51 protein-coding genes (2 of these 51 cut by a window edge) are annotated in these 57,459 nt (G+C 71.6%); 24 read left to right on the top strand and 27 right to left on the bottom strand.

Going from position 1 to position 57,459, the window contains the following annotated elements; all coding sequences use genetic code 11:
- Window positions 1–716, bottom strand: the 5' portion of a protein-coding gene (locus tag OG776_RS31175) for a ZIP family metal transporter (protein WP_148007495.1). The gene continues 19 nt to the left of window position 1, outside the view; the window shows 716 of its 735 coding nt (coding positions 1–716); its start codon is at window positions 714–716; its stop codon lies off the left edge, out of view.
- A gap of 118 nt (window positions 717–834) precedes the next feature.
- On the opposite strand from OG776_RS31175, the gene cobM reads away from it, so the two are divergent.
- From cobM to cobC, 6 genes are read left to right on the top strand one after another with little or no spacing between them, the layout of a single operon-like run.
- Window positions 835–1,659, top strand: coding sequence for a precorrin-4 C(11)-methyltransferase (gene cobM / locus OG776_RS31170; protein WP_148007494.1), 825 nt, complete (start codon window positions 835–837; stop codon window positions 1,657–1,659).
- The gene (gene cbiE / locus OG776_RS31165; RefSeq protein ID WP_148007493.1) at window positions 1,656–2,993 is read left to right on the top strand and encodes a precorrin-6y C5,15-methyltransferase (decarboxylating) subunit CbiE; all 1,338 of its coding nucleotides are present in this window, start codon (window positions 1,656–1,658) and stop codon (window positions 2,991–2,993) included. The genes cobM and cbiE overlap by 4 nt, the downstream gene beginning before the upstream one ends.
- Window positions 2,990–4,723, top strand: a complete 1,734-nt coding sequence (gene cobJ / locus OG776_RS31160) for a precorrin-3B C(17)-methyltransferase (RefSeq protein ID WP_329322899.1) — start codon at window positions 2,990–2,992, stop codon at window positions 4,721–4,723. Before cbiE ends, cobJ begins: the two co-directional genes overlap by 4 nt.
- 5 nt (window positions 4,724–4,728) lie before the next feature.
- Window positions 4,729–5,331 (top strand): precorrin-8X methylmutase, encoded by a 603-nt coding sequence (locus OG776_RS31155; protein ID WP_148008117.1) that lies wholly within the window; start codon window positions 4,729–4,731, stop codon window positions 5,329–5,331.
- Window positions 5,328–6,272, top strand: coding sequence for a sirohydrochlorin chelatase (locus OG776_RS31150; protein WP_148007491.1), 945 nt, complete (start codon window positions 5,328–5,330; stop codon window positions 6,270–6,272). Before OG776_RS31155 ends, OG776_RS31150 begins: the two co-directional genes overlap by 4 nt.
- Entirely contained in the window at window positions 6,262–7,356 is a 1,095-nt protein-coding gene (gene cobC / locus OG776_RS31145; protein WP_148007490.1) for an Rv2231c family pyridoxal phosphate-dependent protein CobC, read from the top strand. The genes OG776_RS31150 and cobC overlap by 11 nt, the downstream gene beginning before the upstream one ends.
- A gap of 174 nt (window positions 7,357–7,530) precedes the next feature.
- On the opposite strand, the gene OG776_RS31140 is transcribed toward cobC, so the two are convergent.
- The 5 genes from OG776_RS31140 to OG776_RS31120 all read right to left on the bottom strand — a co-directional run bounded on the left by OG776_RS31140 (window position 7,531) and on the right by OG776_RS31120 (window position 12,251).
- Entirely contained in the window at window positions 7,531–8,484 is a 954-nt protein-coding gene (locus OG776_RS31140; protein ID WP_148007489.1) for an SCO1860 family LAETG-anchored protein, read from the bottom strand.
- 189 nt (window positions 8,485–8,673) lie between these two features.
- Window positions 8,674–9,765 carry an amidohydrolase family protein gene (locus tag OG776_RS31135; protein WP_148007488.1) on the bottom strand — a complete coding sequence of 364 codons (1,092 nt, stop codon included), beginning with the start codon at window positions 9,763–9,765 and terminating at the stop codon, window positions 8,674–8,676.
- Between the two features lie 10 nt (window positions 9,766–9,775).
- Window positions 9,776–10,579: an amino acid ABC transporter ATP-binding protein gene (locus OG776_RS31130; RefSeq protein WP_148007487.1), complete on the bottom strand. Its 804-nt coding sequence runs from the start codon at window positions 10,577–10,579 to the stop codon at window positions 9,776–9,778.
- The gene (locus tag OG776_RS31125; RefSeq protein ID WP_148007486.1) at window positions 10,576–11,409 is read right to left on the bottom strand and encodes an amino acid ABC transporter permease; all 834 of its coding nucleotides are present in this window, start codon (window positions 11,407–11,409) and stop codon (window positions 10,576–10,578) included. Before OG776_RS31125 ends, OG776_RS31130 begins: the two co-directional genes overlap by 4 nt.
- Window positions 11,406–12,251, bottom strand: a complete 846-nt coding sequence (locus tag OG776_RS31120; protein WP_148007485.1) for a transporter substrate-binding domain-containing protein — start codon at window positions 12,249–12,251, stop codon at window positions 11,406–11,408. Before OG776_RS31120 ends, OG776_RS31125 begins: the two co-directional genes overlap by 4 nt.
- A 361-nt stretch (window positions 12,252–12,612) precedes the next feature.
- Between OG776_RS31120 and OG776_RS31115 the strand changes: the two genes are divergently transcribed.
- Window positions 12,613–13,734 (top strand): pyridoxal-phosphate-dependent aminotransferase family protein, encoded by a 1,122-nt coding sequence (locus tag OG776_RS31115; RefSeq protein ID WP_261994392.1) that lies wholly within the window; start codon window positions 12,613–12,615, stop codon window positions 13,732–13,734.
- 286 nt (window positions 13,735–14,020) lie between these two features.
- Here the strand turns inward: OG776_RS31115 and OG776_RS31110 are convergent, their stop codons facing one another.
- Window positions 14,021–14,803: a GbsR/MarR family transcriptional regulator gene (locus tag OG776_RS31110; protein ID WP_148007484.1), complete on the bottom strand. Its 783-nt coding sequence runs from the start codon at window positions 14,801–14,803 to the stop codon at window positions 14,021–14,023.
- 245 nt (window positions 14,804–15,048) lie between these two features.
- Between OG776_RS31110 and OG776_RS31105 the strand changes: the two genes are divergently transcribed.
- The 5 genes from OG776_RS31105 to thpD all read left to right on the top strand — a co-directional run bounded on the left by OG776_RS31105 (window position 15,049) and on the right by thpD (window position 19,386).
- Entirely contained in the window at window positions 15,049–15,720 is a 672-nt protein-coding gene (locus OG776_RS31105; RefSeq protein WP_148007483.1) for a DUF4097 family beta strand repeat-containing protein, read from the top strand.
- Between the two features lie 461 nt (window positions 15,721–16,181).
- Window positions 16,182–16,739 carry a diaminobutyrate acetyltransferase gene (gene ectA, locus OG776_RS31100; protein ID WP_148007482.1) on the top strand — a complete coding sequence of 186 codons (558 nt, stop codon included), beginning with the start codon at window positions 16,182–16,184 and terminating at the stop codon, window positions 16,737–16,739.
- A 29-nt stretch (window positions 16,740–16,768) separates the two neighbouring features.
- A complete protein-coding gene (ectB, locus tag OG776_RS31095; RefSeq protein WP_148007481.1) occupies window positions 16,769–18,040 on the top strand; it encodes a diaminobutyrate--2-oxoglutarate transaminase in 1,272 nt (423 codons plus the stop codon).
- Window positions 18,041–18,092: 52 nt separating this feature from the next.
- Entirely contained in the window at window positions 18,093–18,491 is a 399-nt protein-coding gene (locus OG776_RS31090) for an ectoine synthase (RefSeq protein WP_329322898.1), read from the top strand.
- A 7-nt stretch (window positions 18,492–18,498) separates the two neighbouring features.
- Window positions 18,499–19,386, top strand: a complete 888-nt coding sequence (gene thpD / locus OG776_RS31085; RefSeq protein WP_148007479.1) for an ectoine hydroxylase — start codon at window positions 18,499–18,501, stop codon at window positions 19,384–19,386.
- Between the two features lie 97 nt (window positions 19,387–19,483).
- Here thpD and OG776_RS31080 read toward each other — a convergent pair whose 3' ends face one another.
- From OG776_RS31080 to OG776_RS31060, 5 genes are all read right to left on the bottom strand, one after another.
- Window positions 19,484–20,533 carry an aminotransferase class V-fold PLP-dependent enzyme gene (locus OG776_RS31080; RefSeq protein ID WP_329322896.1) on the bottom strand — a complete coding sequence of 350 codons (1,050 nt, stop codon included), beginning with the start codon at window positions 20,531–20,533 and terminating at the stop codon, window positions 19,484–19,486.
- 97 nt (window positions 20,534–20,630) lie between these two features.
- Complete coding sequence (locus OG776_RS31075; RefSeq protein WP_148007477.1) at window positions 20,631–21,350, bottom strand: DsbA family oxidoreductase; 720 nt, start codon at window positions 21,348–21,350, stop codon at window positions 20,631–20,633.
- An 88-nt stretch (window positions 21,351–21,438) separates the two neighbouring features.
- The gene (locus tag OG776_RS31070) at window positions 21,439–21,945 is read right to left on the bottom strand and encodes a GNAT family N-acetyltransferase (RefSeq protein ID WP_329322895.1); all 507 of its coding nucleotides are present in this window, start codon (window positions 21,943–21,945) and stop codon (window positions 21,439–21,441) included.
- A 107-nt stretch (window positions 21,946–22,052) separates the two neighbouring features.
- On the bottom strand, window positions 22,053–22,661 hold the full coding sequence (locus OG776_RS31065; protein ID WP_148007476.1) for a DUF1349 domain-containing protein: 609 nt from the start codon (window positions 22,659–22,661) through the stop codon (window positions 22,053–22,055).
- 122 nt (window positions 22,662–22,783) lie between these two features.
- Window positions 22,784–24,313, bottom strand: a complete 1,530-nt coding sequence (locus OG776_RS31060; protein WP_148007475.1) for an aldehyde dehydrogenase (NADP(+)) — start codon at window positions 24,311–24,313, stop codon at window positions 22,784–22,786.
- A gap of 130 nt (window positions 24,314–24,443) precedes the next feature.
- Between OG776_RS31060 and OG776_RS31055 the strand changes: the two genes are divergently transcribed.
- From OG776_RS31055 to OG776_RS31045, 3 genes are all read left to right on the top strand, one after another.
- Window positions 24,444–25,217, top strand: coding sequence for an IclR family transcriptional regulator (locus OG776_RS31055; RefSeq protein WP_329322893.1), 774 nt, complete (start codon window positions 24,444–24,446; stop codon window positions 25,215–25,217).
- Between the two features lie 3 nt (window positions 25,218–25,220).
- The gene (locus OG776_RS31050; protein WP_329322892.1) at window positions 25,221–25,691 is read left to right on the top strand and encodes a GNAT family N-acetyltransferase; all 471 of its coding nucleotides are present in this window, start codon (window positions 25,221–25,223) and stop codon (window positions 25,689–25,691) included.
- A gap of 80 nt (window positions 25,692–25,771) precedes the next feature.
- Complete coding sequence (locus OG776_RS31045; RefSeq protein WP_148007472.1) at window positions 25,772–27,223, top strand: peptidoglycan D,D-transpeptidase FtsI family protein; 1,452 nt, start codon at window positions 25,772–25,774, stop codon at window positions 27,221–27,223.
- A 58-nt stretch (window positions 27,224–27,281) separates the two neighbouring features.
- Here OG776_RS31045 and OG776_RS31040 read toward each other — a convergent pair whose 3' ends face one another.
- Complete coding sequence (locus tag OG776_RS31040) at window positions 27,282–28,733, bottom strand: NCS2 family permease (protein ID WP_148007471.1); 1,452 nt, start codon at window positions 28,731–28,733, stop codon at window positions 27,282–27,284.
- 500 nt (window positions 28,734–29,233) lie between these two features.
- Complete coding sequence (locus OG776_RS31035) at window positions 29,234–30,028, bottom strand: HAD family acid phosphatase (RefSeq protein WP_329322891.1); 795 nt, start codon at window positions 30,026–30,028, stop codon at window positions 29,234–29,236.
- A gap of 232 nt (window positions 30,029–30,260) precedes the next feature.
- Here OG776_RS31035 and OG776_RS31030 point away from each other — a divergent pair, with 232 nt between their 5' ends.
- The 3 genes from OG776_RS31030 to OG776_RS31020 are packed head-to-tail and all read left to right on the top strand — an operon-like array spanning window position 30,261 to window position 35,534.
- Window positions 30,261–30,635: a hypothetical protein gene (locus tag OG776_RS31030; protein WP_148007469.1), complete on the top strand. Its 375-nt coding sequence runs from the start codon at window positions 30,261–30,263 to the stop codon at window positions 30,633–30,635.
- Window positions 30,625–34,986 (top strand): DUF6531 domain-containing protein, encoded by a 4,362-nt coding sequence (locus OG776_RS31025; RefSeq protein WP_329322890.1) that lies wholly within the window; start codon window positions 30,625–30,627, stop codon window positions 34,984–34,986. Before OG776_RS31030 ends, OG776_RS31025 begins: the two co-directional genes overlap by 11 nt.
- 20 nt (window positions 34,987–35,006) lie before the next feature.
- Entirely contained in the window at window positions 35,007–35,534 is a 528-nt protein-coding gene (locus tag OG776_RS31020; RefSeq protein ID WP_329322889.1) for a hypothetical protein, read from the top strand.
- 130 nt (window positions 35,535–35,664) lie between these two features.
- On the opposite strand, the gene OG776_RS31015 is transcribed toward OG776_RS31020, so the two are convergent.
- From OG776_RS31015 to OG776_RS30965, 11 genes are all read right to left on the bottom strand, one after another.
- Complete coding sequence (locus tag OG776_RS31015; protein WP_148007466.1) at window positions 35,665–36,999, bottom strand: pectate lyase family protein; 1,335 nt, start codon at window positions 36,997–36,999, stop codon at window positions 35,665–35,667.
- Window positions 37,000–37,231: 232 nt separating this feature from the next.
- The gene (locus tag OG776_RS31010; protein ID WP_148007465.1) at window positions 37,232–38,569 is read right to left on the bottom strand and encodes an ABC transporter substrate-binding protein; all 1,338 of its coding nucleotides are present in this window, start codon (window positions 38,567–38,569) and stop codon (window positions 37,232–37,234) included.
- A 187-nt stretch (window positions 38,570–38,756) separates the two neighbouring features.
- A complete protein-coding gene (locus tag OG776_RS31005; protein ID WP_329322888.1) occupies window positions 38,757–40,364 on the bottom strand; it encodes a glycoside hydrolase family 43 protein in 1,608 nt (535 codons plus the stop codon).
- Complete coding sequence (locus OG776_RS31000) at window positions 40,364–41,221, bottom strand: PmoA family protein (RefSeq protein WP_148007463.1); 858 nt, start codon at window positions 41,219–41,221, stop codon at window positions 40,364–40,366. The genes OG776_RS31005 and OG776_RS31000 overlap by 1 nt, the downstream gene beginning before the upstream one ends.
- Window positions 41,218–42,450 carry a Gfo/Idh/MocA family protein gene (locus OG776_RS30995; RefSeq protein WP_329322887.1) on the bottom strand — a complete coding sequence of 411 codons (1,233 nt, stop codon included), beginning with the start codon at window positions 42,448–42,450 and terminating at the stop codon, window positions 41,218–41,220. The genes OG776_RS31000 and OG776_RS30995 overlap by 4 nt, the downstream gene beginning before the upstream one ends.
- Window positions 42,447–43,349: a carbohydrate ABC transporter permease gene (locus tag OG776_RS30990; RefSeq protein WP_148007461.1), complete on the bottom strand. Its 903-nt coding sequence runs from the start codon at window positions 43,347–43,349 to the stop codon at window positions 42,447–42,449. The genes OG776_RS30995 and OG776_RS30990 overlap by 4 nt, the downstream gene beginning before the upstream one ends.
- Window positions 43,346–44,281, bottom strand: coding sequence for a carbohydrate ABC transporter permease (locus tag OG776_RS30985; RefSeq protein ID WP_148007460.1), 936 nt, complete (start codon window positions 44,279–44,281; stop codon window positions 43,346–43,348). Before OG776_RS30985 ends, OG776_RS30990 begins: the two co-directional genes overlap by 4 nt.
- Before the next feature lie 263 nt (window positions 44,282–44,544).
- A complete protein-coding gene (araD, locus tag OG776_RS30980) occupies window positions 44,545–46,284 on the bottom strand; it encodes an L-arabinonate dehydratase (protein WP_148007459.1) in 1,740 nt (579 codons plus the stop codon).
- Complete coding sequence (locus tag OG776_RS30975) at window positions 46,281–47,189, bottom strand: dihydrodipicolinate synthase family protein (RefSeq protein ID WP_148007458.1); 909 nt, start codon at window positions 47,187–47,189, stop codon at window positions 46,281–46,283. Before OG776_RS30975 ends, araD begins: the two co-directional genes overlap by 4 nt.
- Window positions 47,186–47,842, bottom strand: a complete 657-nt coding sequence (locus OG776_RS30970; RefSeq protein WP_148007457.1) for a GntR family transcriptional regulator — start codon at window positions 47,840–47,842, stop codon at window positions 47,186–47,188. Before OG776_RS30970 ends, OG776_RS30975 begins: the two co-directional genes overlap by 4 nt.
- 264 nt (window positions 47,843–48,106) lie before the next feature.
- A complete protein-coding gene (locus OG776_RS30965; protein WP_148007456.1) occupies window positions 48,107–48,694 on the bottom strand; it encodes a TIGR03086 family metal-binding protein in 588 nt (195 codons plus the stop codon).
- Window positions 48,695–48,866: 172 nt separating this feature from the next.
- Between OG776_RS30965 and OG776_RS30960 the strand changes: the two genes are divergently transcribed.
- Entirely contained in the window at window positions 48,867–50,042 is a 1,176-nt protein-coding gene (locus tag OG776_RS30960) for an MFS transporter (protein WP_148007455.1), read from the top strand.
- Window positions 50,043–50,254: 212 nt separating this feature from the next.
- Here OG776_RS30960 and OG776_RS30955 read toward each other — a convergent pair whose 3' ends face one another.
- Entirely contained in the window at window positions 50,255–51,427 is a 1,173-nt protein-coding gene (locus OG776_RS30955; protein ID WP_148011983.1) for a hypothetical protein, read from the bottom strand.
- Window positions 51,424–52,377, bottom strand: coding sequence for a 5-dehydro-4-deoxyglucarate dehydratase (locus OG776_RS30950; protein WP_148011982.1), 954 nt, complete (start codon window positions 52,375–52,377; stop codon window positions 51,424–51,426). The genes OG776_RS30955 and OG776_RS30950 overlap by 4 nt, the downstream gene beginning before the upstream one ends.
- A 253-nt stretch (window positions 52,378–52,630) precedes the next feature.
- On the opposite strand from OG776_RS30950, the gene OG776_RS30945 reads away from it, so the two are divergent.
- The 5 genes from OG776_RS30945 to OG776_RS30925 form a co-directional block, all read left to right on the top strand.
- The gene (locus tag OG776_RS30945; RefSeq protein ID WP_148011981.1) at window positions 52,631–53,455 is read left to right on the top strand and encodes an NAD-dependent epimerase/dehydratase family protein; all 825 of its coding nucleotides are present in this window, start codon (window positions 52,631–52,633) and stop codon (window positions 53,453–53,455) included.
- A gap of 271 nt (window positions 53,456–53,726) precedes the next feature.
- Complete coding sequence (locus OG776_RS30940) at window positions 53,727–54,497, top strand: DeoR/GlpR family DNA-binding transcription regulator (RefSeq protein WP_148011980.1); 771 nt, start codon at window positions 53,727–53,729, stop codon at window positions 54,495–54,497.
- Between the two features lie 194 nt (window positions 54,498–54,691).
- Window positions 54,692–56,062 (top strand): ABC transporter substrate-binding protein, encoded by a 1,371-nt coding sequence (locus OG776_RS30935; RefSeq protein ID WP_148011979.1) that lies wholly within the window; start codon window positions 54,692–54,694, stop codon window positions 56,060–56,062.
- Complete coding sequence (locus OG776_RS30930) at window positions 56,059–56,997, top strand: carbohydrate ABC transporter permease (RefSeq protein WP_148011978.1); 939 nt, start codon at window positions 56,059–56,061, stop codon at window positions 56,995–56,997. The genes OG776_RS30935 and OG776_RS30930 overlap by 4 nt, the downstream gene beginning before the upstream one ends.
- Window positions 56,994–57,459, top strand: partial view of a carbohydrate ABC transporter permease gene (locus OG776_RS30925; protein ID WP_148011977.1) — the 5' portion only. The gene runs 386 nt beyond the window's last position; 466 of the gene's 852 nt are visible here — the first part of the coding sequence; it begins with the start codon at window positions 56,994–56,996; its stop codon lies beyond the right edge, outside the window. Before OG776_RS30930 ends, OG776_RS30925 begins: the two co-directional genes overlap by 4 nt.

Here is a 57,459-nt window from a genome sequence, read left to right as displayed (position 1 = left end):
CCCACCACCAGCCAGATGAAGGCCGCGCCGCCGACCGTGAACAGCAGGGTCGAGCGGGCCGGGTGCTCGTGGTGCGCCTCGGGCAGGATCTCGGCGGCGGCGAGGTACAGGAGCACGCCGCCGAAGAGGCCGAGATAGCCGCCGAGCAGGTCCACCGGGATGGTGACGAAGAGCGTGGACGCGGCGCCGACGACCGGGGCCGCCGCGTCGGCGACCAGCATGGTGACCGCCTTGCGGCGCGCGTTCCCGTACAGGCTGGTGATCGTGTAGGTGTTGAAGCCGTCCGCGAAGTCGTGGGCGACCACCGCGAGCGCGACCGCCAGCCCCATGCCGCCGCCCACCTGGAAGGCGGCGCCGATCGCGACGCCGTCCATGGCGCTGTGGCCGACCATCGCGGCGGCCGCCGTCAGACCCACCTCCGGCGCCCGGCCGGCGCACTCCTCACCGCCGTGCGCGGCCTGCCGGGCGGCCAGCAGCCGTTCGACCAGATGGGCGAGGAGGAACCCCGCGACGAACAGCAGCAGGGCGGCCGGTACGCCGAAGACCTCCTGGCCCGCGGTGCGCAGCGCCTCCGGCAGGAGGTCCAGGCCGACCACCCCCAGCATCAGGCCGCCGGCCAGGCCGAGCACCAGATGACGGCGGTCGGTCACCCGCTGTGCCGTCCATCCGCCGGCCAGCGTCATCAGGAACGCGCCGAGCGCGACGAGGACCGCCATACGCCCTTGCTATCCGATCGGGCCCCGGTCCCGCATGTCCAACGGCCGGGCGGCCACCGATCAGGCCGCCGAAATCCTGTCGCAGCACCCGATTTTTCGTAGGAGAGGACCGATTCCCATGGCCGATGCCCCCACCGGCAAGGTGACCTTCGTCGGGGCCGGGCCCGGCGCCGCCGACCTGCTGACGTTCCGCGCCGCGCGCGCGATCGCCGAGGCCGACGTCGTGATCTGGGCGGCCAGCCTGGTGCAGGCCGAGGTTCTCGAACACGCGCGCAAGGGCGCGGAGATCCTGGACTCGGCGACGATGTCCCTGGAGGACGTCGTGGCCGTGTACGAGCGCGCCGCCCGCGAGGGCCTGAAGGTGGCCCGGATCCACTCCGGTGACCCTTCCCTGTGGGGCGGCACGCAGGAGCAGCTCGACCGGTGCGCGGACCTGGACGTCGAGACCGAGATCGTGCCCGGTGTGTCCTCCTTCTCCGCGGTGGCCGCGCTGGCCCGCCGCGAGCTGACGATCCCCGAGGTCGCGCAGTCCGTGATCCTCACCCGGCTCGGCGGCGGCAAGACGCCGATGCCGCCCGGTGAGGAGGTGCGCGAGTTCGCCCGGCACGGGACGACGATGGCGCTGTTCCTGTCGGCGGCCCGCAGCGGCCAGCTCGTCCGGGAGCTGCTGGAGGGCGGCTATCCGACCTCGACGCCGGTCGTGGTCGCGTACCAGGCGACCTGGCCGGAGGAGCTGGTCGTCCGGTGCACGATCGGGACGCTGGAGGAGACGGTCAAGGAGCACAAGCTCTGGAAGCACACGCTGTTCCTGGTCGGTCCGGCGCTCGACGCCAGCGGCACCCGCTCGCACCTCTACCACCCGGGCCACTTCCACGGCTTCCGCCGGGCCGACCCGCGGGCCCGCGCCGAGCTGCGTGCGGCGCGGCGCGACAGTACGTCGTGATCACCGTCGTCGGTACGGGGACGGGGGCGCCGCTGCCTCCGGACGCCGAGGACGCCGTGGCGCGGGCCGGGCTGGTCGTGGGTGCCCGGCGCCATCTGGCGGCCGCACGGCTGCCCGCTGACACCGGACAGGTCGTGCTCGGCCCCCTCGCCCCCGCCCTCGACACCGTCGAGCGGTACCTGGCGAGGACCGGGCGGAGGGACCCCGCGGAGGGCGCCGGGGTCACGGGAGGCGTGGCGGGTGCGGACGGCGCCTCCGGCACGGACGGGGGGCGCGACGGCCGGGTCGTGGTGCTGGCCTCCGGCGACCCCGGGTTCTTCGGCATCGTCCGGGCGCTGGCGGAGCGGTTCGGGCCGGAGCGGCTGGACGTCCGGCCCGGTGTCTCGTCGGTCGCGACCGCCTTCGCGCGGCTCGGACTGCCGTGGGACGACGCCGTGGTGGTGAGCGCCCACGGCCGCGACCTGCGCACGGCCGTCCACGTCTGCCGGACCCGCCCGAAGGTGGCGGTGCTGACCGGTCCCGGCTCCGGTCCGGCCGAACTCGGCGCCGCCCTCGCCCACGGCACCGGCGCACGCGTCCTCGTCGTGGCGAGCGCCCTCGGCGACCCCGCGCACGAACGGGTGGAGCGGGTGACGCCCGCCGAGGCCGCGGCCCGCGACTGGGGCACGGCGGTCAGCGTCGTCCTGTGCCTGGACGCGTCGCGTGTCCTCGCTCCCGCGCGGACGGTCGCCGGACCGGCCGCCGGGCCCGACCGGTGGGCCCTGGACGAGAGCGAGTTCACCCACCGCGACTCCATGATCAGCAAGTTCGAGGTACGGGCCCTCGCGCTGGCCCGGATCGGGCCCCGCCTCGGCGACCTGGTCTGGGACGTCGGGGCGGGCTCCGGGTCCGTCGCCGTCGAGTGCGCGCGGTTCGGTGCCGCCGTCACCGCGGTCGAGAAGACCCGGGACGGCTGCGACCGGATCCGGGCCAACGCCGCTGCGCACGGCGTCGAGGTGCGGGTGGTGCAGGGGGCGGCGCCCGCCGCGCTGGCCGGTCTGGACGATCCCGACGCCGTCTTCATCGGCGGCGGAGGGCGCGAGCTGCCCGCCATCGTGACGGCCTGCGCGCGGCGCGCCCGGCGGGCCGTCGTCGTGGCGATGGCCGCCCTGGACCGGGTACCGGCCGCCCGGGAGGCGCTCGACGCCGCCGGGTTCGCCTGCGACGGGGTGCTCCTGCAGTCCTCTCGGCTTGCGCCGCTGCCGGGGAACGTCACCCGGCTCGCGGCCACCAATCCCGTCTTCCTGCTGTGGGGCGTCCGGCCTCCGGCCCGTACCGAAGGAGTTCCCCAGTGATCGGCCTGATTTCCGCCACGGCGGCGGGCGCGGCGGCCCGTGACCGGCTGGTCGCGGCCTGGCCCGACCGTACCCGGGTGTACGACGGGTCCGGCGGGGGCGGGCCCGCGGCGGACGGCGCCTCCGCCGGGTCCGTCGGGGACGCCGTGCGGCGCGCCTTCCTGGAGTGCGACCAACTGGTCTGCTTCCTCGCCACGGGCGCGGTGGTGCGGCTGATCGCCCCGCTGCTGGGCGACAAGACGGCCGACCCCGGGGTCGTGTGTGTCGACGAGGCGGGCCGGTTCGCCGTCTCCCTGGTCGGGGGGCACGGCGGCGGGGCGAACGAACTGGCGCGCGAGGTCGGCGGGTTGCTCGACGCCGAGCCCGTGGTGACGACGGCGACGGACGCCGTGGGGATACCCGGCCTGGACACCCTGGGCCTGCCCGTGGAAGGGGACGTCGCCGGGGTGACCCGGGCCCTGCTGGACGGTGAACCGGTGGGCCTGGACGCCGAGTCGGCCTGGCCGCTGCCCGCGCTGCCGCTGAGCGCGGAGGGCTCCCGCACGGTCCGGGTCACCGACCGGCTCGTGCCGCCCGCCGAAGGCCTGGTGCTCCTCCGCCCGCCCTCCCTCGTCGTCGGCGTGGGGGCCTCGAAGGGCGCCACGGTGGACGAGGTGGCCGGGCTCGTCGAGGACGCCCTGCGCGACGCCGGGCTGTCCGCCCGGTCCGTCGCCGAACTCGCCACCGTCGACGCCAAGTCGGAGGAGCCCGGCATCGTCGGGGCCGCGGCGCGGCTCGGGGTGCCCCTGGTCACCCACCCGGCCGCCGAGTTGACCGCGGTGGACGTGCCGAACCCCTCCGGGGCGCCGCTCGCCGCCGTGGGCACCCCGTCCGTGGCGGAGGCCGCCGCCCTGGTACGCGGTGGTGAACTCCTCGTCCCCAAGCGGAAGTCCGTGCGGGCCGACGGCCGGCCCGCGATGGCCACGGTCGCGGTCGTACGCCGCCCGGCGCGCGGCCGGCTGGCGGTGGTCGGGCTCGGCCCCGGCGCCCGTGACCTGCTGACCCCGCGGGCCAGGGAGGAGCTGCGCCGCGCCTCGGTGCTCGTCGGGCTCGACCAGTACGTCGACCAGATCCGCGATCTGCTGCGGCCCGGCACCCGCGTCCTGGAGTCGGGGCTCGGCGCCGAGGAGGAGCGGGCCCGCACGGCGGTGGCCGAGGCCCGGCGCGGACAGGCCGTCGCCCTGATCGGCAGCGGCGACGCGGGCGTGTACGCCATGGCCTCCCCCGCGCTGGCCGAGGCCTCCGACGACATCGACGTGGTCGGGGTGCCCGGGGTGACCGCCGCGCTCGCGGCGGCGGCGATCCTCGGCGCACCCCTCGGCCACGACCACGTCTCGGTCAGCCTCTCCGACCTCCACACCCCCTGGGACGTCATCGAGCGACGGGTGCGGGCGGCGGCCGAGGCCGACATCGTCGTGACGTTCTACAACCCCCGCAGCCGGGGCCGCGACTGGCAGCTCCCGAAGGCCCTCGCGATCCTCTCCGCCCACCGGGAGCCGACGACGCCGGTGGGTGTCGTCCGCAACGCCTCCCGCCCCGACGAGAGCAGCCGCCTCACCACTCTCGGGGGACTCGATCCCGCGACGGTGGACATGATGACCGTGGTGACCGTGGGCAACACGGCGACCCGCGAGATCGCCGGGCGCATGGTGACGCCCCGCGGCTACCGCTGGCAGGAGGAGCCCAAGTGAGCCGAGTGAGCCAGGTCTTCCCGGAGCCCCGGGTCGTCCACCCCATCGAGCAGGAGTCCTTCCGGCGGCTGCGCGCGCGCCTGGACACCTCGCACTTCCCGCCGCTGACACGTGCCGTCGTGGAGCGGGTCGTCCACTCCGCGGCGGACCTCGACTACGCGAACGACCTCGTCACCGACGAGAACACCCTGGTCAGGGCGCACACCGCGCTGCACGCCGGCGCGCCGGTCGTGGTGGACGTCGAGATGGTCGCGGCGGGCATCACCCGCCGGGACACCGTCTGCCGTCTGAGGGACGCCAGGTCCGGCCCCGGGCTCACCCGGTCCGCACACGCGGTCCGGCTCGCGTACGAGGACGTCGGCCCCGGCGCGCTCTGGGTGATCGGCTGCGCGCCGACCGCCCTGGAGGAACTCCTCACCCTGCACGCCGACCCGGCGCTCGTCATCGGTCTGCCCGTCGGCTTCGTCGGGGCGGCCGAGTCCAAGGCCGCGCTGCGCGAGAGCGGACTGCCCGCTGTCAGCAACGTGTCCGAGAAGGGCGGTTCGGCGGTCGCCGCCGCCGCGCTCAACGCCCTGCTGTACCACCCCGTACCGAAGGAGACATCGTGACCACCCCGCCCCCCGCCCTGCTCATCGCCGGACACGGCACCCGGGACGCGGCCGGAGCCGAGGCCTTCCGCGCCTTCGTGCGGGAGTTGGCACACCGCCACCCCGAACTGCCCGTGGCGGGCGGCTTCATCGAGCTGTCGCCGCCCCCGCTCGCCGAAGCGGTGGGCGAGTTGGTCGACCGGGGCGTACGCCGGTTCGCCGCCGTCCCGCTGATGCTGGTGTCCGCCGGGCACGCCAAGGGCGACATCCCGGCCGCCCTGGCCCGTGAGAAGGAACGGCACCCCGGCATCTCCTACACGTACGGGCGTCCGCTGGGCCCGCACCCGTCGCTGCTCGCGGTCCTGGAGCGGCGGCTCGACGAGGTCCTCGGCGGCACGGCCCGTACCCCCGCGGACCGGGCCGATGTCACGGTGCTGCTCGTCGGGCGGGGGTCCACCGACCCGGACGCCAACGCCGAGGTGCACAAGGCGGCGCGGCTGCTGTGGGAGGGACGCGGGTACGCGGGGGTGGAGACGGCGTTCGTGTCGCTGGCCGCGCCGGACGTGCCGTCGGGCCTGGACCGCTGTGTGCGGCTCGGCGCCCGCCGGATCGTCGTCCTGCCCTACTTCCTGTTCACGGGCGTCCTGCCGGACCGGGTGCGGCAGCAGACCGAGGGCTGGGCCGCAGCGCACCCCGACGTCGAGGTGCGTTCGGCCGACGTCATCGGTCCCGAACCGGAGCTGCTCGACCTGGTCATGGAGCGGTACCGGGAGGCCGTGCGGGGGGATCTGCGGATGAACTGCGACTCCTGCGTCTACCGCATCGCGCTGCCCGGCTTCGAGGACAAGGTGGGACTCCCCCAGCAGCCGCACTTCCATCCGGACGACGACGGCCACCACCACGACGGGCATCACGGGCACCACCACGACGGTCCCGCCCACTCCCCCTCCCATGCGCACTGACGACGCCGGGGACCCCGGGCGCGCCGGGGCGGACGGGCACGACCTGCGCCACCACGGCGACGCCGAGGTGCGGGACGGCGGGGCGGTGCTCACCGACCTCGCGGTGAACGTCCGCGCGGACACGCCTCCGGAGTGGCTGCGGGAGCGGATCGCCGCCTCGCTGGGCGGACTCGCCGCCTATCCGGACGGGCGGGACGCGCGGGCCGCGGTGGCGGCTCGGCACGGGCTGCCGGTGGAGCGGGTGCTGCTGACCGCGGGCGCCGCCGAGGCCTTCGTGCTGCTCGCGCGCGGGCTGAAGGTCCGTCAGCCCGTGGTGGTCCACCCGCAGTTCACCGAACCGGAAGCCGCGCTGCGGGACGCGGGGCACTCCGTCGACCGGGTGGTGCTGCGCGAGGAGGACGGCTTCCGGCTGGATCCCGGAGCGGTGCCGGAGGACGCGGACCTCGTCGTGATCGGGAACCCGACCAATCCGACGTCGGTCCTGCACCCCGCCGGGTCTCTCGTCGAACTCGCCCGGCCGGGGCGGACGTTGGTCGTCGACGAGGCGTTCATGGACGCGGTGCCGGGAGAACGCGAGGCGCTGGCCGGCCGGACGGACGTGCCCGGACTGGTCGTCCTGCGCAGCCTCACGAAGACCTGGGGGCTGGCCGGCCTGCGGATCGGCTACCTCCTCGCCGACCCCGGGACCGTGGAGGAACTGTCGCGGGCGCAGCCGCTGTGGCCGGTGTCCACGCCCGCGCTCGTCGCGGCCGAGGCCTGTGTGTCGCCCCGAGCGCTCGCGGAGGCCGGTCACGCGGCCCGGCGGGTCGCCGCGGACCGGGCCCATCTGGTGGCGGGACTCCGCGAGTTCGAACCCGACGGACTGCGGGTCGTGGAGCCCGCGGACGGCCCGTTCGTCCTGGTGCGGCTGCCTCGGGCGGAGGCGGTGCGGGAGCGCTTGCGGGGACTGGGGTTCGCGGTGCGGCGCGGGGACACGTTCCCCGGGCTGGGAAAACAGTGGCTGCGCCTGGCGGTCCGGGACCGCACCACCGTCAACGGCTTCCTACAGGCCCTGGACCGAGCGATGACGGGAGCAGGCCGCTGACCCGAGGGACAGGGGCGCAACCCCGTCCCCCAGGGGCGCGAGGAACCGCACGCTCAACCCCCACCCACCCGCACCCGAAGACTCCCGGGGACAGGGGCGCAGCCCCGTCCCCCAGGGGCGCGGGGAACTGCGCGACCAGCCCCCGCCCACCCGCACCCGTCGAAAACCCCCGCGTCAGGGTCGCGTACGGCGTCGCCCCAGGGCGACCGCCCCCGCACCCGCGGCCAGCAGCACCACCCCACTCCCCACGACGTACGGCGTGGACGACGACCCCCCGGTCTCGGCCAACCCCGCCTCCGTCTTCGCGGGCGCCTTCGCGGGCGCCTTCGCCGGCGCCTCCTTCGCGGGCGCCCCCTGGGGCGTCACCTCGGAGACGGGCGCGCCCCCGCCGCCCTCCTGTACCGGCGCGGCGGGCGCCTCGCACGAGACACCCGCGAGGGTCAGCGTCCCCTCCACCTCGGCCACGTTCAGCTTCAACGGGTTGATGGACACCTTGAGGACGAGCGCGGACGCGGCCGCCGTATCGGACGAGGCCTGCGCCTTGGAGAAGTCGATACGGACGTCGCCGACCCCTGGCACCTTCACCTCCGAGGGACCGCCCGCCGTGACCCTGATCCTCTTTCCGAGGACCGTCACCGCGCCCAGCACGTTCGTCGAGGCGACCGGCTTCCGGCCCGCCTCGCAGGTCGCCGTCGAGGTGACCTGCGAGAGCTCGACCAGGGAGAGCAGCGGGAGTCCGGGGACATGGACCCTGGCGTGCGCGAGGTTCGTGGTCGCCTCGGCCTTCGTCGGCGTCACCGTCGCCTTGGCGCCGGCGGCCTCCGCGCGCAGCACGCTGAAGGGCCGGCCGCCCGCCACACCGTCCAACCGGGCCGTCAGCGCCGTGCTTTCGGCGCTCCGCGGCGCCTGCACCTCGTTGAGGGAGACGGCCAGCGGGACGTTCACCGTCTTGTTGAGCAGGGACACGTCGAGCCCGGTGCGCAGGACGACGGCGCTCGCCCGGCCCTTCGAGCCGGTGGCGTGCGCGGAGCCCGCACCGGCCAGCACCACCGGACCGGCGGCGAGGACGGTGGCCGCGGCGGTGGCGGTGAACCGGCGTGCGGGCATGCGGAAGGAATGGGTGTTCAAGGGTGGGACCCCCAGGAGAGAAAGCTTGGGACCCGGAAAGAATTACGTACTAAGAGTGAACGGGCAGCGACCTGACGTGACTTCACTCCAACGTGGCGTATCCGTGAATCCATTCGAATCCCGCGGCACGGGAGTCGCCCGGCGACCCACACCCGGACGCGCCGACCCGAACACCCAGGTCACCGCCCACTAGCCGACGGGCCGCCCGTTCAGCACCACCAGACGCGGAGCGCCCAGCACCCGTACGTCCGCGCGCGGATCCGCCTCGTACACCACCAGGTCCGCCGGCGCCCCCTCGTCGAGCCCCGGCCGGCCGAGCCATCGCCGGGCGCCCCAGGTCGTCGCGGAGAGCGCCTCGGTCCGGGGGATGCCCGCGGTCACCAGCTCGGCGACCTCCCCCGCGACCAGCCCGTGCGGGAGCGTGCCGCCCGCGTCCGTACCGACGTAGACCTGGATGCCGGCGTCGTAGGCGGCGCGCACGGTGTCGTACCGGCGCTCGTACAGCCGGCGCATGTGCGCGGACCAGCGCGGGAACTTGGCGGCTCCGCCGTCGGCGAGCCGCGGGAAGGTCGCGATGTTCACGAGGGTGGGCACGATCGCGACCCCGTGCGCGGCGAACAGCGGGATGGTGTCCTCGGTCAGCCCGGTCGCGTGCTCGACGCAGTCGATGCCCGCCTCGACCAGGTCCCGCAGGGAGTCCTCGGCGAAGCAGTGCGCGGTGACGCGGGCGCCCAGCCGGTGGGCCTCGGCGATCGCGGCCTCGACGGCGTCCCTGGGCCAGCAGGCGCCCAGGTCGCCCGTGCCGCGGTCGATCCAGTCGCCGACCAGTTTCACCCAGCCGTCGCCGCGCCGGGCCTCCCGGGCGACGTACGCGACCAGGTCCTCCGGCTCGATCTCGTGCGCGTAGTTGCGGATGTACCGGCGGGTGCGGGCGATGTGCCGGCCCGCGCGGATGATCTTCGGGAGATCGGGGCGGTCGTCGATCCAGCGGGTGTCGGAGGGCGAGCCCGCGTCGCGGACGAGCAGGGTGCCCGCGTCCCGGTCGGTCAGCGCCTGCTTCTCGGAGACCTCGTCGGGCACGGGCCCGTGCTGGTCGAGTCCGACGTGGCAGTGCGCGTCGACGAGGCCGGGCAGCACCCAGCCCTCGACACGGCGGACGTCACGGGCGCCGGCGGGGCGCTCGTACGAGATCCTCCCACCGACGACCCAGAGTTCGTCGCGGACCTCGTCGGGCCCGACGAGCACCCGCCCCTTCACGTGCAGCACCGGCTGATCGCTCATGGACTGCACCCTAGTTCGGGCGCCGGCCCTCCCCGTCAGCCCGGTCGGGTGTCTCCTCCTCGACGTCCGCCATCGCGGGGTCCAGCAGCCGGGAGAGGAAGTGCCGGGTGCGCTCGTTGCCCGGGTTGCCGATGACCTGCTCGGGGGTGCCGTCCTCGACGATCACCCCGCCGTCCATGAAGACCACCCGGTCGGCGACCTCGCGCGCGAACGTCATCTCGTGGGTGACGACCATCATCGTCATGCCCTCGTTCGCCAGCCTGCGCATCACCGCGAGCACGTCGCCGACGAGTTCGGGGTCCAGGGCGGAGGTGGGCTCGTCGAAGAGCATCACCTCCGGGCCCATGGCGAGCGCGCGGGCGATCGCCACCCGCTGCTGCTGGCCCCCCGAGAGCGAGGCGGGATAGGCGTCCGCCTTCTCCGACAGGCCCACCCGCCGGAGGTTCTCCGCGGCCACCTTCGCCGCCGCCTCCTTGTCCCGCCCGAGCACCCGGCGCTGCGGCAGCGTGAGGTTCTCGGTCACCGACAGGTGCGGGAAGAGGTTGAACTGCTGGAAGACCATGCCGATACGGCGGCGCACCGCGTCGATGTCGACATCGGGGTCCGTGACCTCCGTACCGCCGACGACGACCCGGCCCCTGCTGGGTTCCTCCAGGAGGTTCACGCAGCGCAGCAGCGTGGACTTGCCGGAGCCGGACGGCCCGATGACGCAGACCACCTCACCCGAGCCGATCTCGAGATCGATGCCGCGCAGCACCTCGTTGTCACCGAAGGACTTGTGCAGGTCCTTCACCTGGATCTCCGGCGTGCTCACTTGGTGGCCTCCCCGGCCTTCGCCTCGAGACGGCGGACGACGAATCCGAGCGGGATCGTGACCAGCAGATAACACAGGCCCGCGACCAGGATCGGCGTGGAGTTGGCGGTCTGGCTGGCCAGGTCGCGTCCGAACTTGGTGAGTTCGCGCTCCTCCAGCGTGACGCCGAGGAAGAGCACCAGCGAGGAGTCCTTGAAGAGCAGGACCAGTTCGTTGGTGAGCGGCGGGATCACGATGCGGAACGCCTGCGGGACGACGATCGAGACCATGGCCCTCGCGTGCGAGAAGCCCAGCGAACGGGCGGCCTCCATCTGGCCCTTGGGCACCGCCTGGATGCCCGCGCGGATGGTCTCGGCCATGTACGCCGCCGAGACCAGACCGAGGGCCAGCGCCACCTTGCCGTACGTGCCGCCGGGGATCTCCGTGCCCGGGAAGGCCAGCGGCACGGCGACACCCACGAAGACGAAGATCAGCAGGGCGGGAAGGCCCCGGAAGATCTCGATGTAGATGCCGGCGACCCAGCGGTAGGGGCCCACCGGCGACAGCCTCATCAGGGCGATCACCATGCCGAGCACGAGACCTACGACGAAGCCGGACATCGTGTAGAGCACGGTGTTCTTCAGCGCCAGCGTGATGACGTCCGGGAACATCTGCCGGACCAGGTCCCACTGGGCGAACTGGTTCTTCAGCCGTCCCCAGTCGGCCGTGGCCGCGAAGGCGATCACGGCCGCGACGAAGAGCACGTACTGGGCGCCACGCGAGAGCGTGCGCTTCTGCCGCCGCGTCAGACCGGACCTGCGGGGCTGTGCCTGTGCGTCGCCGCCCCTCATGACGCGGACGGGGAGGCGGTGGCGGCGCTCTCGTCGTACGGGCCGATCCACTTCTCGTACAGCTTCTTGTACGTGCCGTCCGCCTTCGCGTCCTTGATCGCGGTGTTGACGGCGGCGACGAGCTTGGTGTTGCCCTTCTTCACCGTGAACCCGTACTGCTCACCGGTGTTGAGGTTGTCCACCACCTTGAAGGCGGCGGCGTTGGCCTTGTCCTTCAGCCAGCCCTGGACGACCGGGTAGTCGATGATGACGGCCTGGACCTGGCCGGTGCGCAGACCGTTGAGCACGGCGTCGGAGGACTCGAAGGAGACCGGGTCGAAGCCCTGCTTGCGCGCGTAGTCCTCACCGGTGGTCTGCGCCTGGGCGCCGAGCTTCTTGCCCTTGGCCTTCAGACCCGCGAGGGAGTCGATGCCGCTCTTCCTGTCGACCAGGACGGCCTGGGTGGCCTCGAAGTAGGGGTCCGAGAAGTCGACGTTCTTCTTGCGCTCCGGAGTGATCGTCATGCCCGCCGCGGCGAGGTCGCACTGCCCCGAGTTGAGGAAGGCGCCCGTCTTGAAGTTCTCGAAGGGCGTGTCCACGATGTCCTGCTTCACGCCGAGGTTCTTGGCGACCAGGTCGATCAGCGAGACGTCGAAGCCCTGCACCTTGCCGCCGATCTCCGACTGGAAGGGCGGGTACGGGAGGTGGGTGCACGTCGTGAGCTGCCCCGCCTTCACCAGGGGCACCCCGTGGGCGGTGGTCTTGCCCCCGCCCCCCGAAGAGCACCCGGCCACGAGCAGGAGCCCGGCCGTCGCGGTGGTGGCGGCCAGCATGCGCGTACGGCGTCCGGGGACCGGGTTCACGGGGGACCTCCTGTGGGGGGAACAGAGGCTTCCGATTATAAGGAAAAGTTTGACCTACTCAAACCAATCCGATGGTCGGTGCACCTTTCGGCCTGAGAAGTCATGCCGGACCGCACCGTTCGGCCCCTGACCGGACCGGCGTCGTCACTCGTCCGTCCACTCGTCCGTACGACGGTCGCCGTGGACCGGCCGGCACCGTCCCCACCTGCCCCGTCACGGCCCGGCGCACACACGCGCCACGGATGCCGCCGCGCGGCCGGCGCCGGACGGGACGTGGCCGCCGCGGCGCCATCGGGGCCACCGCCCGCGCTCCAGGGCGTCCGGGGGTGCCGGATACGCTCGGAGCTGCGCATTGGAACCCGTGAGCGAAGAGAGCAACGCCGTGACCCATCCCTTCCTGGACCTCGCCCCGCTGAGCGCCGCGCACTTCGCGTCGATCGAGGACCGCGTGGCGCGGCTGCTCTCCACCGAACAGGACGTCGTGATCACCCAGGGCGAGGCGCTGCTGCCGCTGGAGGGCGCGATCCGCGGCACCGCCGGGCCCGGCACCACGGCGCTCAACGTGATCACCGGGCCGTACGGACAGACCTTCGGGGACTGGCTGCGGGACTGCGGGGCCACGGTCGTCGACCTCGCGGTGCCGTTCCATGCCGCGGCGACGGCCGCTCAGGTGCGGGACGCCTTCGCCGAGCACCCGTCGATCGACTTCGTCTCCCTGGTGCACGCGGAGGCCGCGACCGGCAACACGAACCCCGTCGCCGAGATCGGCGAGGTGGTGCGCGAGCACGGCGCCCTGTTCTACCTGGACGCCGTCGCGTCGATCGGCGCGGAGCCGGTGCTGCCCGACGCCTGGGCAGTCGACCTGTGCGTGATCGGGGCGCAGAAGGCGATGGGCGGCCCGGCCGGTGTGTCGGCCGTGTCCGTGAGCGAGCGGGCCTGGTCGCGGATGGCCGCGAACCCCCGGGCACCGCGGCGGTCCTACCTGTCCTTGCTGGACTGGAAGGAGAGGTGGGTCGACGGCGGGCGCAAGGCGCTGCTGCACGCGCCGGCCCAGCTGGAGATGCTGGCACTGGAGGCGTGTGTCGAGCGGATCGAGGCCGAGGGTCTCGACGCGGTGATGAACCGGCACGCCACGGCCGCCGCGGCGACGCGGGCGGGAGCGGAGGCACTCGGCGGAGGGCTCGAACCGTATGTGTACCGGGCGCGGGACGCGGCGCCGGTCGCGACGACCCTGCGCGTGCCGGCCGGGGCGGACGCGACGGCGGTCGTCGCCCGAGCGCTGGCGGCGGACCCGGCGCTGCCGCTGGTCGCGGGCGGGGGCGCGCTGGCGAAGGAGATGATCCGCGTCAACCACTACGGTCCCGACGCGACGCGGGACGTCGTACAGGCGTCTCTCGCCGCCGTCGGCACCGCGCTGGCCGAGTCCGGACACGCGGTGGATCCCGAGGGTGCCCGGCGCGCGGTGACGGAGGTGTGGGGGTAGCACGGGGGCGTGCACGCCGTCCGCCGCCCGCCCTGCGGCTGACGGCTGACGGCTGACGGCTGACGGCTGACGGCTGACGGCTGACGGCTGACGGCTGACGGCTGACGGCTGACGGCTGACGGCTGACGGCTGACGGTCCCCCTGCGACGCGCACCGTACAGCCGGCCGGCCGCGACCAGCTCGACACCCGGGGGGCTGAAGGCAGCCACCTCGGCACCCCGGGGCCGGTGGCCCGCCCCGGATTCCGGGGTCCGGGGCCCGGCCGTCCGGCCCGGCTCCGCCGTACCTACGCTTCCCTCCCGCCCTTGCCTTCGTCCCCTGCCCCGGAAGCCGGGCGGGCCGGCTGCTCGGCGGGCGGTTCGGGCTTCGCGTGGAGGATGTCGCGGGCCTGTTCGGCGGCGCGGGCGATGCTCTCGGAGACGAAGTCGAGGAAGCGGGAGATGTTCTCCAGGCGGGTGGCGGCCGGGGTGCCCGGGCCGAGCACCTGGACGCCCTGCCGGGTGGTCTCGACGAGCTGGGCGGTGGACCGGGCGCTGGCCATCATCGACTGGTACCAGATGTCGTCGTCGACGATGTAGCGCTCGCGACGGCGCTCGTCGCGCTCACGGCGGACGAGGCCCTGGCTCTCCAGGAACGCGATCGCCTTGGAGACGGACGCCGGACTGACCTGGAGGCGCTGGACGAGTTCGGCCGCGGTGAGGCTGCCCGAGTCGCTGATGCAGAGGCAGGCCAGCACCCGGGACATCATCTTGGACATGCCCGAGGCCATGATGACGGTGGTGAACGTCTCCTCGTACTCGCGCACCGCCTCGGGGTCCCGCCCATGCCGCTGCGGAGGCGCCTCCGGGCCCTGCGGCGCACTCTGCCTGCGGCGGGCGGCGCGGCGTTCGGTGGCGCGGTGGGCGAGATCGGCGCGGTACGCGGTCGGACCACCGTTGCGCATGACCTCCCGGGTGATGGTCGAGGTCGGCCGGTCGAGACGCCTGGCGATCTCCGCGTAGGCGAGCCCGTCGGCCAGCCCCAGTGCCACCTGCTGCCGCTCCTGCTGGGTGAGTCTGCCTCCCGGCATCGTGGTCTCCTTCGTGGTCCGTGGTGTGGCCCAGCATAGCGTTCACCTCCATTTCATTGCAACGCCTCCACGATCAGACGTTGCATTACACTTGAGGTCATTGCAATGAAATACCGGCTCTGACCTGTAATTATCACAGTCATGCGCAACGACACTATTGCCGATTCGATTAATGCAACGTAGCGTTTCCACTATCAGAAACAGCGCGGGCATCGGAAGCCCGCGCCGAGGACAAGGAGCGCGCCATGCAGAAGTTCGACACCCCCGCCCCCGTCTCGGCCGTCCTCGACATCCCCGCGGGACGCGTCCGCCTGATCGCCGCCGACCGGGCCGACACCACGGTCGAGATCCTGCCCCTCGACGCCTCCAGGGGGCGCGACGTCAAGGCCGCCGAGCGGACCGAGGTCACCTGCTCCGGCGGGGTCCTGCGAATCGAGACCGCGGCCACGGAGAACCGGATCCTCGGCGCTTCCGGCTCCCTCGACGTGACGGTCCACCTCCCCGCCGGCTCCCGGATCGAGGCGAAGGCGCCCGGCGCCGACCTCAGGGGCGTCGGACGGCTCGGCGACGTCGTCTTCGAGGGCGGACAGGCCACGGTCGACCTCGACGAGGCCGGGAGCGCCCGCCTCACCCTGCTCGCCGGCGACGTCTCCGTCGGCCGCCTGGACGGCGCCGCCGAGATCACCACCCGGCAGGGCGACATCCGCGTCGCCGAGGCGGTGCGCGGCGCGGTCACCCTGCGCACCGAGCACGGCGGCATCTCGATCGGCGCGGCCCACGGCGTCTCCGCGTCCCTGGACGCCGGTACCGGCTACGGCCGGGTCCACAACACCCTCCGGAACACCGCGGGCGCCGGAGCGGGCCTGGCCGTCCGGGCGACCACCGCCTACGGCGACATCACCGCCCACAGCCTCTGAGCCCCGGCGGATCCGACCCGGGAGGGCGCCCGCGGGGCGGTGTGCCCGGACACTCGTCCGGGCACACCGCCCCGCCCCGTTCCCGCACGATGTCCGGCGATGTCCGGCGACGTCTTCACGAATCCGACACGACACGCATTCACTTCACCCGCCGCGCGCCGCCCGCCTATTCGGATATTAATTCGGCGCAGGTTTTCATGTCCTTCTGCCCGCTTTCCAAGCCACTAAACGCAAATATTTCGCGAACGCCGATCGGCGTGATTCGGGCAGGTCTCATGGACATTACATCGTTGTGACACACTCCACAGGACGTCCGTTTCCTTCCGTAATATACGGACACACCTGAATCTTTCGACGGCCTCCAAGTAGGCACGGACGGCCACGGGATAACACAGGACCGCCCTGCATGTAACCCCCGTCGACGATGCATTTTTCAATTTCCATGGGTAAATTCAATCCGCATGACCGCCGCACAGACAGACCTGCCAGCGGAATTCCTGGAAATACCAGAGGGCCTTCGGATCGACCGTCCGGAGGTGGCCGACGGGGCCGCCCTCTGGCGCATCGCCAAGGACTCCGAAACCCTCGACCTGAACTCCTCGTACAGCTATCTGCTGTGGTGCCGCGACTTCGCCGGCACCTCGGTGGTCGCGCGTGACACGGCGGACCCGACGGGGCGCCCCGTCGGTTTCGTCACCGGGTACGTCCGGCCCGAGCGCCCGGACACCCTGCTCGTCTGGCAGGTCGCCGTCGACGCCTCGCACCGCGGACGCGGGCTGGCCGCGGCCCTGCTCGACGGACTGACGGCGCGGGTCGCCCGGGAGCGGACGATCAGCGGGATCGAGACCACCATCACCCCCGGCAACACCGCCTCCGAGCGTCTCTTCACCTCCTACGCCGCCCGCCACGGCGCACAGGTCGAGCGCGAGGTGCTGTTCGGGTCGGGGCAGTTCCCGAACGGCCCGGACGGGCCCCACGACCCCGAAGTCCTGTACCGCATCGGTCCCCTCTCCCTCTGACCCCCCACGCACCGAGGAGCGATTCCGCCGTGACCATCACCCAGCCCGACCTGAGCGTCTTCGAGACCCTGGAGTCGGAGGTGCGCAGCTACTGCCGCAGCTGGCCCACCGTCTTCGACCGGGCCCAGGGCAGCCGGATGTACGACGAGGACGGACACGCGTACCTGGACTTCTTCGCCGGAGCCGGTTCCCTCAACTACGGGCACAACAACCCGGTACTGAAACGGGCCCTGATCGACTACCTGGAACGCGACGGCGTCACCCACGGTCTGGACATGTCGACGACCGCCAAACGCGCGTTCCTGGAAGCCTTCCAGAACCTCGTGCTGCGACCGCGGGACCTGCCGTACAAGGTGATGTTCCCCGGCCCCACCGGCACCAATGCCGTGGAGTCCGCGCTGAAGCTGGCGCGGAAGGTGAAGGGGCGCGAGGCGATCGTGTCCTTCACCAACGCCTTCCACGGGATGTCGCTCGGGTCGCTCGCCGTCACCGGCAACGCCTTCAAGCGCGCCGGCGCCGGGGTCCCGCTCGTGCACGGCACCCCGATGCCGTTCGACAACTACTTCGACGGCCAGGTGCCGGACTTCCTCTGGTTCGAGCGTCTGCTGGAGGACCAGGGGTCCGGCCTCAACCAGCCCGCCGCGGTCATCGTGGAGACCGTCCAGGGCGAGGGCGGCATCAACGTCGCCCGGCCGGAGTGGCTGCGCGCCCTCGCCGACCTGTGCCGGCGCCGGGACATGCTGCTGATCGTCGACGACATCCAGATGGGCTGCGGCCGGACGGGAGCGTTCTTCTCCTTCGAGGAGGCCGGGATCGTCCCCGACATCGTGACCGTGTCCAAGTCCATCAGCGGCTACGGAATGCCCATGTCGCTGTGCCTGTTCAAGCCGGAACTGGACGTCTGGGAGCCCGGCGAGCACAACGGCACCTTCCGCGGCAACAACCCCGCCTTCGTCACGGCCGCCGCGACCCTGGAGACCTACTGGTCGGACGGCTCCGCCATGGAGAAGCAGACCCGCACCCGCGGCGAGCAGATCGAGCAGGGCCTGATCGGCATCACCGAGGAGAACCTCGCCGATGTCCGGGAGTACCGGGGGCGCGGGCTCGTCTGGGGCCTGGAGTTCCACGAGAAGGAGCGTGCCGGACGCGTCGCGCGGCGCGCCTTCGAACTCGGCCTGCTCATCGAGACGTCGGGCCCGGAGAGCGAGGTCGTGAAGCTCCTCCCGGCTCTCACCATCACCCCCGAGGAACTCGACGAAGGCCTGCGCATCCTCGCCCGCGCCGTCCGCGAGACCCTCTGAGACCCCTTCCGAACCCCGTACCCGAGCAACGAGAGAGAGGCATCGCAGCATCGTGATAGTCCGTTCGTTCAAGGACATCGAAGGCACCGACCGGCACGTGAAGTCGGCCTCGGGCACCTGGGAGAGCAAGCGCGTCGTCCTCGCCAGGGAGAAGGTCGGCTTCTCCGTGCACGAGACGATCCTGTACGCGGGCACGAAGACGTCCATGTGGTACGCGAACCACATCGAGGCCGTCGTGTGCGTCGAGGGCGAGGCCGAACTCACCGACGACGAGACCGGGGCGACGTACACGATCACCCCCGGCACCACGTACCTCCTCGACGGACACGAGAGGCACACGATGCGGATCAAGAAGGACTTCCGCTGCATCTGTGTCTTCAACCCGCCCGTCACCGGGCGCGAGGACCACGACGAGAACGGCGTCTACCCGCTGCTCACCGAGGAGGTGTGACAGACCGATGACCACCCTCACCGATCTCTATCCCAGCCGCGGCGCCACCGAGGTGTCCGTCCCCCGCCAGGACCCGGTCGTCTGGGGTGCGCCGGACGCGCCCGGTCCGATCACCGGTGCCGAACTGCACGCGTACGAGCGGGACGGCTTCCTCCCGGTCGAGGAGCTCCTCGGCGAGGACGAGGTCGCCGTGTACCGGCGGGAGCTGGAGCGGATCGTCACCGATCCCGCGATCCGGGCGGACGAGCGCTCCATCATCGAGCCGAAGTCGCTGGAGATCCGGTCCGTCTTCGAGGTGCACCGGATCAGCGAGGTCTTCGCCCGCCTCGTCCGCGACGAGCGCGTGGTCGGCCGGGCCCGGCAGATCCTCGGCTCGGACGTCTACGTCCACCAGTCGCGGATCAACGTCAAGCCGGGCTTCGGGGCCAGCGGGTTCTACTGGCACTCGGACTTCGAGACCTGGCACGCCGAGGACGGGCTGCCGAACATGCGGACCGTGTCCGTGTCGATCGCGCTGACCGAGAACCACGACACCAACGGCGGCCTCATGATCATGCCGGGGTCGCACCGGACGTTCCTCGGCTGCGCGGGGTCCACGCCGAAGGACAACTACAAGCAGTCGCTGCAGATGCAGGACGCCGGCACGCCGTCCGACGAGGCGCTGACCGACTTCGCCGGCCGGCACGGCATCAAGCTGTTCACGGGCAAGGCAGGTTCGGCGACCTGGTTCGACTGCAACTGCATGCACGGCTCGGGGGACAACATCACCCCGTTCCCGCGCAGCAACGTCTTCATCGTGTTCAACAGCGTGGAGAACGCGGCCGTCGAACCCTTCGCGGCACCCGTGCGCAGGCCCGAGTTCATCGGGGCCCGCGACTTCACCCCGGTGCGCTGACCCGGGCCCGCCCCGGCGAGGGGAGAGCCGTGGCCGCGGACCGCCGCTCGTGGCGGTCCGCGGCCACGGCTCTCCCCTCGCCGGGAGTCGCCGGGCCTCAGGGGCGCAGAGCCTCCAGCAGGCGGTCGACGTCGGCCTGCGTGTTGTACAGGTGGAAGGCGGCGCGCAGATGGCCCGCCCGGTCGGAGACCTGGATCCCGGACTCGCTCAACTCCGGTTGCAGACGGCCGAGTCCGGGCACGGAGACGATCGCCGAGCCCGGCGCGGGCACCGGTTCGTGGCCGAGCTCCCGCACCCCGGCGCGGAACCGGTCCGCGAGACCCACGTCATGGGCGAGTACGCGTTCCGGACCCAGTTCCTCGAGCAGTTCCAGTGAGTGCCGGGCCCCCGCGTAGGAGAAGAGGCTGGGGCTCTCGTCGAACCGCCGCGCCGAGTGGGCGAGTTCCTCGACCGGTCCGTAGCAGCTGTCCCAGGGCGCCTCTCCCGCGACCCAGCCGGCGAACACGGCGGTGAGTCCGCCGAAGTCCTCCGGGACGGTCAGGAAGGCCACACCCCGCGGGCAGAGCAGCCATTTGAAGGCGACGGAGGAGACGAAGTCGTCGGCGTCCGCGGTCAGCGGCAGCCAGCCCGCGGCCTGGGACGCGTCGACGTAGGTCCGGGCGCCGTGGGTCCGCGCGGCCTCGCGGATCGCGGGGAGATCGGCGAGGCGGCCGTCCGCGGACTGTGCCGCGCTGACCGCGACGAGCGCGGTGCCCGGGCGCACCGACTCGGCGAGCCGTTCCAGCGGCACGGCGCGCACCTTGAGGTCGCCGCGCATGTGGAAGGGGTTCACCACGGAACTGAAGTCGGCCTCGGCGGTGAGCACTTCGGCGCCGGGCGGCAGTGCGGCGGCGATCAGTCCGCTGTAGACGGCGACCGAGGCACCCGCCGCGACCCGGGCGGCCGGGACCCGTACCAGCCGGGCGAACGAGGCCCGGGCGGCCTCGACGTCCGCGAACATGTCGGCGGGCCGCCCGGCGGCGACGGACGCGACGGCGGCACTCAGGGCGGTCACCGCGCGGGCCGGCAGCAGCCCGGTGCTCGCGGTGTTCAGATAGGTGTTCTCCGGGGCGAACTCGGCGCGTACCAGGCTCTCGAAGGTCTCCATGCGACCCACTCTGCGGCCCCGGCGACCCCTCGTCCATTGCGAAGTTCTGCCCGGTTCCCTCAACGAACGCTTATACAACCGCCCCGACCAGCGCGTTTCACTTCTGCGGTACGGCGCATCCGTCCGGGCCACAGGTCTCCGCGTCGGCGGAACCCTGCTGGATCAGCCGGAGCGGCGGGCGCTCTCCCCAGGCCTGCGTCAGCGCCTGGGTGAAGACCTCGGCGGGCTGGGCGCCGGAGACCCCGTACTTGCGGTCCAGGACGAAGAACGGCACACCGTTCGCGCCCAGCTCGGCCGCTTCCCGCTCGTCGGCGCGCACGTCGTCCGCGTACGCGGACGGGTCGGCGAGGACCCCGCGGGCCGCGTCGGCGTCGAGACCGGCGGCGACGGCCAGCTCCACGAGCCGCTCGTCGTCGTCGAAGACGGTCCGCTCCTCGGCGAAGTTCGCCCGGTACAACAGGCCGATCAGCTCGTCCTGACGGCCCTGCTCCTTGGCGAGGTGCAGGAGGCGGTGCATGTCGAAGGTGTTGCCGTGGTCGCGGTCCCGGGTGCGGTAGGCGAGGCCCTCGGCCGCGGCCTGGGTGCCCAGGTTCTCCTCGCCGGCCTGCGCCTGCGCCTCGCTCATGCCGTACTTCTTGGTGAGCATCGCGAGCACGGGCTGGACGTCACCCTTGGCGCGGCCGGGGTCGAGTTCGAAGGAACGGTGCACCACCTCGACCTCGTCGCGGTGCGGGAAGGCCGCGAGCGCCTTCTCGAAGCGCGCCTTTCCCACGTAGCACCACGGGCAGGCGATGTCGCTCCAGATCTCGACGCGCATGTCTCGGCTCTCTCCAGGTCGCACGGCTACGGGGACACGTCGGCGGTCCTCCGCGGGTCCTCGTGCGGAAACGTATCGCCGTCCGGGTTCATTCCCCGGGGACGGCATAGCGCAGGAAGAGGTGGTGGTCGCCCTCGGCCGGTGGGTTCTCCGGGTCCGGGAACCAGCCCTGGCGTGCGTAGAAGGCCTGCGCGCGTGCGTTGCCGGCGTGCACGTCGAGGGTGGCCGTCCGCACCCCGTCGGCCTGCCACTCCTCCACGCAGGCCGCGTGCAGGGAGGTGCCGACGCCGGACCGCCAGTGGTCGGGGGCCACGTGGAACTGGAAGAGCTTCACGGAGTCGGCGGGCGCGCCCTCGTCCCTGCGGAAGGAGGCGACGGCGGCCAGCCTGCCGTCGCGCACCCCGCACAGCACGTGGCTGTCCGGGCGCTCGATGGCGCCGCGCCAGAGCGCCGGCCAGTCGAGTCCGTCCTCGGGCAGACCGTCCGGGTAGTAGGTGGCGCGGGCGCGGACATGCAGGTCGGCGATGGCGGCGGCCTCGCCGGCCAGTGCGGTCCTGATCACGAGGGAGCCGGCGGTGCGGTGCGTTCTGATCATGCAGCGGAGGACGTGGTAGCGGGGGTTCCGGTTCCGGTGGGGCCGGACCGGGGGGGGCGTCGTGCCCCGGCCGCCCCGCCGGCCGGCCCACGCGTCCCGGCGGTGCGTCAGCTGCCGTCCCTCAGGTCCTCGGGCCAGTCCGGGCGGAACTCGATGCCGTCGTACGTGACCACGCACCCCTCCCCCAGCGGGGACTGCGTCATGAAGCCGACCAGCGCGTCGGACGTCTCCTTCTCGTCACCCAGCGTGAAGAGCCGGATGAAGGTCCACTTCGTTCCGTTGCGGGAGGCGTGGAAGGCGAAGGCGCGGCCGGTCCTGCTGATCCGTAGCCAGACGGAACTGCCGTCCACGGTGAAGGAGTTGGCGTCGTCGGAATGACCGCGGGTGACCACCGTGCAGACGGTCGGCACGTCCGGGGAGTACTCCAGGCAGAGCTTCGCCCAGGCCCGCTCCCCCACGTGGACGTAGAGCACGCCCGCGTCGAAGGAGGCGCCGAAACCGACCGTGACCCGGGCGATCAGCTGGAAGTCGCCCTCGGGGGCGCCGAGCAGCCGGGGCGCGTCCGAGGCGGGGTCCAGGGCCTCGCCGGTGGGCGGCACGAAACGGTCCTGGCGGCCGCCGGCCCAGCCGGCGAGCACCCCGTCCTCGTAGGACCAGTGTCCGTCCGGGCCGTAGGTGCGCAGGGAGAAGGGGAGTTCGGGAAGTTCCACGTCCATCCGTCAAGTCTCCCAGGTCCACCGGGGCGCGCCCGGACCGGGCACGGCACACCACGGGACCGGCCGGGTGTGCCCGCGGCCGTGCGAGGCCGCGGGCACGAGGGTGCCCGCCCGCGGAACTCTCAGCGCTCCAGCCGCCCGTTGAAGCGGCGCGGCAGGCCCAGCGGGTTGTCGTCCCGCAGTTCGGCCGGCAGCAGCGCCTCGGGAGCGCCCTGATAGGCGACCGGCCGCAGCCACCGCTCGATCGCCGTACCGCCGACGGAGGTCGACGTGGACGTCGTGGCGGGGTACGGGCCGCCGTGGTGCTGGGCCGGGGCGACGGCGACGCCGGTCGGCCAGCCGTTGACCAGGACGCGTCCGGCGAGCGGTGTCAGCTCGGCGAGGATCTCGGCGCCGCGGCCCTGGCCCGCCGCCTCCTCGGCGGAGAGCTGCACGGTCGCGGTGAGGTTGCCGGGCAGCCGGGACAGGACCGCGCGCGCCTCGGAGTCGTCCTCGTAGCGGACGAGCACCGTGAGCGGGCCGAAGCACTCCTCCAGGAGGAGGTCGTGCTCGCCGGCTGTCGTGAGCTTCTCCGCCGGGACGGTCAGGAAGCCGGGGCTCACCGTGTGCTCGCCGCCCGCGCCGGGCGTCACCGGGGCCTCCACACCCGGCAGTTCGGCGCGCTCGGTGACGCCGGCGACGAAGTTGTCGCGCATGCGGTGGTCGAGGAGGACACCCGCGTCGGTGTTGCTGACCGCGTCCGTGAGGGACTTGACCAGACGGTCGCCCGCCGCGCTCGCCGGGGCCAGCACCAGGCCGGGCTTCACACAGAACTGGCCGACGCCCAGCGTCATCGAACCCGCGAGTCCGGCACCGATCGCCTCGGCCCGCTCGGCCGCCGCGGCCTCGGTGACGACGACGGGGTTCAGGGAGCCGAGTTCGCCGTGGAAGGGGATCGGCACGGGGCGCGCGGCCGCCGCGTCGAAGAGCGCCCGGCCGCCACGGACGGACCCGGTGAAGCCGGCCGCCGCGACCAGCGGGTGCCGGACGAGTTCGACGCCCGCCTCGAAGCCGTGCACCAGACCGACGACCCCCACCGGGATGCCGTGCCGGCCGGCGGCGCGGCGCAGGACGGCCGCGACCAGCTCGGAGAGCGCGGGATGGTCGGGGTGCGCCTTGACCACGACCGGGCAGCCGGCCGCGAGCGCGCTCGCGGTGTCGCCGCCGGCGACCGAGAAGGCGAAGGGGAAGTTCGAGGCCGAGTAGACCGCGACGACGCCCAGCGGCACCTTGTAGCGGCGCAGGTCCGGGATCGGCGGGGTCGCCGTGTCGTCGGGGTGGTTGATCACGACGTCGAGGAACGCGCCCTCGTCGACGATGTCCCCGAAGGCCCGCAACTGGTAGCAGGTGCGGGCGAGTTCGCCGGTGAGCCGGACCGGGCCGAGCGCGGTCTCCGCGTCGGCGGCCTCGACGAGCTGGTCCCTGGCCCCTTCGAGGAGGTCCGCGGCGGTCCGCAGGAAGGCCGCGCGCACGGTGCGGTCCACGAGGGCTCCCCGCGCGGCGTGCGCGGCGCGGACGGTCTCGTCGACCTCCTGGGCTGTGGCCTCCACCGCAACCTGCTCGCGCTGCTTCCCGGTACGGGGGTCGACACTCCAGACTGGTGCTGCTGCCACCGGGGGTCCCTCCAGATGTGATGCCGCGGTTCTTGTGTCACCGACCAGCGCCGTTCGATATACTGAACGCTGTCTCAGATGGTGAATATGATGCGAGACTATTTCCCGTCGAACGAGGGGGTCAAGGGCGATGTCGGCAGGCGAGACAGGCGGCGGAGCACAGGTCAAGTCCGCGGTACGGACCGTGGAATTGCTCGAGTACTTCGCGGGGCGTCCCGGAATGCACTCCCTGGCCGCGGTCCAGGAGGCCGTCGGATATCCGAAGTCCAGCCTGTACATGCTGTTGCGCACCCTCGTGGAGCTCGGCTGGGTGGAGACGGACGCGACGGGCACGCGGTACGGCATCGGCGTACGCGCCCTGCTGGTCGGCACCTCGTACATCGACGGCGACGAGGTGGTGGCCGCGGCCCGGCCCACCCTGGACCGGCTGTCGGACGACACGACCGAGACCATCCACCTCGCCCGCCTGGACGGCACGAACGTCGTCTACCTGGCCACCCGCCAGTCCCAGCACTACCTGCGCCCCTTCACCAGGGTCGGCCGCCGCCTCCCGGCGCACTCCACCTCGCTCGGCAAGGCGCTGCTCGCCACCCACACCGACGAGCAGGTGCGCAAGATGCTCCCGGAGACGCTCCCCGCGCTCACCGAGCACACCATCACCGACCGGGAGCGGCTCATCGGGGAGCTGCACCAGGTACGGGAGCAGGGCTTCGCCGTGGACCGCGAGGAGAACACGCTGGGGCTGCGCTGCTTCGGCGTCGCGATCCCGTACCGCACCCCGGCCCGTGACGCGATCAGCTGCTCGGTGCCGGTCGCCCGGCTCACCCCCGCGCACGAGCAGACGGTGAAGGACGCGCTGTTCGACGCCCGCGACCGGCTGACCCTCGCCACCCGGAGGCTCTGAGCCATGGAGATCGCGCTCCGCCCGGTGCACGACAGCGACCTGCCGGTCTTCTACCGGCAGCTCAACGACCCGGAGTCCCTCCGGACGGCCGCCTTCACCCCCGCGGACCCGGCGGACCGGGAGGCCTTCGACGCCCACTGGAAGCGGGTCCGCGCCTCGTCCGCCGTGCTCCGCGCGGTCCTCGTGGACGGCGACGTCGTGGGCAGCGCCGCGGTGTACGGGGAACCCGGAGAGCGCGAGGTCACCTACTGGATCGACCGGTTCCACTGGGGCCGGGGCATCGCCACGGCCGCGCTGCGGGGACTGCTGGCCGAGGTCCCCGAACGGCCGCTGCGCGCGCGGGCGGCGGCCGACAACACGGGGTCGCTGCGGGTCCTGGAGAAGTGCGGCTTCCAGGTGACGGGGCGGGACCGGGGGTACGCCCACGCGCGCGGCGAGGAGACGGACGAGGTCCTCCTCACCCTGGGGCGATGACGCGGACATCATGAACGGCGCATGAGAAATACGGGCGGAAGGGAACGATTCGACCCCTTCCGCTCGTCCTTCTGAGCGGGATGAACAAGACGATCAGGCGTGCCGCCGTCTTCACTCTGCTGCTCGTGCTCGCCCTGCTGGTCAGGGCGACCTGGGTGCAGTTCTACGACGGCAGGGCACTCGCGGACGACAAGAACAACCGGCGGAACGCGATCGAGCAGTACGCGCACCCGCTCGGGAACATCATCGTGGCCGGGAACGCGATCACCGGTTCCGCGCAGACGAAGGGCGGCGACCTCAGGTACAAGCGCACGTACACCGACGGCAGCCTGTACGCGGCCGTCACCGGCTTCAGCTCGCAGGTGTTCGGGGCGACCCAGCTGGAGGGCATCTACCGGGACCTCCTGGACGGTACGGACAACCGGCTCAAGAACCCTCTCGACACGGTCACCGACAAGCGCGCCGACCCGGGTGACGTGGTCACGACGATCGACCCGGACGTGCAGAAGGCGGCCTACCGGGCGCTGGGCGGCAAGAAGGGCGGGGCCGTCGCGATCGACCCCAGGACCGGCAGGATCCTCGCCGCCGTCTCCACCCCCTCGTACGACCCCTCGCTGCTGAGCGCCGGCGACTCCGCCGCCTGGACGAAGCTCACGAAGGACGCGGACAAGCCGATGACCAACCGGGCCCTGCGCCAGCCGCTGCCCCCGGGGTCGACGTTCAAGCTGGTCGTCGCCGCGGCCGCGCTGGAGGACGGGCTGTACCCGGACGTGGACACGAAGACGGCCAGCCCGAACCCGTACACCCTGCCGGGCACGACGACCGTCCTGAAGAACGAGAGCGCCTCCGCGCCCTGTGCGAACGCCCCGATCCGGGTCGCGCTGCAGTACTCCTGCAACAACGTCTTCGCGAAGATGGCCGTCGACCTCGGCCAGGACAAGCTGCGGGCGATGGCGGAGAAGTTCGGCTTCAACGACGCCTCGCAGGACGTGCCGGTGCGGGCCTACCCGAGCGTCTACCCCTCGGGCATGGACAGGTCGTCCACGGCGCTGACGGGCATCGGCCAGTTCGACGTGACCGCGACCCCGCTCCAGATGGCGATGGTGTCGGCGGCCATTGACAACGGCGGCAAGCTGGTGTCGCCGCACATGGTGGCGCAGACCAGTGATTCCGGCGGCAACGTGGTGGAGAACTACGACGACCGTACGGTGACCAAGCAGGTCGTCAGCTCCTCGACCGCCGAGCAGCTCCAGTCCGCGATGCGCACGGTCGTCGAGGACGGCACGGGCACGAACGCGCGGATCCCGGGCGCGACCGTGGGCGGCAAGACGGGCACGGCCCAGCACGGCGAGAACAACAGCAAGACGCCCTACGCGTGGTTCACGTCGTACGCGAAGTCCGACTCGAACGGCAAGGAGGTCGCCGTCGCGGTCATGGTCGAGCAGTCCGACGCGGCCCGTTCCGAGGTCAGCGGCAACGGACTGGCGGCCCCGGTCGCCCGCGCGATGATGCGGGCGGCGCTGAAGGACTGAGACGCGTGCACGGCACGGGCCGCCCCGGGTGACGCGGGGCGGCCCTTCGCGCCTGCGGTCACTTGACGCCGAACAGCTGCCTGACCGGGTCGATCGCGAAGTACACGAGGAACAGCGCCGACACGGCCCACAGCAGCCAGTGGACCTCCCGGAGCTTGCCGAGCACCGCCTTGATCAGGACGTAGGCGACGAAGCCCGCGCCGATGCCGTTGGTGATCGAGTAGGAGAACGGCATCGCCGCGATGGTGAGGAACGCCGGGATCGCGATCTCGTAGTCGTCCCACGCGATGTGCTTGACCTGGGTCATCATCAGGAAGCCGACCGCGACGAGGGCGGGCGCCGCGGCCTGGAGCGGAACGATGGTGAGCAACGGGGTCAGGAAGAGGGCGAGGGCGAACATGCCGCCGGTGACCAGGTTCGAGAAGCCGGTCCGCGAGCCCTCGCCGACGCCCGCCGCGGACTCGATGTAAGCGGTGTTGGACGAGGCGGAGGCCGCGCCGCCCGCGACCGCCGCGGCGCCGTCGATGAACAGCACCCGGCCGATGCCCGGCACCTTGCCCTCCTCGTCGAGCAGCCCGGCCTCGGCGCTGATGCCGACGATCGTGCCCATGGCGTCGAAGAAGTCCGACAGGATGAGCGTGAAGATCAGCAGGACGACCGTCAGGGCTCCGGTCTCACCGAAGCCGCCGAACAGGCTGAAGTGACCGACGAGACCGAAGTCCGGCGCGGCGACCACGTCGGAGGGGATCTTCGGTGTGGTCAGGCCCCAGCTCTTGATGTCGGCGGCCGAGTTGATGATCACGGCGACCACGGTCATCGTCACGATGCTGATCAGGATGGCGCCCTTCACCTTGCGCGCCATCAGTCCGATGGTGAGCAGCACGCCGAGGCAGAAGACCAGGACGGGCCAGCCGGTCAGCGAGCCCGTCGCGCCCAGCTGCACGGGCACGGTGGTGTTCGCGACGTCCGGGATGCGGCTGACGAACCCGGCGTCCACGAAGCCGATGAAGGCGATGAAGAGTCCGATGCCGACACCGATGGCGTGCTTCAGCTGTTGCGGGATGGCGTTCATGACCGCTTCGCGCAGTCCGGTGAGGACCAGCACACAGATGATCACGCCTTCGATGACCACCAGGCCCATGGCGTCGGGCCAGCTCATCAGCGGGGCGATCTGGAAGGCCACGACGGCGTTCAGCCCGAGGCCCGCCGCGATCGCGAGCGGCAGGTTGCCGCCCACGCCCATGACGACGGTCATCACCGCGGCCACCAGGGCGGTGGCGGTGACGAGTTGGCCGCTGTCGAGGTGGTGGCCGAACTTGTCCTTGGCGCTGCCGAGGATGATCGGATTCAGGACAAGGATGTAGGCCATCGTGAAGAACGTGGCGAATCCGCCGCGTATCTCCCGGCCGAACGTGGAACCCCGCTCGGATATCTTGAAGTACCGGTCGACGCCGTTCGCCGCCGGTGGCACGGCACTCGGGGGCTCTGCGGTCTTCTGCGCTTCGGACAAGGGACACTCCTCGTGGCCTGCGGGACGGGTGTGCGGATGCTGGCTGGATTGTTCCCCCGTCGCGCCGTGTTCAGGTTTTCCCCGTGTTACGGAATCGGGTTCGGTCCGCCCCGCGCCGTGCGACCCTCCGGACGAACCCCGTCGAACCCGCGCCCCGGGCGTGGGCCGGTCCCCGAGGAGCGGCCCGAAGACCGTATACACGGCCGCGCCCTCCGGCCGGGGTGCGCTACACGACCCGTCCGCGCCGGGTGGGACGGATGGCAGCCGGCCGGTCCCGCGCGGATGCGTGCCACGGCACAACCGACGGCCCCGTTTCCCCGTCCTCTTCCGTGCGGGGAGGAAGCCTCCGGTCGACGGCCTCACGGGCCCGGACCGGACGCACCGCTCGCCGCCATGGATCCGCCGGCCCGATCCCCCCTCGGAGCCGGACGGAGAGACGCCCCCGCCGGTGATCACCGGCGGGGGCGTTCACTCTGCCCCGTGGGGCGGGTGAGGAGGTGTCAGCTGACGAAGTACGTCGGGTTCGGCAGCTTGTACGTCTTGTCCGCGTAGCCGCCGTCGAGGTCCGAGTACTGGTCGCCGAAGTTGGCGACGATGTCGTACCCGAGGGACTCGATGTGCTGACGGGTGCCGGCCTTGTACTGCACGGTCGTGCAGTTCCAGGCGGCGGCCGTGGCGCAGGAGCTCAGGTACGCGGGCGGGTTGGCGGCGTCCTTGAGGAACATGTGCGCGGCGTCGAGGTCGACGTCGACGCCGACCCTCTTCAGGTTCGTGACCGCGTCGGCGCGCTGCGACTCCTTCAGGCCCGAGTTGTAGAAGATCTCGACGCCCTTGGACTTCGCGTACGCGACGAGCTCGGGCGTGCCGAAGACGGCCGGACGGTCGGCCTGGGCCACGTACGACGCCCAGGTGGCCGAGTTGTACGTGTAGTTGGTCTTCTTCTCGTAGTCGAGGGAGAGCAGCAGCGTGTCGTCGATGTCGAAGACGACCGCGGGCTTCTCACCCCGGTGCCGCGCCGTGTGGGCCGCCTTGTCGATGTGGCGCCTGGCGTCGGACTCCAGACGTGCCAGGTCCTTGGCGTACCGGCTGGTGGCCGAGGCCTGGTACACGCCGTTGCTGTCGAGCGTGGTGCCGTAGTAGGTGTCGATGTCCTTGACCAACACCCCGATGTTGTACGGCTCATGGGTCGAGTTCGCCGTGGACTGCCCGGCGGTGGCGACACCCGTGCCGTACAGGGCGGCACCGGCGACGACACAGGCGGCACCGACGGCCGCCGCTCTCAGGGACTTCCGCATAAGTTCTCCGGATCTGGACGATTCGGGTGCTCATCTGCCGAGCACCAGGTCGGAGACTGTCTACGCGCATCACTCACGACACGCGAGAGCCTTTATCCGATCGATATCCGGGCCGGGGTGGGCACTTGCCTCACCCCATTACCCGGGGCTGACATGTCCTTGACCATCCCTTGAAACGCTTCTCCTAGGGTCGGAGACGTGTGCGAACGGCGCGTCGGACGGGGGGAGCCGCATGAGTGAGGGCAGCGGTGACGGCATGGTGCTGCACATCCACACCGCCGACCTGAAGCGGGCGGCGCCCGACTTCCAGGAAGGGGCCAAGAACCTCAGCAAGGCACTCACCACCCTCGTCACCACCCTGGACGGCCTGGGCAGGCCCTGGGGCGATGACAAGCAGGGCAGCGAGTTCGGTGACTCCTACTCACCGCTGCAGAAGAAGATCGAGAGCGCGGCGGGAACGCTCGTACTCGGGCTGGTGAGCATCCACGAGGCCATGGACGACCTGGCGGACGGCCATGTGGACAACGACCAGTTGATCGCAGGGATGTTCACCGAGGTGAAGGTCGCGGACAAGGACCAGCAGAGCGACGGTGCCGGTGAGCGTTGAGGACGAGGCCAAGAAGATCCTGTTGAAGCTGGGACTCTGGTGGCCGGACGCCAACTCCGGTTCCCTGCGGTCCGCGGCGACCGCCTGGCGCACCTTCGCCGACGCGGTCGACGACGTACGGGGGCCGGTGCACACGAGTGCCTCCTCCCTGATCCACCACAACACCGGTGAATCGATCGACGCGTTCGAGAAGTTCTGGGGCCGCTACGCCCGGGGCAAGGACGCCGGGTGGCTGAGCGACCTGGCCGAGTCGGCACGCGCGATGGCCAAGGCTCTGGACAAGTTCGCGGACGCCATCGACGACGCCATCAACAAACTCTGGACGCAGATCGGCGTCGACGCCGCCGTGATCGCGGGCGGGGTGGCACTGGCCTTCTTCACGGCGGGCCTCGCTTCCGGAGCCGCCGTCGCCGCGGCGGACGCCATCATCGAGTTCGGCACCACCATGGGTGTCGCCGTGTCCGGCACCGTCGCCGAGATAGCCGCGGGCACTCTGATCGCGGCCTCCTTCGGTGGGATCGAGTCGGTCACCGTCGATCTCGCCGTCGCCCAGCCGCTGAAGATGGTCACCGGACTGCAGCAGGGCTTCAACCTGGACGAGGTCAACCAGGCCGCCAAGGACGGCGTGATCTTCGGCGGTGCGCTGGGCGCGGGCACCGGCGTGCTGAAGGCGGGTGTGGAGGGCGCGTTCAGCGATACCACTCCCCTGCTGCTTCGACCGCCGTCACTCCGTCCCGATCTGGTCGATCTGGGTCCGGCGGCGCGCAGCGCCGATCGCACGCCCTGCGTCGGTGAGCCCATCGATGTGGCGACGGGCGCCATGCTGATGACCCAGACCGACCTGACACTGCCGGCCTCCCTCCCCCTCGTCTTCCAGCGCACCCATCTCTCCTCCTACCGGGGCGGCGTGTGCTTCGGCCCGACCTGGACATCCACCCTCGACGAGTGCGTACAGATCGACGGCGAGGGTGTCGTCTTCGCGGCGGCGGACGGCATGCGGCTCGTCTACCCCGTACCGGAGCCGGACGTGCCGACGCTCCCGGTGAGGGGAGCGCGCTGGCCGTTGCGCTGGGACGGCAAGCCCGACGGCGTCATGACGATCACCGACCCCGGCTCAGGTGTCGTACGCACCTTCAGCACTCCCTTCCCGTCGGGCTCCTTCGGCGTCGTCCATCTGCCGCTGGACTCCTGGAGCGACCGCAACGGTGCGCGGATAGACATCGAACGCGACGTTGAGGGCGTGCCGTTCGGCATCCGTCACTCGGGTGGGTACTACCTGGCCGTCGACAGTTCGGGCCCCCGGATCACCGCCCTGCGTCTGCTCGACCAGCCCCCCTCCCGTTTCGGCCCCGACGGCCCGATGGGCGAGGGAACGCTCGTCATGCGATACGGCTACGACCCCGCGGGCAACCTCACCGAGGTGACCGACTCCAGTGGCGAACCACTGCGGTTCAGTTACGACGACCAGGGCCGGATGACGCGATGGACCGACCGTAGCGGGACCTGGTTCTGCTACGTCTACGACGAACGTGGCCGGGTGGTCCGCACCGAGGGCGTCGACGGCATCCTCTCGGGCACGCTGACGTACGACGACACCGCGTCCACGACCACGTACACCGACTCACTGGGCCATGCCTCCCGTCACCGTTACAACGCCGAGGGTCTGGTCGTCGAGGAGACCGACGCGCTCGGATACGTCACGCGCACGGAATGGGAAGAGCGGGGTGCGGGCCCCCGCTCGGTCACCGACCCTCTGGGCCGCACGACCCGCTACGACTACGACAGCGCCGGAAACCTCATCGAGCTGACCCTGCCGGACGGGTCGGTGGCCAGCGCGACGTACACCACGTCCAGCCTACCCGCCGACGTGGTCGAGCCCGGTGGTGCCGAGTGGCGCCACACCTACGACTCCCGCGGCAACCTGCTCGCCGTGATCGACCCGATCGGCGCCGAGACGCGGTACACGTATGACGAGTCCGGTCATCTGGCCACCCTGACCGATCCCCTCGGCCACACGCGTGCGGTCACTTCCGACTCCGCCGGGCTCCCTGTGACGGTCACCGACGAGATCGGGCATGTCACCACCATCCGTCGCGACGCCTTCGGCCGGATCGTGGAACTCACCGATCCGCTGGGCCGCACGACACGGCTGAGCTGGACGGTCGAGGGGCGCCCGGAGTGGCGTGAGCTCCCTGACGGCTCAAGAGAATCATGGACCTGGGACGCCCAGGGCAACCTCCTGACCCACAGCGACCTTGCGGGGAACGTCACCCATCACACGGTCGCCCCTTTCGACATCCCCGCCACACGTACCGCGCCGGACGGCACGACCTACACGTTCACACATGACACGGAGCTGCGCCTTACAGGCGTCACCGACCCGCGGGGCCGAACATGGTCGTACGTCTACGACCCGGCGGGCCACCTCATCGCGGAGACCGACTTCGACGGAAGGCAACTCGCCTACGAACAGGACGCGTCGGGCGCTCTTGTCGCACGTCGCAACGGCGCGGGCGAGTCACTGCGCTTCGCACGGGACCAGCTCGGCCGGGTCACCGAGCAGCGTGACGACAGCGGCGCGACGACGGTCTACACCTACGCTGCAAGCGGTCGTCTGGCCGGTGCGCGCAACGCGGGATCTGAAGTCGCTTTCGTGTACGACGCAGCGGGCCGCACCATCGGTGAGACCGTCAACGGCCGCACGACTTCCTTCGTCCACGACGCCCTGGGGCGCACCATCCGTCGCCACACGCCGTCCGGACGCACCTCGCACTGGACCTACGATCCGCTGGGCCGCCCGGTCGTCTTCCAATCGGACGTTGGACAAATGACGTTCGAATACGACGCGGCAGGCCGGGAGACGCGGCGCCTTCTCGGCGATCACGTGGAGCTCTCCCAGAACTGGGACCCCGCAGGACGTCTCACGTCCCAGACGCTGACCGACACCGGAGACGGCACGGGCAACCGGCTTCTCCAGCATCGCTCCTACGCCTATCGCCCCGATGGTCATCTCACTCAGATCCGTGAACTCACCTCAGGCACACGGTCATTCGAACTGGATGCCATCGGCCGAGTCACCCGGGTTCGCGCACTCGGCTGGAGCGAGACCTACGCCTACGACACCACGGGCAACCTCACGCACGCCAACGCCCCGGCTCACGAAGCCACCGGCGAGCGCACCTTCGACGGCACTCGTATCCGCAGTGCCGGTCGCACGACGTACCAGCACGACGCCCAGGGCCGACTCGTGCGCAGGACTCGTGTGCTCTTGAGCGGGCAGCGGCGCACGTGGACGTACGCGTGGGATGCCGAGGACCGGCTGACCGAGGTGGTCACCCCGGACGCCGAGCGTTGGCAGTACCTGTACGACCCCCTCGGCCGCCGGATCGCCAAGACGCGTCTCGCCGGGGACCGCACCGTCACCGCGCGCACGGACTTCTCCTGGGACGGCACCCGCCTGGCGGAGCAGACCTCACCTGACGGCCGCGTGACGTCCTGGGACTATTTCCCCGACACCCCGCGGCCGGTCGCCCAGACCGACCGCACACCCATGCCGCGCGGCTCGCAGGAGTCCTTCCTCGCCCGGCTGGCGGAGGAGACCACGGGCGACCGTGACGTCCGCTTCCACGCGATCGTCACGGATGCCGTGGGCGCCCCCGCCGAACTGGTCACCGAGGAAGGCGAGGTGACCTGGCAACGGCGTACCGCTCTGTGGGGCACAGGTCTCCCTGCCTTCGAGAACGCAGAAGAAACGAGCACCGATTGCCCGCTGCGCTTTCCCGGCCAGTTCGCCGACGCGGAAACGGGCCTCCACTACAACTACTTCCGTTACTACGACCCCGAAACCGCGCGCTATCTCTCGCCCGACCCTCTCGGTCTGGCGCCGGCCCCCCATCCGGCCACGTACGTGCACAACCCGTACTCCTGGTCGGACCCGCTCGGCCTGGGACCCTGTCCGCAGCTCAGGGACGGGTATGGTTCCCAGCCCGCCTTCAGGGACGATCCGTACCATCCGAAGGTCGTGGACGACCGCATCCGGGACATGCGGGACCTCTACGGAATTCGTGACCCCCGGTCCGCCGGAATGATCGGCTCCAACGGGCCGCAGATCACCAGCAAGACCCTCTGGAATCAGGGTCCCTATCGCATCGACGTAGAAAATCCCAACCCGGGCCAACGTCCGGGGCAGCTGCATTTCCAGGACCAAACGAACAAGAGCGCAAAATACCAGTACAATTTCGAGACCGGAGAGTTCGACGGGATCCCTCGTTCACTGTTGAAGGCCGTGGGGAACAATCCGGGATTCATCGCCGCCATCAGAAAGGGACTCGCCGCTCTGGGCGAGGGATAGACATGCGCGTGAACAGAATGATGGCCGCCATGGTGCAGCGGACCGACCTCGCCGGGCTGACGAAGTCGGATATTCCGCAGCCCTTCCGTGATGTCGCCGGGCACGGCTGGACCGTGACCTCCGGCGGTGCGGTCCTGCTGGCCGAACTGGCCGAGGGTACGGTCGGTTCCTTCTTCGACGTGGTGCAGGAGGAGACCTCGGTCAACGGCCGTGCGATGACCGACTACGACCTTCCCGCATCCGGGAAGGATCGCGAGGAGCCGCTTCTCCGCCGGTGCCTCGCCTACTCCTTCGCATGCCTCGAAAGTGCAGAAGGGCAATTCGGGGAGAATTCCGTGAGCGCGTACGTCTCCCTCTCGATGGGCGGACTCGACGACGACACCCTCACGGCCAATGTGACCTTCACGATGCGCCGCCCGGGTCTCGCGTCCTACGTGCCGGACATCGAGGGTTACGTGCACGAGGCACTTCTTGAGATCCGGCGCGATGACTACTCCTCATCGGCAGGACCGAGCGGACCCTGGCCTGTCGAAGTCCGCCGACACTGAAGCTCGACCTCCAAGTCCACGAAGGCACAGGGCGCGTCCGCCCATCCCGGCGGACGCCAGGTGCAGCGGACGGCGGGGGACGGGCCGGGCGCCCACGGGCGGCCCGGCCCGCAGCGGATTCCGGCCGAGGTCAGCGGAGCTTTCCCGCGCCCGCGCCGTGGTCGACGAGCCCCGGTACCGCCCTCGGCCGGTCGACCCGGGGCCGCAGGGTCGGTGTCCAGCCGGCGCCGGACCGCAGGGGCTCGGCCGGGATCTCCGCGTTGTGCACCGCGATCAGGTCCGTCACCACCCCGTTGACGTAGTTGTCCGCCGCGGTGAGCGGCGCCTCCTTCCACTTCTTCAGGACCGTCGCCGCGCTGGTCCCGCTCGGCAGGGTGAACGCGTTGTGCTCCGCGACGAGTTGGGACTCCATGCCGATGCCGTAGCTGTAGGAGAAGCCCTCGCCCGCGACGAAGTGGTTGTTGTACGAGTCCACCTGGCCGAAGCGGACCCGCGGCGCGCGCTCGACGAGGTTCGAGAACAGGTTGTGGTGGAAGGTCACCTTGAGGTGGCCCCGGTCGAGCGCGGCGGTCTCGGCGCTGTCGCTGTTGCCGACCAGGATCGTCTTGTCGTGGTCGGTGAACACGTTCCAGGACGCGGTCACGTAGTCCGCGCCCCTGACGATGTCCAGCTCGCCGTCGTGCTGCTCGTAGATCCGGCCGAAGTACGTGGGCAGCGAGCTGTCGGGGTGGTCCCCGTCGGTGAAGGTGTCGTGGTCCAGCCAGACATGCGTGGAGCCGTGGACCACCGCGCTGTCGTACTCGGAGTTCCAGTTGCCGACGGCGGTGTCGGTCGGGTCCCACTGCGGGAAGCAGTCGAGCGGGCTCTCGAAGGTGAGGTTGCGGACCACGACGTTGTCCACGCCCTTGATCTGGAGACTGGCCCCCTTGAAGCCCGCGTTCCTGCCGACGCCGATCAGCGTGGTGTTCGCGGGGATCTCCGCCTTGACGGCGGTGTCCTGGCGTGCGGCGGAGGCGCGGCGCAGCCCCTCGGGGCTGTCGTCGGGCTCGGCGTTCAGGTCGGTGGTGCGACCCCAGTTCTCCGGCGCGTACTTCCGCAGATAGGCGTCGAAGTCGTAGCCCGGCGCGGCGAAGGACTCGCAGCCGTCGGCGCCGGCGTCGATCGTGCCCTTCACCCTGATGATCCTCGGCGCGGTGGAGCCGTCCGCCAGCGCGGCCCTGAACCCCGCCCAGGTGGTGACGGTGTGGACGTGCGCGGCGTCGGCGGCCGCTCCCCCGGTGGTGCCGGTGGTGGCGGAGCCCCAGCCGTCGCCGGCGGGGAGGACCTGGCGGGCGAGGTCGTGGGTTCGCGTCCGGGCCTGGGCGGTGGTGCCGGTGGCGGCCAGGACGAGGGCGGTGCATCCGACCAGCGACGCGATGACGCGAGCATGACACTTCAGTGAGTTCACGGAACGGTTCTCGATCATGGTGCGGCTCTCGCTTTCCGGTGGGAGTACGGGAGGGGAGGGGAGGAACGGGTCGAACGGCCACGCGAGGATTCACGCGTCCGGGCCGAGGCGCCGGGAATCGCGCCGGCCGGCCGCGGCCGGCCGGTGGGACACGGGACACGGCGCCACCCGTGCCGGCCGCTCCCGCGTCCCTTCCCGGACCGACCGGCCACACACGGACCGAACCGGCCCGCGCGGCGAACCGGCGTGACTAGTGATGCGCCTTCCAGTCCGCCTGTGCCTTGTCGAGCTGGTCGGCCAGCGTGTCCAGGAAGTCCTTCGCGCTCATCTTCCCGAGCAGCAGCTTCTGGAAGTTGGGCTCGTTGTCCGCCTTGGAGATGGTGTTCCAGTCCGGCAGGTAGTACGGCAGCTGCACGATCTTGGTGCCGGCGCCGTTGAGCGCCTCCGCGGCGAGCCTGGTCGGCTCGGCCCGCTGGACCCAGGCGTCCTCGGCCGCGTCGGTGTTCGCCGGGACCTGGCCCGCCGACTCGTTGAACTTGGAGTTCTCCGCGGCCGAGACGGCGAACTCGATGAACTTCCAGGCCGCCGACTTGTTCTTGCTGGACTTGAAGAGGCTCAGCCCGTCGACCGGGTTGGAGACCTGCACCCGCGTGCCGTCGTCCCGCGTGGGGTTCGGGATGCCCTTGAACTTCCCCGCGCCGAGCGCCTTCAGATGATCCTGGTAGGAGCCGAGGTTGTGGCTCAGCATGCCGATGCTGCCGCTGTCCCACTGGGCGACCATCTTGGCGAAGTCGTTGTTGACGTCCGCGGACGGGGTGTCCTTCTTGTACAGGGCGATGTACTTCTCCAGCGCCGCCACGTTCCTGGGATCGTTGACGGTGGTCCGGTCGCCGTTCCAGAACGAGGTGAGGCCCGTCTGGCCGTACACCGCGTCCAGGGCCGGCGCGATGGCTCCCTCGCCGCCCCGGATGGTGAAGCCGAAGCGGTTCCTGCCCTTGTCCGTGAGCTTGTCGGCGGCCTCGTAGAACTTCGTCCAGGTGGTCGGCGCGTCCAGGCCGGCCGACTCGAAGAGGTCGGTGCGATACCAGAGCGTGCCGTTGTTCGCGGACGTCGGCACCTGATAGAGCTTGCCCGCACCACCCGCGGCCCGGCTGACGTCGAGCAGGTTCCGGCTCAGTCTGCCCTTCAGCGGACTCTTCGCCAGCCTGCCGTCGAGCGGGTCCAGGGCGCCCTGGACGGCGACCTCGGCGAGCATCGCGGTGCCCACTCCGCCGACGTCGGGCAGACCGCCGCCCTGGATCGCGGTGTCGTACTTCGACTGGGCGCTCGCCGCGGGGATGCCCACGTAGTCGACCTTGATGTCCGGGTACTTCTTCTCGAAGTCCGCGATGATCTGCTTCCAGATGTCGGTGCGGACACCGCCGTTGTTGTCCCAGAAGGTGATCCGGCCCTTGCCCGAGCCGTCGCCGCCCTTGTCCCCCGCCGCCCCGCTGCCGTCGTCACCGCAGGCGGTGACGGTGAGCGCGAGCACGGAACCCAGGGCGACGGCCAGCGCGGAACGCGTGGTCCTGTGGATGCTGATCTTCATTGGTCGGCTCTCTTCCTGTGGTTCCCCCGCGTGCGCGGGGTCTGGTCGGTCACGGTCGTCCGCGCCCGGGGCCGGGACCGGTGGCCCCGGCTCCGGGCGTCGGGTACAGGGATGGAGAAAGCGCTTGCTCGACAGGTGCGGCACGGCGGCTCCCCACGGGCTCGGTGGTGACGGCGGTGGACGGCCCTCAGGGGGTCGCGGTGATGCGGAAGTGCGTGAACGTGGCGGCGCCGGCGTGTCCCCGGCCGGCGGGCGCGAGCGCGAAGAGCCCGAGCAGGGCACCGACCCAGCGCCAGGGAGTGGCGGCGAAGACCTGGCCGGAGGGGACCCGGCCGCCGCCGACGTCGTACGAGAAACGGCAGCGCGCCCCCGCGCCGGCCTCGATCCACAGCCGGGCCCGGCCCTCCGGTGCCTCCTGGGAGACGGCGGCGTCGCGCTCCTTCCCCCACGGCCCGACGGACCGGACCGGCCCCCCGGTCGCGACGGACTCGGCGAACCGGTGCACGAGACGCACCGAACCGTCGGGGTGGCGCTGGAGCCCGATCCAGCTGAACGCGTCCCCCAGCACGGCGAGTCCCGCCCGCGCGCCGGGCTCCTCGCTGTCGAGCCGCAGCTCCACCTCGACGGTGACGGCGGTCCCGGGCAGCCGCTGGGTCAGGACGTGCGGCAGTCTCCGCAGATCGTCCGCGTCCGGCGTCCTCACACAGGTCAGCCGCAGCCCGTCGCGGGAGTGCTGGGTGGCCCAGCCGGCCCGGGGGTCCCCCGGGTCCGGGCGGGGCCGGGAACCGGCGGGCGGATGGGCGGCCCACTGCCACTGCCGGCCGAACCGGCCGCCCGGGAAGTCGTCGTCGGTGGGAGGTGCCGAGAGCGGCTGCGGCGGCAGATCGGGCTTTGGGTGCACGGCGACGGGGGTGCCCTCGTCGCCGATCACCGGCCATCCGTCCGGCCCGTCCCAGCGCATCGGCTGGAGGTGCACGACCCTCCCGTACGGGCCCCGGTGCTGGAAGTGCGCGAACCAGTACTCCCCGGCCGCCGTGCGTACCCAGCCGCCCTGGTGCGGCCCGTTGATCCCGGTCGCCCCCTGCTCCAGCACCACCCGCTCCTCGTACGGACCGAAGAAGCCGCGCGAGCGGAACGCGCCCTGCCAGCCGGTCTCGACTCCCCCCGCGGGCGCGAAGATCCAGAACCAGCCGTCGTGCCGGTAGGCCTTGGGGCCTTCCAGGGTGAACCAGCCGGGGATCCGGTCCCCGTCGACGATCACCTCGCCCTCGTCGAGCAGTCCGGTGCCGTCGGGCCGCATCCGGTGCCCGGTGAGCCGGTTCTTCACCCCCGAACGGGATGCGGCCCAGGCGTGCACGAGGTACGCCTCGCCGGTCTCCTCGTCCCACAGCGGACAGGCGTCGATCAGGCCCTTGCCCTCCTTCACCAGGTGCGGGCGGGTCCAAGGTCCGCGGAACTCGGGGGCGTTGACCTGGAAGACGCCCCGGTCGGGGTCGCCCCAGAAGATCCACAAGCGGTCGTCGTGATGGCGCAGGGAGGGTGCCCAGACCCCGCAGTCGTGCTGGGGCCGGCTGAACTCCCGCACTGGTTCCAGGCGTTGCAGGGCGTGCCCGACGAGGGTCCAGTTGACCAGGTCGCGGGAGTGCAGCAGGGGCAGGCCCGGCACCCGGCCGAAGCTGGAGGCGGTGAGGTAGAAGTCGTCGCCGACGCACAGCAGATCGGGGTCGGACCAGTCCGCGTCGAGCACGGGGTTGCGGTAGGTGCCGTCGCCCAGGTCGGCGGAGGGAAGGGCCATCAGGGGCTCACCGCCCGGCGGACGAGCGCGGCGGCCTCGCCCCGGCCGAGGGTGCCGTCCGCGACGACGGTCACGATGCGGCGTACGACCGTCTCCCCCGGCCCGACGGCGAGCCGTTCGGTGTGCGCGAGGCTGGAGCCGACACCCGGGTACGCGCTGGTGCGCACGAACCACGGGTCGCGGCGGGTCCGTTCGGTCGCCCCGGCGAAGACCAGGGTCCAGTCCTCGCCCGAGAGCGCGAGCCAGTCGGCGCGGGCACCGTGCACCGCTTCCTCGCCCTCGGCGTCGGCGGTGAGGACGCGCGGTGCTCCGGACTCCCTGCGGGCCCGCCAGAAGAAGCCGCCGTAGGCCGCGCCCGGCCGGCCGTTGGTGGCGGGGCTGCCGAGGGAGAGTGGCTTCGGCGTCGTGTTCGTGAGCGCGAAGGTGAAGTCCAGCGCCCAGGCCTCGTCGGTGAGCCCGGTCGCGGCCACGGTCCGGCGCTCGCGCAGCAGTTCACCGCCCGCGGCCACCCAGCGCAGTTCCTCGGTGAAGCCGCCCGGGTCGACCGGCCGGAAGGCGGAGTGCCGCTGGGCGCCGTGGTTGGCCAGCTCGGTGGGGCCCTGGTCGCGTACGAAGGTGCGCCCGCCCCAGAAGTTGTGCCCCTCGACGTCGGGAACGGCGACGCCGACGCCGAGGTGGTGGGGGTGGTCGGCGGGGCCGGACTCGGTGACCGCCGTGCCGGCCAGGGTGGTGACCGGATGGAGGTACGGACGCGGGGAGAGCCGCGCGGGCAGCTCGGGGCGGGTGTGGTACCGGCCGACCGGGCGGCCCGCGACCCGCAGGACGGGGGACGCGTCGGGGGGCGTGGTGGTGTTCATCCGGTGCTCACCTCGTTCGGGGACGCCCAGGAGGCGCCCAGTTCGGAGTAGAGGGCGAGGTTCTCGGCCGCCGCCGCGACGAGCCCGTCGATGCCGGGCACGGTCCTGCGGTTCTCCGCGGGGACCGTCTCCCAGGCGTCGGCGGGCAGCGCCACCGGGTCGGGTGCCTGCCGGACCGCCTCGACGACCCGCATGAAGGCGCCCGTCGACTCCGGCGCGACCAGCAGCTCCACTCCCTCGGTCAGATGTGCGACCAAGTTCTCCAGCAGGTCCGTCCGGTCGTACCGGATCTCCTCCGGGCCGTGCCCGGACCGCTGTACGAGGACGCGGTCGAGCTTGTACCAGAAGGTGATCCGGCCCCCGCTGCCGTGCACCAGGACGTACGGTTCGCCGGGCCGCTCGGCGCAGAGCGTGACGGCGACGGTGACGCGGCCCCGGGGAGTGGTGACGCGTACGCACGAGGTGTCGTCGGACTCGATGTCGTTGGCGCGCAGCAGCTCGGTCTCGATCGTGCCGACCTCCTCGGCCCGGGTCGCCCCGTGCAGCGCGAGGGCCGTGACGACGGCGTGCGCGAGGGGGTTGGTGAGCGCCCCGTCGATCACGTCGGCGCCGTTCAGACGGCGCTTCCCCGCCCACGGCGCCCTGCGGTAGTAGGCCTCGTCCCGCGCCCAGGCACCCGCCGCGCCGATCCCGGTGACCGTGCCGAGCACGCCCGACGCGATCATCTCCCGGATCGCCGGCAGGGCGTGCGAACCGAGCGACTGGAAGCCGATCTGGCAGGCGACCCCCGCCGCGGCCACCCCGTCGGCCATCCGGCGGAACTCGCCGTACGAGGGCGCGGGCGGTTTCTCCAGCAACAGGTGCACACCCCTGTCCGCTGCGACGAGCGCCAGATCGGTGTGGGTCGGGATGGGCGTGCAGATCACGGCGATCCGGGCGCCGGTGGAGTCGAGCAGGGCCCCGAAGTCGGCGGACTGCTCGGGCGCCCGGCCCGCGACGTCCTCGGACTCCCCGGGCTCCTCAGACTCTTCGAAAGTCCCGAAAGGCCCGAAGTCCTCCGCGAGTTCGGCCGGCGTGAGGGGGTCCGGCTCGCAGATGCCCGCCAGCCGTACCAGCCCCTCGTCCTGGAGCCGGCGGATGTTCCGCAGGTGCCAGCGGCCGTGACCGCGCGCCCCCGCGAGGACGACGGGCAGCGGGAGTCCGCCGCCCCGCGTGGTCTTCCCGCTCATCCCTTCACCGCCCCCGCGCTGAAGCCGGTGATCAGCCACTTCTGGATGAAGGCGAAGACGATGACGACGGGGACGGCGGCGATGATGCCGCCCGCGGCCAGCGCGCCCAGGTCGACGCTGTCGGCGCTCATCAGCGTGTTGAGGCCGACCGGGATCGTCTGCTTGCTCTGGTCGCTGAGGAACATCAGCGCGAACAGGAAGTGGTTCCAGGCGTGCACGAAAGCGAAGGAGCCGACGGCGATCAACCCCGGCCGCAGCAGCGGGAGTACGACGATCCGGAAGGAGGCGAGACGGCCGCAGCCGTCCACCCACGCGGCCTCCTCCAGCGAGTACGGCACGTTCCTGATGAACCCGCTGATGAGGATCATCGACAGCGGCAGCTGGAAGACGGTCTCGGCGATGACGACACTGCCCAGCGAGTTGATCATCCGGAGCTCGGCGAAGATCTGGAAGAGCGGCACCAGCAGCAGCGCGCCCGGCACGAACTGCGAGCACAGCAGCGCCAGCATGAAGCCGCGTTTCATCCTGAAGTCGAAGCGGGCCAGGGCGTATCCGCCGGCCAGCGCGACCACGGTCGTCATGAGGAGGGTGGCGACGGCGATGAGCACGCTGTTCTGGAAGTAGGTCCCGAAACTGCGCTCGGTCCACACCTTGTCGAAGTGCTCGAAGGTCATGGGCCACGGCACCAGGGAGGTGGAGCCGGCCGGCCGGAGCGCGAAGAGCAGGATCCAGTAGAAGGGGATCAGGGTGAAGAGCAGATAGGCGCCGAGCGGGAGGTAGATCTGCCACCGCGGGACCTCGTCCCAGGCACGGCGCCTCGGGCCCGGACGCCGCCTTGGTTCCTCGGTGGTGGGGGCCGGTGCCGCCGGCGCGCCGACGGTGACGTCCTCGGTGATCACTTGTCCCCTCCTCCGAACTTGCTCAGCCGCAGATAGACGATCGAGCAGAAGAGCAGAATCACGAACGCGACGGTGGTGAGCGCGGACGCGTAGCCGAAGTTGTGCGCGTCGACGCTGGTGTTGGCGATGTAGAGCGGAAGGGTGGTGGTCTCGCCCGCGGGTCCGCCGCCGGTCAGCGTGTAGAGCAGGTCGACGTTGTTGAACTCCCAGACCGCGCGCAGCAGGGTGGACAGCACGATGGCGTCCTTCAGGTGCGGCAGGGTGATGTGCAGGAACTGCCGGAAGCGGCTCGCGCCGTCCACCTCGGCCGCCTCGTACAGGTCCTTGGAGACCGACTGGAGGTCGGCGAGGATGAGGATCGCGAAGAAGGGGACTCCGCGCCACAGATCGGCGACGACGGCCGCCGGGAAGACGGTGGAGGTGTCCGACAGCCAGCTGGTGCCGTACTGGCCGATGCCGGCGTCCGCGAGGTAACGGGTGATACCGGTCTGGGAGTTGTAGAGCAGCACCCAGATCACGGAGGTCAGCACCCCGGAGACGGCCCAGGGCGAGAAGACCAGTGCCCGGCCGGCCGCGCGGCCCACGAAGGTCTGGTTGACGATCAGCGCCAGCGCCAGACCGAACAGGAGCTGCAGGCCGACCTCGACGACGACCCATTTCGCGCTGAAGGTCAGTGTGTCCCAGAACTGGGGGTCGGCGGTGAAGGCGTGCACGAAGTTGTCGAAGCCCGCGAACCCGTTGCGCCAGGGCTTGGTGGGGTTGTAGTTCTGCAGGCTGTAGTAGAAGACGCTGATGACCGGGTAGGCGATGAAGCCCAGCATCAGCAGTCCCGCGGGGGCGATCAGCAGGTACGGGAGCCTGCGGGGCGTCGCCGGGCCGCGGCGCCGCCGGAGCGGCGCGGGCTGTTTCGCCACGGCTGCGGCTTGGGCCATGACTGTTCTCCGTTCTCACGGGTGCCGGGGAGCGCTTGCGGTCGGCGTCGGGACTGGTCCGGTGCCGGTTTCGGTGCCGGGACTGGTCCGGTGCCGGTTTCGGTGCCGGGACTGGTCCGGTGCCGGTGCCGGCGGCATAGGAAGCGCTTGCTGCATGTACAGGGGTGTGCGCGTCTCAAGGGTGTCGCCCGGGTGGTTCGTTCGGTCGTTCGGTCGTTCGGTCGTTCGGTCGGGCAAGGGGGCGCGGTCCTCGCGGACCGGTCTCACCCGGCGTAGGGATCCGGCACCTTTCCCGGCCGGGCCAGGAACGCGAAGTCGCAGCCGGTGTCGGCCTGGGTGATCTGGTCGTTGTAGAGCGCCCCGTAGCCGCGCTCGTACCGCTCGGGCGGCGCCGTCCACAGCGCTCTGCGCCGTTCGAGCTCCTCGTCGTCCACGTCGAGCCGCAGCGACCGCTCCTCGACGTCCAGCGTGATCGAGTCGCCGGTCCGCACCAGGGCGAGCGGTCCGCCGACGTACGACTCCGGTGCCACGTGCAGCACGCAGGCGCCGTAACTCGTGCCGCTCATCCGGGCGTCGGAGATCCGGACCATGTCCCGGACGCCCTGCTTCAGCAGGTGCTCGGGGATGGGCAGCATGCCGTACTCGGGCATGCCCGGACCACCCTTGGGCCCGGAGCCGCGCAGCACCAGCACGGTGTCCGCCGTGATGCCGAGGGACGGGTCGTCGATGGTCCGCTGCATGGTCCGGTAGTCGTCGAAGACGACCGCGGGTCCGGTGTGCCTGAGCAGCCGCGGCTCGGCGGCGATGTGCTTGATGACCGCGCCGTCGGGGCAGAGGTTGCCGCGCAGGACGGCGACCCCGCCCTCGGCGGCGACGGGGTTGTCCCGGGGGCGGATGACGTCGTCGTTGTGCACCCGCGCGGTGGCCAGCTGCTCGCGCAGGGTGTCGTGCGACACCGTCGGCCGGTCCAGGTGCAGCAGGTCCGTGATCCGTGACAGGAACCCGGGCAGACCGCCGGCGAAGTGGAAGTCCTCCATCAGGTGGGTCCGGCCGCCGGGCCGCACGTTGGCGAGCACCGGCACGGTCCGCGCGATCCGGTCGAAGTCGTCGAGGGTGAGGCCGACGCCCGCCCGGCCGGCCATGGCGATGAGATGGATGACCGCGTTGGTGGAGCCGCCGAGTCCGAGGACGGTCGTCACGGCGTCCGCGAAGGCGTCCTCGGTCAGGATGTCGGACAGCTTCCGGTCCCGGTGCACGAGGTCGACGATCCGCAGACCCGCGGCGGCCGCCATCCGGTCGTGGCCGGAGTCGACCGCCGGGATGCTGGACGCCCCCGGCACCGTCACCCCCAGCGCCTCGGCGGCGGCGGTGAGCGTGGACGCCGTCCCCATGGTCATGCAGTGGCCGGGGGACCGCGCGAGCCCGCTCTCCAGTTCGGTCATCTCGCAGTCGCCGATGAGCCCCGCGCGCCTGTCGTCCCAGTACTTCCACATGTCGGTGCCGGAGCCGAGGACCTCGTCGCGCCAGTGACCGGGCAGCATCGGTCCGGCCGGCACGAAGACGGCGGGCAGGTCGACGGAGGCCGCGCCCATCAGCAGGGCGGGAGTGGACTTGTCGCAGCCGCCCATCAGCACCGCGCCGTCCACGGGATAGGAGCGCAGCAGCTCCTCCGTCTCCAGGGCGAGCAGATTGCGGTAGAGCATCGGGGTCGGCTTCTGGAAGGTCTCGCTGAGCGTGGACACCGGGAACTCCAGCGGGAAGCCCCCTGCCTGCCACACGCCCCGCTTCACGGCCTGTGCCCGGTCCCGCAGATGGACGTGGCACGGGTTGATGTCGGACCAGGTGTTCAGGACCGCGATGACCGGCTTGCCGAGGTGCTCCTCGGGGAGGTAGCCGAGCTGGCGGGTCCTGGCCCGGTGGCTGAAGGAGCGCAGTCCGTCGGTGCCGTACCACTGGTGGCTCCTGAGGTCCTCCGGGCGCCTCGTCTCCCGTCCCCGGTTCACAGCGGCCACCCCGCGGCGATGGCGGCCACTTCCGAGCGTTCGGACGCGGACAGTTCCCTGCTCGGCGGGCGCACCTCACGCCGGCACAGACCGAGCGAGGCGAGCGCCTCCTTGACCACGGTGACGTTGTTGGCGGAGCCGTCGGCGGCGCGCAGCTCCTCGAAGCGGCGGATCCGCTCCCAGACCTTCATGGCGGCCGGGTAGTCGCCGGAGCGGAGCGCCTCGATCATCGTGAGCGAGAGCGACGGGGCGACGTTCACCAGGCCGGAGGTGAAGCCGGTGGCACCGGCCGAGAAGTAGGAGGGCGCGTAGGGCTCGGCGAGCCCCGCGACCCACACGAACCGTTCGAGTCCCGCGTCCCGGGCGAAGGCGGCGAAGCGGGCGGCGTCCGGGACGGCGTACTTCACGCCGATCACGTTCGGGCAGACGTCGGCGAGTTCGGCGAGCCTGGCGCCCGGGAGCCGGGCGTCGCGGATGTAGGGCACCACTCCCAGCTCCGGCACGGACTCGGCGACGGCCCGGTGGTAGTCGAGCCAGCCGCCCTCCGAGACGTACGGGTGCACGGGCTGATGGACCATCACCATCGTGGCTCCGAGGGCGTGGGCGTGCCGGGCGGAGGCGACGGCGGTCGGCACGTCGTGCCCGACGCCGACGAGGACCGCCGCCCGGTCACCGGCCTCCTCGACGGTCGATTCCGTGACGGCTCTGCGCTCTTCGGGGGTCAGGGCGTAGAACTCCCCGGTGTTGCCGCCCGGGGTGAGGGTGCGCACTCCGCCGTCGAGCAGCCGGCGCAGCAGGGCCCGATGGGTGTCGAGGTCGACCGTCCCGTCCTGCGCGAAGGGGGTCACGGGGATGGCCACGACCTGGGCGAGCGCGGCCCGTTGGGTCTCGTACGTCGCCGTCATCCCTGTCCGTCCTCCTCCTGGGCCGGGGGGAAGGCCCGTCGCACGAACGACTCGATGTGGGAGTGCAGCGCGCGGGCCGCGCCGTCGGCGTCCTCGGCGAGGGCGAGACGCAGGATCTCCCGGTGCTCGTCGGCCTCGCGTTCCCAGGACGGGTCGGCGGCCCAGGCGACCGCGGAGACCAGGGCGGCCTGGTCGCGGACCTCGTCGAGCATGCGGCCCAGCAGCGGGTTGCCGCAGGACGTGTACAGGGCGCGGTGGAACTCCCGGTTGGCGAGCGAGCGTTCGGCCGTGTCGGAGGCGTCGTCGGCGCGGGTGAGCGCGTCCTGTGCGGCCGCGAGCGAGGCTCCGCGCAGGACGGACCGCCGCAGCGCCTCCGGCTCCAGCAGCAGCCGGACGTCGTACACCTCGCGCGCCATGTCCGCGTCCACCATGCGCACCGTGACGCCCTTGTACTGGTTCATCACGACGAGTCCGGTGCCGGCCAGCGTCTTGAGCGCCTCCCGCACGGGTGTCTTGGACACTCCGAACTGCGCGGCGAGCTCGCTCTCGACCAGGGCCTGACCGGGCGTCAACTGCCCTGTGAGGATGCGGTGTTTGATGCCCTCCTGCACGAACTGCGTACGGGACGGTATCGGTGTGGGCACAGAGGTCATGCGCGCCTCTCGGATCTCATGGACCGGATCTCACGTATCGCGTCTCATATATGACGTACGAAGTACGACGCGATGAACGTAGGAGCGCGTCCGTGTTTCGTCAACGCTTCGGACGGAAGAGGTGCGGACGGAAAAGCTCCGGACGGAAGGAGGACGTGGGCAGGACGGAGGGAGGAAGGAAGCGGAACGGGTCGCGAAAGGGCCCCGTCCGGAGCCCTCCAGGGGGCTGGGGACGGGGCCCTGACTGCCGGCCGGCCCTACGACTTACGACTTCCAGCCCGGGTCGCGACCGCTGAGCGCGATCACCCGGTCCAGCAACGGCGCGTCGTCCGGCGTCCGCACCACGGGACCGAACACGCCGCCGCCCCGGCCGGGGTCCTGGGCCGCCGCGGCGAGGAAGCCGTACGACGCGTGCAGCGCGGCCGCGTCGGGCTCGTACTCCTGGCCGGTGGCGCGGGCCAGGTCCCAGCCGTGCACCACCAGTTCGTCGGCGGCCACGGCGCCCGCGACGGCGCCCGGCAGCGACACCCCGCCCGCGCGGGTCTCCCCCGCCCAGGCGGCCGGGTCGCGCCAGACCTCCACGAGTTCGTCGAGTGCCTTCGGCAGGCTCGCCCGCCAGTCGGGGGCGATCTCCGGCACGGCCGAGTCCGGGCTGGTGTCGGTCCGGGCGCCGAGATCCTTGCGCCCGGCGTCGCGGAAGGCGACGGCCAGTCCGCCCAGATGTCCGAGCAGGTGGTGCACCGCGTACGCCGGGCAGGGGGTGACGTCGTCGAGCTGCCGCTCCGTCACCCCCGCCACCAGTCGCGCCACGATCAGGGCCTGCGGCCCGAGGTCGAGAGTGGGGTCGGTCATCGGCTGCTCCTCAGGTTCCGGATCCTCACGGAGTCCGCTCCCGGGGTAGACCGGGCACACGCGGAGAACTCATCGGCGCGGCGCCCGCAAGCCGGTGGGCCCGGCGGAGCACGTCGGTATAGGGCACCTTCCCGATCCCCCCGGGCCCTCCTTAGGACCACGATCACCTGCCATGACATGGACAGTGACACGGGTGCTGCGGGACCGCGATGCGGGTGTGTATCTGGGCGCGGTCGTGGTCTCCGGCTTCGGCTCGTCGGCGATGTGGCTGGTGTCGGGCGTCTGGGTCAAGGACCTGACGGGCTCGAACGGCCTGGCGGCCCTGTGCGTGTTCGTGCTCTGGGCACCCACGCTCGTCGGCCCCCTCCTGGGCACCCTCGCGGACCGCTCCCGCCGCCGGCCCCTGCTGATCGGCGCGAACCTCGTGCCGGCGGTGCTCCTGCCGGCCCTGCTCGCGGTGGACGCCCCGGACCGGCTGTGGATCCTGTTCACGGTGCTCCTAGTGTACGGCGCGGCGGGTGTCGTCCACGACGCCGCCGAGTCCGCGCTGGTGGCCGCGGTGGTCGACCGGAACCTCCTCGGTGACTTCAACGGGCTGCGGACGGCGGCGAACGAGGGCATGAAACTGCTGGCGCCGCCGGCCGGGGCGGCCCTGTACGCGGCGTACGGCGGCGCGCGGGTCGCCCTCCTCGACGCGGTGACGTTCGTGCTGGCGGCCGGGGGGTGCGCGCTGCTGCGGGTCCGGGAGCAGCCGCCCGCCCCGGACGCCGCGGCCCGGCGGTCCCGGACGGCCGCGGGCGTGCGGTACCTCCTGGGGCACCCGGAACTGAGGCCGCTGGTCCTGGCCGGCGGTACGACGATGCTCTTCGCGGGTCTCAACGGCGCCCTGATCTACGCCGTCGTCGAGGGGCTGGGCCACTCCCCCGCGTACGCCGGGCTCCTCTACGCCGTCCAGGGCGCCGGGTCGGTGCTGATCGGCCTGGTCTCGGGTCCGCTGCTGCGGCGGCTGGGGGAACGCCGTTTCGCCGCGTACGGGATCGCTCTGACGGCGGTGGGCGTGGGGGCGCGCGTGGTGACGTCCGACGGGATGGCCCTGGTGTGCAGTGCCGCGATCGGGGCCGGGCTTCCGTGTGTGCTGATCGCCGCGTACACGGCGCTGCAGCGCCGGACTCCGGGGCCGCTGCTCGGGCGTACCGCCGCCGCCGCGAACACGCTGATGTTCGCGCCGAACGCGGTGGGTCTCGTGGTCGGCGCGGGGGTGGGCGAGCTGGTCGGCTATCGCCTGCTGCTCCCGGTGCTGGCGCTCGCCCGCCTGCTGACGCTCCGGCCGCTGCTGTCCCGGCCCTGACCCCGCCGACGCCTCCCCGGCCGAGCCCCCGCACCGGCCTGAACGGCCTCGCCCTCGCGCGCCCGCACCCGTCGAACAGTCCCCGTCCACCCGAGGGGCACGGGGAACGCCGCGAGCAGCCCCCGCCCGCCCGCACCCGAACACCCCGGACACCCTGAAGACCCCGAAGACCCCAGCCCCCGCCCTTCACCCGCCGTACCCGGAGCGCCCCCTCAGGACACGCTCTCCAGCGCCCCTCTCACCGCCTCCAGATCGCCCTCCGAAGCCAGTCCCGCGTGGTACAGCCGCAGCTCCCCCGCCCCCAGCGAGGCCGCCCGGACCGCGTCCTCCGCGAGGGTCGCCGGACTGCCGCCCATGCCCGACACGACCGTGAAGTTGGCGGCCAGTACGGCCTCGTCCCGTCCCTGTTCGGCGAACGGCGCCAGCAGCTCCGGGCCGCCGGTGCACGGCACGACCACCCCGTCCGCCACGGAGAGGATGTGCGCGGGATCGACCCCGGCGTTCGCCCCGCAGTGGAACGACACGGGATCGGCGTGCAGCAGCACCTGGAATCCCTCGGGTGCCGCCGCCCGTACCGCCGCGACCGCGGTCTCCTGGAGCGTGCGGGCCACCGTGTCGCGCCAGGCGCGGGTCGCGCCCGCCACCTCGCTCCCGAGCAGCTTCTCGATCGCCGGCCAGCCGCCGTCCGACGGCGCGGCTCCCCGCCACACGGGCTCCAGCGCCTCCCGGACGGCGGTCGCCACCTGCCCGCCGTCGAGCCCATGGGCCGTGTACCCGTCCCGGCACGCGGGGCAGAAGCACAGGGACATCAGGTACTGCCCGGCGTCCCCGAGTCCCACTCCGCCGATCTTGTCGTGCGCGTGCAGGTGTGCCAGCCCGTACCAGCCGAGCGACTCCAGCTCCGTGCCCCGCGCCCCGGGCCGCACCGCCGCCTCCACCGCGAGGTCGACGAGGTACTCCCGAGTGGCGGCCTGCGCGACGCACGGCGCCCATCCGTACCGGTCCCCGTACGCGTTGACGACGGACGTGTCCGGATGTTCGTCCCCCAGACGGGAGTTGTGCGCGAGGACGACCCAGGTGTGGACGTCGAGACCGGCCTCGGCGAGCGCGGCGGCCGCCGTCCCGTACGCGTCCCCGGGCGCCCAGTCCCCGGCCTCGTAGGGCCGCAGCGCGCGGCCGGCCCAGCGGGCGCCGTCCACCGGGTACAGGACGGCCGCGTGCGACGCCGTCACGACGCGGTGGCGGGGGTGACGGGGGGTCAGCGCGCGGGTGGAGTGGTACGCGGAGGCGAGCGTCGCCTGCCGTACCCCGAGCCCGGCGATCCGCCCGGCGGCCGCCGGGTCCCCGACGACGTCCCACGGGTAGACGAACGCCGACGCCTTCACAGGGCCTCCCCCTCGGCCGGTTCCAGCAGCGCGTACCCGCGCTCGACCAGCTCGGCGAGTTGCTTCACATGGTCCGGGGTGGGCTCGTGCAGGGGCGGCCGCACCTCCCCGACGTCCAGTCCGCGCAGCCGTACTCCCGCCTTGACCAGCGCCACGGCGTAACCGCGCCCCTGTGACCGCAGATCGACGAACGGCCGGTAGAACCCGTCCAGCAGCCGGTTCGCCATGTCGTCGGACCCGGCGTTCAGCGCGGCATGGAAGGCGAGCGCGATCTCGGGCGCGAAGCAGAAGACCGCCGAGGAGTAGAGCGTGATGCCGATGCCCCGGTAGGCGAGTCCCGTCAGTTCCGCGGTGGGCAGCCCGTTGAAGTAGAGGAAGTCCCCGGGGACCTCGCTGCGCACCGCGCTGACGACGCGCTGCATCAGGTCCAGGTCGCCCAGCCCGTCCTTGAAGCCGATGATCCCCTCGGTCCGGGCCAGTTCGACCACGGTCGCGGGGGTGAACACGGCGTTGTCGCGCTGGTACACGACGATGTCCAGCGAGGTGGCGGCGGCCAGTTCCCGGTAGTGGCGCAGCAGCCCCTCCTGTCCCGCGACCACCAGGTAGGGCGGCATCGCGAGCAGGCCGTCGGCGCCGGCCTCCTCGGCGAGCCGCGCGAACCGTACGGCGAGCGCGGTCCCGTACCCGGCGCCCGCGACGACCGGCACGCGTCCGGCCGTCTCCTCCACGGCCGCCCGCACGCACTCCTGGAACTCCTCGGGCGCGAGCGCGTGGAACTCGCCGGTGCCGCAGCAGGCGAAGACCGCGGCCGCTCCGGCCTCCACACCACGCCGTACGTGCTCGCGGTAGACGTCGAGGTCGAGGGCGCCGTCGGGGCCGAACGCCGTGACGGGGAAGAACAGCGGCCCGCTGGGGATGCTGAGCCGAGCGGCAAGGGGGGCTGACGTCACGGACTCTCCCTGAGGCAGGTGCTCACGCACACAACAGCGGGTGCATGTTTCTGATCCACGTCCATATTTCTGAACGCGACCACGCTAAAGCGCGACCTCGGGGCCGGTCAAGCACGCAAACCCGCAACACGGCAGCGGATTGACCGCCTCCGCGCGACACTTGACTCGGCGGGTCGACGATCCTTAGCGTGTCCAAGGATGTGAATGCCGTACAAGCATACGGCCGCTCGCGTGGCCCTGAGGAGAGACCCGCATGCCCGCTCCCCGCACCGTTCTGCTCACCGGCGCCGCCGGCGGACTCGGCACCCTGATGCGGGGGCTGCTGCCGCAGCACGGCCACCGGCTGCGCCTGCTCGACATGCTCCCGGTCGAGGGCGAACCGGACGCGATCACCGCGGACCTCGCCGACCGGGCCGCGCTGCGCGAGGCGGTCCGCGGTGTCGACGCGATCGTCCACCTCGCGGGCATCTCCCTGGAAGCCTCCTTCGACAAGATCCTCAGGGCCAACATCGAGGGGACCTACAACCTGTACGAGGCGGCGCGCGAGGAAGGCGTACGACGCGTCGTCTTCGCCTCCTCCAACCACGCGGTCGGCTTCACCCCGCGCCCGACGGGGGACGCGCCCTTCGACGAGGACTCCCTGATCCCCGTCGACACCCCCCGCCGGCCGGACACCTTCTACGGCCTGTCGAAGTCGTTCGGCGAGGACCTGGCCCAGTTCTACTGGGACAAGCACGGCCTGGAGACCGTCTCGGTCCGCATCGGGTCCTGCTTCGCGGAGCCCACCAGCGTGCGCATGCTCTCGGTGTGGATGAGCCCCGAGGACGGTGCCCGCCTCTTCCACGCGGCGCTCACCGCGGAACACGTGGGCCACACGGTCGTCTACGGCTCGTCCGCCAACACCCGTCTGTGGTGGGACCTCTCGTCGGCACGGGCGCTGGGCTACGAGCCGCGGGACGACTCGGAGCCGTACGCGGCGAAGCTCATCGCCGAACAGGGAGAGCTCGACCCGGACAATCCCGACCACGCCCACCTGGGCGGCCACTTCACCACCCACCCGCCGATCTGGCCGTACTGACGGCACGGCACGGACACCACACGGACACCACACGGCGGGCGGGCACCGAACGGGCCCGCCCGCCGCCGGGTTCGGGCACGAACACTGCCCGATCCCACCCCCGCACCGGCTCCGTCCCAGGTCCGGCGCGCTCCCCCGCGCCGCCGAACGGGCGCAGCCGGGCATCATCGGGCGTGCAACAGGCCTGGTCAGTGCCGCGTGCCCGCTGTAGAACTTCCTCCAAGGCCCGACCGGGCCCGAACGGGCAGCGAGGACAGGACGCGGGAAGCGGGTGCCGGCCATGAGCGCGGAAGAACGTCAGCGGGAGATCGTGCGGGCCGCCCGCCGCACGGGATCGGTCGACGTCACCGCGCTCGCCGCCGAACTGGGCGTCGCCAAGGAGACCGTACGACGCGACCTGCGCGCCCTGGAGGACCACGGTCTGGTCCGCCGCACCCACGGCGGCGCCTATCCCGTCGAGAGCGCCGGATTCGAGACGACGCTCGCCTTCCGCGCCACCAGTCACGTACCCGAGAAGCGCCGGATCGCGGCCGCCGCGGCCGAACTGCTCGGCGACGCCGAGACCGTCTTCGTCGACGAGGGCTTCACCCCCCAGCTCATCGCCGAGGCCCTGCCCCACGACCGGCCGCTGACCGTCGTCACCGCGTCCCTCGCCACCGCGGGCGCGCTCGCCGAGGCGGACAACACCAGCGTCCTGCTGCTCGGCGGCCGGGTACGCCCCGGCACCCTGGCCACCGTGGACCACTGGACGACGAAGATGCTGGCCGGCTTCGTCATCGACCTCGCCTACATCGGCGCCAACGGCATCTCCCGCGAACACGGCCTCACCACCCCCGACCCGGCGGTCAGCGAGGTCAAGGCCCAGGCGATCCGGGCCTCCCGGCGCACCGTCTTCGCCGGTGTGCACACCAAGTTCGGGGCGGTCAGCTTCTGCCGCTTCGCGGAGATCACCGCCCTGGAGGCGATCGTCACGAGCACCCTGCTCCCGACGGCCGAGGCCCATCGCTACACCTTGCAGGGACCCCAGGTCATACGCGTCTGAACCACCGGACACCCTCCCGCACCACCCCCGACGTCCCCCGTCACCGCTCCCGCCGCCACCCGCCTTCCCCCCGTCACCGCTCTCGCCCCCCACCCGCCTCACCCCCGTCACCCCCACGCACCCCGGTCACCCTCCCCAGAGGCACCCCGTACCCGGCAACACCCCTTATCTCCCTATATGTCCAGGAGTGATCCATGCGAACCCCGAGCCGACGGAGGCCGCGCGCACTGTTCGCCGCGGTCGCCGCAGGGACGCTGCTCACCCCGCTCCTCTCCGGGTGTTGGACCGGAGCGGGCGGGGCGGGCTCCGGCGGCGACTCCGTCAACGTCCTGATGGTCAACAACCCGCAGATGGTGGAGCTGCAGAAACTCACCAAGGCCCACTTCACCAAGGAGACCGGCATCAAGGTGAACTTCACCGTGCTGCCGGAGAACGACGTCCGCGACAAGATCAGCCAGGACTTCGCCAACCAGGCCGGCCAGTACGACGTGGCCACCCTGTCCAACTACGAGATACCGATCTACGCCAGGAACGGCTGGCTGCACGAGATGGACTCCTACGTCCGCGAGGACAGCGGCTACGACGAACAGGACATCCTCGCGCCCATGCGGCAGTCCCTGACGGCCGCCGACGGCAAGCTCTACGGTCAGCCCTTCTACGGCGAGTCGTCCTTCCTGATGTACCGCAAGGACGTGTTCGCCGCGAAGGGGCTGACGATGCCCGCGCACCCCACCTGGGACCAGGTGGCGGAGCTGGCCGCCGAGGCGGACGGCGCCGAGTCCGGCATGAAGGGCATCTGCCTGCGCGGACTGCCCGGCTGGGGCGAGCTGATGGCCCCGCTGACCACCGTCGTCAACACCTTCGGCGGCACCTGGTTCGACAAGGACTGGAAGGCCCGCCTCGACTCGCCCGAGTTCGTGAAGGCGACGAAGTTCTACGTGGACCTCGTCCGCGAGCACGGCGAGTCCGGCGCCGCCCAGTCCGGCTTCGCCGAATGCCTCAACAACATCACCCAGGGCAAGGTCGCCATGTGGTACGACGCCACCTCCGCGGCCGGCTCCCTGGAGGCGTCCGACTCCCCGGTCAAGGGCAAGATGGGCTACGTCCCCGCCCCGGTGGAGAAGACCAAGTCCTCCGGCTGGCTCTACACCTGGGCCTGGGGCCTCCAGAAGGCCTCCCACAACTCCGACAAGGCCTGGAAGTTCATCTCCTGGGCCTCCAGCAAGCAGTACGAGCAGCTGGTCGGGGACACCATCGGCTGGTCCAACGTGCCGGCCGGCAAACGCGCCTCGACCTACACCAACGCCGCGTACACCAAGGAGGCCTCGGCCTTCCAGGAGATGACCCGCGCGGCCATCGAGGGGGCCCGCCCGCGCGATCCGGGAGTCCAGCCGCGCCCCGCGCCCGGCATCCAGTTCGTCGGCATCCCCGAGTTCACCGACCTCGGCACCAAGGTCTCGCAGGAGATCAGCGCGGCCATCGCCGGACGCCAGTCCGTCGACTCGGCCCTCAAGAAGTCCCAGAAACTCGCCGAGAAGATCTCCAAGGAGTACGAGGGACGATGACCGCCACGACGACAGCCCCCCTGGCCACCGCTCCCGTCCGCGCCGCCCGGCCGCCCTCCGGCCGCCTGCGCGCCTGGGCCACCCGCGCCCCACTGCTCCCCGCCCTGATCTTCATGATCGCCGTGACCCAGCTCCCGTTCGTGGCCACGCTGGTGATCTCCTTCTTCGACTGGAACTCCCTCTATCCGAAGGCCCGGCACTTCACCGGCCTGTCCAACTACTCGGACGTGCTCACCGATCCCGACCTGCGCCACTCGGTCTGGACGACGGTCCTCCTGACGGCGGCCGTGGTCCTGGTCAGCCTGATCCTCGGCCTCGCCCTCGCCCTGCTCCTGGACCGCAGGTTCCGCGGGCGCGGGGTGGTCCGTACGCTCCTGATCGCGCCGTTCCTGGTGGTCCCGGTCGCCGCGGCCCTGCTCTGGAAACATGTGCTCTACAACCCTGAGTACGGCCTTCTCAACGGGCTCTTGCACTATGTGGGCGGACCCCAGCCGGACTGGATCTCGAACACGCCGCTGCTGGCGGTCGAGGCCTGCCTCGTCTGGCAGTGGACGCCCTTCATGATGCTGATCCTGCTGGCCGGCCTGCAGAGCCGTGACCAGCAGCAGATCGAGGCCGCCCGGGTGGACGGCGCGAGCGACTGGCAGGTCTTCCGCCACCTCACGCTCCCGCACCTGCGCCGCTACCTCGAACTCGGCGCGCTGCTCGGCTCGATCTACATCGTGCAGAACTTCGACGCCGTCTTCACGATCACCTCCGGCGGACTCGGCACCGCCAACCTGCCCTACACCGTCTACCAGAGCTTCTACCAGGCCCACGAGAACGGTCTGGCCTCGGCCGCCGGGGTCCTGGTCGTCATCGGCTCGATCATCATCGCGACCTTCGCGCTGCGCGTGGTCTCGTCCCTGTTCCGCGAGGAGGTGTCCCGCGCATGAGCACCACCACGATCCGCGTACGTCCCCGGCGCGCCCGGGGAACGGGCCTGGGCCTGCTGGCCTGGGTACTGGGTGTGCTGTTCTTCCTGCCCATCGCCTGGATGGCCCTGACGTCGTTCCACTCGGAGGCGGACGCGGCGACCAACCCGCCGTCCTTCGGCGCCGCCCTCACCCTGGACGGCTACCGCGACTTCTTCGGCACGGGCGGCGGCGCGAGCCCCTGGCCCTCACTGGTCAACTCGCTCGTGGCGTCCGTCTCCTCCACCCTGTGCGTCCTGCTCCTGGCCCTGCCCGCGGCCTACGCGCTCTCCGTCCGGCCGGTGAGGAAGTGGACGGACGTCCTGTTCTTCTTCCTGTCGACGAAGATGCTGCCGGTGGTGGCGGGCCTGCTGCCCATCTACCTGTTCGCGAAGAACGCCGGGATGCTCGACAACATCTGGCTCCTGGTCATCCTCTACACCT

This window comes from Streptomyces sp. NBC_01689, assembly GCF_036250675.1.
In the GTDB taxonomy this organism is placed as follows: Bacteria; Actinomycetota; Actinomycetes; order Streptomycetales; family Streptomycetaceae; genus Streptomyces.
This window is presented reverse-complemented; position numbering and strand designations above follow the sequence as displayed.

Coding starts and splice junctions, on each gene's coding strand:
- OG776_RS31070 (WP_329322895.1), bottom strand. CDS start 21,945: ATGATCAGAACGCACCGCACCGCCGGCTCCCTCGTGATCAGGACCGCA.
- thpD (WP_148007479.1), top strand. CDS start 18,499: ATGACCACCCTCACCGATCTCTATCCCAGCCGCGGCGCCACCGAGGTG.
- OG776_RS31000 (WP_148007463.1), bottom strand. CDS start 41,221: ATGAACACCACCACGCCCCCCGACGCGTCCCCCGTCCTGCGGGTCGCG.
- cobM (WP_148007494.1), top strand. CDS start 835: ATGGCCGATGCCCCCACCGGCAAGGTGACCTTCGTCGGGGCCGGGCCC.
- OG776_RS31105 (WP_148007483.1), top strand. CDS start 15,049: ATGCAGAAGTTCGACACCCCCGCCCCCGTCTCGGCCGTCCTCGACATC.
- OG776_RS31125 (WP_148007486.1), bottom strand. CDS start 11,409: ATGAGGGGCGGCGACGCACAGGCACAGCCCCGCAGGTCCGGTCTGACG.
- OG776_RS31135 (WP_148007488.1), bottom strand. CDS start 9,765: ATGAGCGATCAGCCGGTGCTGCACGTGAAGGGGCGGGTGCTCGTCGGG.
- OG776_RS31075 (WP_148007477.1), bottom strand. CDS start 21,350: ATGCGCGTCGAGATCTGGAGCGACATCGCCTGCCCGTGGTGCTACGTG.
- OG776_RS30945 (WP_148011981.1), top strand. CDS start 52,631: ATGCCCGCTCCCCGCACCGTTCTGCTCACCGGCGCCGCCGGCGGACTC.
- OG776_RS30970 (WP_148007457.1), bottom strand. CDS start 47,842: ATGACCTCTGTGCCCACACCGATACCGTCCCGTACGCAGTTCGTGCAG.
- OG776_RS31050 (WP_329322892.1), top strand. CDS start 25,221: ATGGAGATCGCGCTCCGCCCGGTGCACGACAGCGACCTGCCGGTCTTC.
- OG776_RS30960 (WP_148007455.1), top strand. CDS start 48,867: ATGACATGGACAGTGACACGGGTGCTGCGGGACCGCGATGCGGGTGTG.
- OG776_RS30965 (WP_148007456.1), bottom strand. CDS start 48,694: ATGACCGACCCCACTCTCGACCTCGGGCCGCAGGCCCTGATCGTGGCG.
- OG776_RS31015 (WP_148007466.1), bottom strand. CDS start 36,999: ATGATCGAGAACCGTTCCGTGAACTCACTGAAGTGTCATGCTCGCGTC.
- OG776_RS31110 (WP_148007484.1), bottom strand. CDS start 14,803: ATGCCGGGAGGCAGACTCACCCAGCAGGAGCGGCAGCAGGTGGCACTG.
- OG776_RS31030 (WP_148007469.1), top strand. CDS start 30,261: ATGAGTGAGGGCAGCGGTGACGGCATGGTGCTGCACATCCACACCGCC.
- OG776_RS31055 (WP_329322893.1), top strand. CDS start 24,444: ATGTCGGCAGGCGAGACAGGCGGCGGAGCACAGGTCAAGTCCGCGGTA.
- OG776_RS31005 (WP_329322888.1), bottom strand. CDS start 40,364: ATGGCCCTTCCCTCCGCCGACCTGGGCGACGGCACCTACCGCAACCCC.
- OG776_RS30975 (WP_148007458.1), bottom strand. CDS start 47,189: ATGACGGCGACGTACGAGACCCAACGGGCCGCGCTCGCCCAGGTCGTG.
- cobC (WP_148007490.1), top strand. CDS start 6,262: ATGCGCACTGACGACGCCGGGGACCCCGGGCGCGCCGGGGCGGACGGG.
- OG776_RS31020 (WP_329322889.1), top strand. CDS start 35,007: ATGGCCGCCATGGTGCAGCGGACCGACCTCGCCGGGCTGACGAAGTCG.
- ectA (WP_148007482.1), top strand. CDS start 16,182: ATGACCGCCGCACAGACAGACCTGCCAGCGGAATTCCTGGAAATACCA.
- OG776_RS31080 (WP_329322896.1), bottom strand. CDS start 20,533: ATGGAGACCTTCGAGAGCCTGGTACGCGCCGAGTTCGCCCCGGAGAAC.
- OG776_RS30930 (WP_148011978.1), top strand. CDS start 56,059: ATGACCGCCACGACGACAGCCCCCCTGGCCACCGCTCCCGTCCGCGCC.
- OG776_RS31010 (WP_148007465.1), bottom strand. CDS start 38,569: ATGAAGATCAGCATCCACAGGACCACGCGTTCCGCGCTGGCCGTCGCC.
- OG776_RS30995 (WP_329322887.1), bottom strand. CDS start 42,450: ATGAGCGGGAAGACCACGCGGGGCGGCGGACTCCCGCTGCCCGTCGTC.
- OG776_RS31035 (WP_329322891.1), bottom strand. CDS start 30,028: ATGCGGAAGTCCCTGAGAGCGGCGGCCGTCGGTGCCGCCTGTGTCGTC.
- OG776_RS31045 (WP_148007472.1), top strand. CDS start 25,772: ATGAACAAGACGATCAGGCGTGCCGCCGTCTTCACTCTGCTGCTCGTG.
- OG776_RS30985 (WP_148007460.1), bottom strand. CDS start 44,281: ATGGCCCAAGCCGCAGCCGTGGCGAAACAGCCCGCGCCGCTCCGGCGG.
- OG776_RS30935 (WP_148011979.1), top strand. CDS start 54,692: ATGCGAACCCCGAGCCGACGGAGGCCGCGCGCACTGTTCGCCGCGGTC.
- OG776_RS31065 (WP_148007476.1), bottom strand. CDS start 22,661: ATGGACGTGGAACTTCCCGAACTCCCCTTCTCCCTGCGCACCTACGGC.